The organism is Tidjanibacter massiliensis (assembly GCF_900104605.1).
GTDB lineage: Bacteria > Bacteroidota > Bacteroidia > Bacteroidales > Rikenellaceae > Tidjanibacter > Tidjanibacter inops.
In genome coordinates this window covers 1-57,671 of record NZ_LT629960.1, presented here as the reverse complement: position 1 = coordinate 57,671, position 57,671 = coordinate 1, and the positions used below count along the sequence as shown (strand labels likewise).

The window sequence follows — 57,671 nt, the reverse complement described above, 5'->3', positions numbered from 1 at the left end:
CTGCCGGCAACGCTGCGCAAGCATTTCGACGACCATCCCGTCCTTCCGCCTCCCTCCTATGTGAAAGGCCAGTTCAAAGAGGTACTCGATTTCCTCATCGACTGCGGCGCCCGCTACCGTCTGTACGAGACATAACGGTCCCTTACCGGCCACACCCATTCGATATTCGCAATAACTATGACAGACAAAAAAGAACGACCCGCACACGACGCATACGACATCGTCCCGGCCAAAGCGGCCGACTATCCGATGCTGGTCGACATTTGGGAGGCATCGGTCCGGGCGACGCACACGTTCCTCGCCGAAGCAGACCTGCAACGGCTCCGCAGCCGACTCGCTACGGACTATTTTCCCGCCGTCGAACTCCACATGCTTCTCACCGACGGCCGACCTGTCGGATTCGCCGGCCTGTCGGGCGACAACCTCGAAATGCTCTTCGTACATCCCGACTTTTTCGGCCGCGGACTGGGACGGGCATTGCTCTCCTTCGCCATCCGCGAAAAGGGGGTGACACGAGTGGATGTCAATGAACAGAACAAACGGGCGGAGGGCTTCTACCGGGCACACGGCTTCCGCACGACCTCGCGCGACGAAACCGACGCCGACGGACTTCCCTACCCCATCCTGCACATGGCCCTGCGGCAGTAGCCGCAGTCCCCCGGCCGCACACCCTCTGTTCTCCGGCGGCCGGCAAAGAGTTCCCGCCGCAACCGAAAAAACCGGATTCCGTGTACTCCGGTACATGCACCGTTACCGACACATATCCCCGAAGCCGCCCCTCCGGTCATTCCGGCACCGGACTGCAAACGGCAAAAACCCGCTCCGCCGTATCAATCTCCCGAAAATACGTTACCCTCTTCCGGTCTCCTGGTCGCACAAGGAGGACAACCCCGGCAATTAAACCGCTCGCCAACAGTATGTTCCATACATGAACCCGCATGGCACGACCGTTCCTTTCAAAGGAAAACTAAAAAATATAGTTTAAAAACTAAACATATTAGTTGCACACAAAATTCTTTTAGTTATCTTTGTTCCATACGACCGGGAACACCCGGGCTACCGGATTTCGACCGCATGAATTCCGGGGACAGGCCATCCGCCGGATACCGCTCCCGGCAAACCGCAAAACGACGCACAACCATGGAAAAACTGACACGCAGAGAAGAAGAAATCATGACCCGTTTCTGGGAACGGGGCGCCTTGTTCGTCAAAGAGCTGCAAGAGCTTTATGCCGAACCGAAGCCCCATTTCAATACGCTCTCCACCATGGTACGGGGGCTCGAAGCCAAAGGGTTCCTCTCTCACCGCGCCTACGGCAATACCTATCAATACTACCCGCTCGTCACCGAGGAACAGTTTCGCAGCGGCACGCTCCGGGGCGTCATCAGCAAATACTTTCACGACTCCTACTTAAACGCCGTATCGACCCTCGTCCGCGAGGAGAAAATCTCCGTGGAAGAACTGCGGGAACTGATAGAAAGAATAGAAAAAGGAAAGGAATAGCCATGCAAGCGTTTATTTGGTATCTGCTCAAGGTCGGCATTTGCCTTGCGGCATTCTGGCTGCTTTACAGGCTCCTCCTCAGCCGCGACACCTTCCACGGCCTCAACCGGGCGGTACTTCTCGCCTCGACGGTGCTCGCCTTCCTCATTCCGGCCGGATTCATCACCCTTCCCGCCGACGCCCCCGGCCCCGAACCCTATACCGCCATCACCCCCATCGGAGACGAATTCCGAACCGACCGTATCCGAACGGCTCCGACACCCGAACCGCTCGCGGAGCCACAGGCGGCGGAACCGGACAGGCCCGTATCCGCCGAACACCGCCCGCTCCTCCCGACGCTCATCGCCTGCCTCTTCTGGAGCGGTGCGGCGGTCTCGCTGCTGCGCATGCTGGCCTCCGTCACCGAAATCCTCCGAACGGTACGCGCCGGCGAACGAACGCGCCTCGACAGGCATACCGTGCTCGTACATACAGCGGACCATACCGTACCGTTCAGCTGGATGCGCTACATCGTCCTCCCGCGCAGCGACTGCGGGAACCACGAAGAACAAATTATCGCCCACGAACGGGCACACCTCCGCCTCGGCCACTCCTGGGATTTGCTTCTGCTCGACGCGGCGGGATGTCTGCAATGGTTCAATCCATTCATGCGGTTTCTGAGACGGGAACTGCGAAACGTGCACGAATACGAGGCCGACCGGGCCGTACTGCAAGCAGGATTCAATCCGAAAACGTATCAGATGCTTTTGATAAAGAAGGCCGCCGGCGCTGGCCGCTATTCCGTTGCCGACGGCCTCGGTCACAGTAACCTCAAAAAAAGAATTACCATGATGCTCAAAAAAGATTCCGAGTCACGCGCCCGCTGGAAAGTCCTCGCCATGCTGCCGCTCGCATGCCTCGCCCTCACCGCATTCGCCCAAAGGGAATGCGGCAAAGATAACATTATTTACACGGACGAATCCCATATCACCCTGGAGTATCCATCCGCAGAAGGCACCGTATCGAAGCAACTCCATGTTCTTTTCAACGATAGCAAAACCCCTGCACGATACCTTTGCGCCGATTTAAGTTTCAACCGTTTCGCCGACATACACACGGCCACACTCACTGTGCGACCGACGAATTGGGCCGACCGGACCTACAACCCCAACCGTTTCTACATCGCCCTTGACCGAACAAGAGAACCGAAAGCGTACGACGATATCTTCGATATCGTCCGGGAATATGCGCCGGAACTCTATGCGACCATCCCGACCGAATATCTGCAATACCCCATCCCATCGGAACTGCGATTCAACAAAGGCTGGTACACCCTGCAGCTCCACATAGGAGGCGGAGATACCAAGAACACCCTGCAGCAATATAATAACATCATTACACTCGAATCCGAAGCCAAAGAGGACGGAAATCCGGCGCTGCAATACACCTACGTAACCATTCCTACCCAGACGATACGCATGGATACGAAAGGAAACTCCTATATCGACGATACACCTATCCCCTTCGCACAACTGGAGAACGCCTTGCTTACCCGGTTTGCCGAACAGGGAGTGCTTCTCTCCGACGAAGACGTTTTCTTTAACAACCTTTATGTTATCACCGACGATAAGACCCAATGGAAAGACTTTCTGCGCATCAAAACAGCCCTTGAAAAGGACAGCGACTACCTATGGTCTGTAGGACTCGCCGATGACATGAGTTTTTGGGGTGGAGTCAACCAGCATATCGAAACCTCTCCTTATCTATCGTATCCGCAAGCTTCTGGAATACACGTTCCCTATTATGCCTATTTCAACCCTCAAGGGTCGGTTGAAGCAGCACGCAATCACCTGATAGAAATAACAGTCACAGGCAACAACATTGCCGTGAACGGAAAAAAGAGCCGCCTTCAAAGACTCTCCCGAGACCTCATGCGGGAAGCGGAACGGAACGGCTTTCCGATGAGCGAAATGATGATAGGCATTTGGCCTGCCGACAATGCGGAAGTCGGTACGGTGCAGGCAGCCAAATACGAAGCGAGCCGACTGGTGCCCAAATACCTCGTACTGGTCGTCGAGGATTACGGCAAGGGCGGAGAAATCGTCCGGGTAAACGGACAGTCCTGACCGTTCCCGCCGATATTCGGAACGACTTCAGTTTGTGTTGCCCCTTCAGGGAAGCGGTTTCCCGCATGACGCCGAGACGGCATATCGGGAACGAACGCCCCGGCGGATTGATACGGTCTGCCGGGGCGTATTTGCCGGGACAACCGTACGGTCGGCGACACACCCGAAGAGTGCACGTACTTACCCGTTCCGCATCGGACCGACACGAAACACCGCACGGCAAGGAAATACGGACTCGGACCGCCGTACCGGCGAAACGCAGTCCGTTCCGCATCGGCAAAACTCCCATGCAGGCCCCGCAGAACAATCGTGCGGAACGACTGCACCGCTCCCGGCAAATGCAGGATTCGCCTCTACGAAAGTATCCCATACCCCGTGCAGCCGAAACGTTACACGTATCATCGGAACGATACCGCAACAACAGCTGTTAACGGAACTACCCGGAACAATGACCGGAACGCAAAAGCGGCAGGCAAGCGCTATATTCCGTGCGACAGCGGCGGCGGAACCGCACCCGAAAGGTCCGCTCCGCCCCACTCCTGCGCGATATAATCGAGCGTGGCGTTGATTTCGTTCACATCGGTCAGCGTAACCAACTGCAGCCGGGTAGGCTTGAAATCGGGCAGTCCCTTGAAATAATTGGACAGATGGCGGCGCATCTCCAGCACTCCGACCCGTTCGCCTTTCACCTCGACCGATTTGGCCAGGTGCCGTTTGGCGATTTCCACCCGTTCGCAGACGGAGGGTTGCGGAAGCAGTTCGCCCGTATCGAGGTAGTGCCTTATCTCGCGGAATATCCACGGGCGGCCATAGGTGGCGCGGCCTATCATCACCCCGTCCACACCGTAGCGGTCGAACGCCTCCGCCGCCCGCTGCGGCGAGTCGATGTCGCCGTTGCCTATGACGGGTATCTTCATCAGCGGATTGTTCTTCACGCGTCCTATCAGCGTCCAGTCCGCCTCCCCCGTGTACATCTGGGCCCGCGTGCGGCCGTGGATGGTGAGCGCGGCGATGCCCGCGTCCTGCAAACGCAGGGCTATCTCCTCGATGTTCCTGTGCTCCTCGTCCCAGCCCAGACGCGTCTTCACCGTCACCGGTACCTTCACCGCCTCCACAATCCGCCGTGTCATCTCCACCATCAGCGGCACGTCGCGCATCATGCCGCTCCCGGCTCCGCGGCCCGCTATCTTGCGGACAGGACAACCGAAATTGATGTCGATGACATCCGGACGGGCCGCCTCGGCGATGCGGGCCGATTCGACCATCGGTTCTATCAGATGACCGTAAATCTGTATTCCCACCGGACGCTCCCCGTCGCTGATATTAAGTTTCGCCACCGACTTCGCCCCTTCGCGCACGAGCCCGTCCGAGGAGATGAACTCCGTATAGACCATGTCCGCCCCGAAACCCTTGCACATGTAACGGAACGAGGGGTCGGTCACATCCTCCATCGGTGCGAGGAAGAGGGGCCGCTCGCGGAATTCTATCCCGGCTATCTTCATTTTCGCATGCTATTTACCGGTACAAAGATAATCCGCCGGGCGGTAAAAAGGAAAAATGCGTATCTTTGTCTTTTAATCCGCCGCGACAGCGGACGAACAGACTTCCGACATGAACATAGAAAACTACATCGAACAGGCCGCCGCCCGCGCAGTGGAACGCCTCTACCCGCAGGCCGCCGGCGCCCCCATCCAGATACAGCGCACCCGCAGGGAGTTCGAGGGCGACTATACGCTCGTGGTATTCCCCCTGCTCAAGGCGAGCCGCAAGGCACCCGAAGCCACGGCAGCGGAGATTGGCGAGGCACTCGTTGCCGGCGACAACGGTATCGAATCGTACAACGTAGTCAAAGGCTTCCTGAACATGACGCTACGCCGCAGCTTCTGGAATGAGAAAATTGCGGAAATCGCGTCGGACGACCACTTCGGATACGGAGAACCGACTGGCCGCACCGTCATGGTGGAATATTCATCGCCCAACACCAACAAGCCCCTCCACTTGGGGCACATCCGCAACAACCTGCTCGGTTATTCGGTAGCGGAGATTCTCAAGGCCAACGGCAACCGGGTCATCAAGGCCAACCTCGTGAACGACCGCGGCATCCACATCTGCAAAAGCATGCTGGCATGGCAGAAGTTCGGCGGCGGGGAAACGCCCGCCTCGAGCGGCATGAAGGGCGACCATCTGGTAGGAAAATACTACGTGGAGTTCGACCGCCACTACAAGGAGGAGGTCCGAGAGCTCGTCGCACAGGGCCAGAGCGAGGAAGAGGCGAAGCGCAATGCTCCCATCATGCGCGAGGCGCAGGAGATGCTGCGCCGCTGGGAGGCGAAAGAGCCGGAAACCTATGCCCTGTGGGAGACCATGAACGGCTGGGTGTACGACGGCTTCGACAAAACCTACGCCGCGCTGGGCATCGACTTCGACAAGACCTATTACGAATCGCAGACCTACCTGCTGGGCAAGGAGCTGGTGGAAGAGGGACTCCGCAAAGGGGTCTTCTACCGCCGTCCCGACAACTCGGTGTGGATAGACCTCACCGCCGACGGGCTGGACGAAAAACTGCTGTTGCGCGGCGACGGCACCTCGGTCTACATGACGCAGGACCTCGGCACGGCCTACCGCCGTTTCGAGGACAACCGCCTCGACGAACTCATCTACGTGGTGGGCAACGAGCAGAATTACCACTTCCAGGTCCTCAAACTCGTACTGAAAAAGCTCGGCTACGAGGCATGGAGCGACCACATCTTCCACCTCTCCTACGGCATGGTGGAACTGCCCGAAGGAAAAATGAAGTCGCGCGAAGGAACGGTCGTGGATGCCGACGACCTGATTGAAGATATGGTATCGACCGCCATGGAGATGTCGCGCGAACTGGGCAAGCTGGACGACGCCACCCCCGAAGAGGCCGCCGACATCAGCCGCATGGTGGGACTCGGGGCACTCAAATACTTCATTCTCAAGGTTGACCCCAAGAAGACCATGCTTTTCGACCCGCGCGAATCCATCGACTTCAACGGCAATACGGGGCCTTTCATCCAGTACACCCATGCACGCATCTGCTCGGTGCTGCGCAAGGCCGGAGAGGCCGGCATCGCCTATGCGAACGACCATGCCGACGTACCGCTCGTGGCGGAGGAGATTGAACTCATCAAGACGCTCGACGAATTCCCGGCCACTGTGCGGCAGGCGGGCGACACCTATTCGCCCTCGGTCATTGCCAACTATATCTACGACCTGGCCAAATCATACAACGGCTACTATCACGACCACTCCATCCTGCGCGAGGAGAACGAGGCCGTCCGTGCTTTCCGGCTTCGCCTGAGCTGCGAGGTGGCCCGCGTCATCCGGCGCGGCATGCGCCTGCTCGGCATCGAAGTCCCGGAAAGGATGTAAAACACAGATGCCGTCCGGAAAAAGGCAGCCGGGGAACAGTTCCGTTGTTCCCCGGCTGCCTTTTTCGGTTCCGGATACCGGATGTCCGTTTCCCATTCTTTATTGTGAAAAAGCCCCTCTCGCGTCCTCCGGGAGACTCCGGCACGTCAGAATTCCCCGTTGAACGCCTTGGCCATCTGCTCGGCCATCTGGTCGAGTCCCTGCTGCAACTTGGACCCTATCATCATCTTCATCACCATGTTGAGCTTGGCATGCAGCACCAGCCGCATACGCGTATCGTAATCGCCCACCTGCTTGAGCTGTATCCAGAAAATAAAGTCGAGCGGCGAACGTTCGTCGCCGGTCACCTTGACATAGTCGTTCGGTACCTTGTCCACCATCCGCAGACGCATCGTCATCCCCTTTACCTTGAACGAACAGCTCGTCTCGTCCGCCGTCCAATCCTCGACATGTCCCTGCACGACGGGGGTAAAATTGTTGAAGTCGCTGATTACCGAATAAATCTGCTCTGCCGGACGGCGTATCTGCTGTTGCCGGCTTTCGTATTTTTCCATAAAATTTGCAGTATTGCACTTTAATGCGTTATTTTGCAACAGATTAAAGGCCCATGCAGATAATCTGGTACGAAAATAAAGCATTGGTATTCAAATCGGGTGATGCCGAAGCGGACATTCCCTGCGTTCGCGGCGGCACAGGCTCCGACTTGAGCCCCGCAAATTTGCTGCAAAAATTCGACAATAACAACATCCTCTACGTATTGTCGGAGAACCCCCGACACGCCTTCGAAACTTTCCTCAGCCACACGACCGTCGTGGAGGCCGCCGGCGGAGTCGTCGAAGACGGCACCGGGCGCATCCTCATGATGCGGCGACGCGGTTGGTGGGACCTTCCCAAAGGACACGTCGAAAAGGGAGAAAGCCATGAAGAGGCCGCCCTGCGCGAAGTGGCCGAAGAGACGGGGCTGCGGCAGGTGCGGCTGCTCGGTCCGCTGACGACGACCCGGCACTTTTACCGCATGCACGGACGCTGGGAGACGAAATGCACCTGGTGGTACGGGATGCGGTGCGAGGGAGACGAAACGCCCGTTCCGCAGACCGAGGAGGATATCACGGAAACGAGATGGATGCAGGGTACGGAGCTGTGGCAGGCGGTTGCCGGCAGCTACGGAACGATACGGGAGGTCTTCGACGCCTGGACAAAAAAGGAGTGACCCCCACTGGCGAACGGCGGACGGGACATGGGAAACAACCACAAAACGAACAACAAATACCAAGGGAAAATGAAATTCACAACGAAAACACTGGCGTTACTTATGGCAGCAGCGGTAACAGTATCCTGCTCGGGCGACGGTTCCCGCAAGAACCAAATCGTACCGCTCGACATCGACAGCAACATGACCGAAGCAGAAATCCGGGCGGGAATACTCACCCCGGAGGTCATGTGGAAAATGGGACGCGTGGGCGAGAGCGTACTGTCGCCCGACGGCAAGAGCGTGGTTTACAGCGTGACATGGTATAACATGCAGGAGAACCGCGGCCTGTCACACCTCTATCTCATGCCCTCGGAGGGCGGCGAGCCCCAACAGCTCACCGTCGATGCGGTCTATGACCACTCGCCCCAGTGGAGTGCCGACGGCAAGACCATCTACTTCCTCAGCGACCGTACCGGCGAAGGTCAGATATGGGCCATCGGTACCAACGGCAAGAGGATACATCAGGTATCCGATATAAAAGGCGGCATCGAAGGATTCGGCATCGCCCCGAAAGGTGACCATTTTTATTACGTACAGAACGTACACGTAGCCGACATCGAATCGAAGGACGTCTATCCCGACCTCGACAAATCGAAGGGCCTCATCTACAACGACCTCATGACGCGCCACTGGGACTATTGGGACAGGGGTTACTACAAACACGTATTCGTCGGCAAATTCGACGGCAAGGAGGCCCATGCCGGCAAGGAGGCCCATGCCGGCAAGGACATCATGCCCGGCGAAGCATGGGACGCACCGCTGGCCCCCTACTTCGACATGAAGGAAATCTCGTGGAACAACGCCGGCACGCAGCTCGCCTACACCTGCAAGAAGATGACCGGTACGAAATACGCACAGTCCACCGATTCGGACATCTTCGTCTACGACGTGGCGAAAGGTACCGTCACCAACATCAACAAGGCAGGAACACCCGACGACCCGCGCCTGAAAATCGCCCCGGCTTTCCCCGGCTACGACAAATACCCCGTATTCTCGCCCGACGACCGTTACATCGCCTTCCAGAGCATGCGCCGTCCGGGCAACGAATCGGACAAGGACCGCCTCTTCGTATGGGACAGCACGGACGGTTCGTTCCGCGACCTGACCGAAGCCTTCGATTACAACTCCTACAATCTCGTATGGAAAGATAACGGCACCATCCTCTTCCTTTCGCCCATCGAAGCCACCCGCCAGCTCTGCTCGGTGAATGTCGAGGGCATACCTGCCGTAGAGGTCATCACGCGCGGCGACCACGACATCACCGCCTTCACCTATTCCAACGGCGTATGCGTCGCGGAAAAGGTGAGCATCTCGCAGGGAACGGAGCTCTACCGCGTGGACAACGGCGCCCTCAACCAGCTGACCTTCGTGAACAAGCACATTTACGACAACGTGAAGATGGGCGAAGTACAGAAACGCTGGATAGCGACCACCGACGGCAAGAAGATGCTGACATGGGTGATACTTCCCCCCGACTTCGACCCGAACCAGAAGTACCCCACCCTGCTCTATTGCCAGGGCGGTCCGCAGGACGTGGTGAGCCAGTTCTGGAGCTACCGCTGGAACTTCCAGCTCATGGCCGCCCAGGGCTATGTGGTCGTAGCCCCGAACCGCCGCGGCGTACCTTCGTTCGGACAGGAGTGGCTCGACCAGATTTCGGGTGATTACAGCGGCCAGAACATCCGCGACTACCTCAGCGCCATCGACGACGTGGCCCGGGAACCGTGGGTAGACCGCGACCGTCTCGGATGCGTCGGCGCAAGCTACGGCGGTTACTCGGTATATTACCTCGCCGGGCAGCACGAAGGCCGGTTCAAGGCGTTCATATCGCACTGCGGCATCTTCGACTTCGACAGCATGTACGGCTCGACCGAGGAGCTCTTCTTCATCAACAACGATTACGGCGGCCCCTACTGGGACAAGGAGAACGCCGTGGCACAGCGTTCCTACGCCCACTCGCCGCACCGCTTCGTACAGAACTGGGATACTCCTATCCTCATCATCACGGGCCTCAACGACTTCCGTATCCCCTATACCCAGAGCCTGGAGGCCTTCACGGGCGCACGGGTACAGGGCATACCGGCCCGCTTCGTAGCGTTCGAAAACGAAAACCATCAGGTTTTCCAGCCCCAGAACTCGCTCGTATGGAACCGCGAATTCTTCGGCTGGCTCGACAAATACGTCAAGGGAGAGCAATAGAGCGCCTCGTGGTCAAAGCCGCAGGACTGATTCCGGAGCGGGCGGACCTTATGGTCCGCCCGCTCTTTTTCCGTCTCCGGAGAGTGTTCCGGAGGGCCCGACGGCCCCCTATTGGTAAGCCGCAAAAAATCGCTAACTTTGCGGCGCGGAAAACCGCCTTCCGCAAAGGCGGTACCGCATACGAGAAACGGACATGGCAGACAACAACATACTGAACAGGCTCGACGGCCTGAAACTGAAATTCGAGGAGATAGGGCAGCAGATGACCGACCCCGAAGTGATAGGCGACATGAAGAAATTCGTGCAGCTCAACAAGGAGTACAAGGAGCTGAAGCCCATCATCGAGACGAGCGAACGGTACCGCACGGCGGTGAACAACCTGCGCGAGGCGAAGGACATCCTCGCCAACGAAAAGGATGAAGACCTGCGCGAAATGGCCCGCGAGGAGGTGGCGGAACTCGAACCCGCCATCGACCGGCTCGAAGAGGAAATCAAACTGCTGCTCATTCCCAAAGACCCGCAGGACGAGAAGAACGCTATCGTGGAGATACGCGGCGGCACGGGAGGCGACGAGGCGGCCCTCTTCGCCGGCGACCTGCTGCGCATGTACACCAAATATGCGGAAAGCAAAGGCTGGAAATACGAGATAAACAGCGCTTCGGAGGGAAGTTCGGGCGGTTACAAGGAGGTCGTGATGAAGGTCACGGGCGACAACGTTTACGGAACTCTCAAGTACGAATCGGGCGTACACCGCGTGCAGCGCGTGCCGCAGACCGAAACGCAGGGCCGCGTCCACACCTCGGCCGCATCGGTAGCGGTGCTGCCGGAGGCGGAGGAGTTCGACATCGAGCTGAACATGAACGACATCCGCAAGGATACGTTCTGCTCGTCGGGCCCCGGCGGCCAGTCGGTCAATACCACCTACTCGGCCATCCGCCTGACACACATCCCTACGGGCATCGTCGTACAGTGCCAGGACCAGAAGTCGCAGCTCAAGAACTTCGACAAGGCCCTCGAAGAGCTGCGCACGCGCATCTTCAACCTCGAATACCAGAAGTATCTCGACGAGATAGCAGGCAAGCGCAAAACGATGGTTTCGACGGGTGACCGAAGTGCCAAGATACGCACCTACAACTACCCGCAGGGCCGCGTCACCGACCACCGCATCAACTATACGATATACAACCTCTCGTCGTTCATGGACGGCGACATACAGGATGTCATCGACCACCTGATAGTGGCCGAAAATGCGGAGCGTCTGAAAGAAAGCGAACTCTGACGCTCCGGACAAAGGCGGGAACGGCATGACGGTAAAGCGGACGGCGGCGTCCGCTTTTTATCGTTCGGACAGCACGAAAGGGCAGGGAAAGCCGGCCGGGACATGCCCCGCCGAAGCCCGGCCAAAGCCGCCCGCAACGGTTTATTACCGCTTCGGGCACGCTAAAGCGGCACTCGGTACGTTATTTGATAAACTCCAGGCAATTCGCCACGCTATACTCTGGTATGGAATACACCGAAACAGCGACGATAACAACAGCAGTACAGGGAACGGAGAGGTATGCCGGCTTCCTCGACCTCCTCGGACGCACCTTCAACGAACAGAGCCGGCAGGCCGTCATGGAAGCGTTCGAGATGGCCCGCACCGCCCTCGACGGCATGGTGCGCTACGACGGAACTCCGCTGTTCGACCACTCGGTACGCACGGCCGAAATCGTCATCTCCGAAATAGGGCTCGGACGCAATTCCACCATCTCCACCCTGCTGCACGATGTGGCACGACTGGGACTGGCCGATGCCGACGAGATAGAGAAACGGTTCGGCAGTATCCCGGTCAGCATCCTTGAAGGGCTCAACCTCATCTCGAAGGTACACACCAAGGTGTCCATGTCGCAGGCCGACAACTTCCGCGACCTCATCGTCTCCTACTCCACCGACCCGCGCATCATCCTCATCAAGCTGGCCGACCGGCTGGAGGTCATGCGTTCGCTCGCCATGTTCCCCGAAGGGAAACAGCGGAAGAAGAGTTGGGAGAGCATGAACCTCTACGCACAGATAGCCCACAAACTGGGACTCTATTCCATCAAAAGCGAACTGGAGGACATCGCACTGAAATACCTCGAACCGGAAGATTACGCCTACATCAGCCGCAGGCTGGAAGAGACCGCGGCCGAACGCGACGAGTTCATCGCAGGATTCGTCGCCCCGATACGGGAAAGGCTCGACGCGCAAGGTATCCAATACCACATCAAGGGACGCACCAAATCGGTCTACTCCATCTGGCGGAAGATGAAACGCACGGGAGTATCTTTCGACGAAGTGTACGACATCTTCGCCATCCGCATCATCGTGGAGTGTCCGACCGAGAGCGAAAAGCAGCTCTGCTGGAGCATCTACTCAATAGTCACGGACTTCTATACCCCCAATCCCGACCGGATGCGGGACTGGATATCCATCCCCAAATCGAACGGCTACGAATCGCTCCACACCACGGTTGTCACCAAAGACGGCCATTGGGTGGAGATACAGATACGCTCGGAACGCATGGACGAGGTGGCCGAACGGGGCATCGCAGCGCACTGGCGTTACAAAGGGGTGCACGGAAGCGGCAGCCGCAACGACGAATGGCTCGCCCGCCTGCGAGAAATCATGGAGGAAAGCACCAACAAAAGCCAGATAGCGAACAAAATCGACACGGAAAGCACCTCGGAGGAGGTCTTCGTCTTCACCCCTGCCGGCGACCTGCGCAAACTGCCCAAGGGAGCCACAGTGCTCGATTTCGCATTCGACATCCACACCCATGTGGGAGCCGCCTGTACCGGTGCGAAGATAGGCGGACGCAACGTCTCCATCAAGGAGGAGCTGCACAACGGCGACATCGTAAACATCATCACCGCCAAAACGCAGAAGCCCAAAGCCGATTGGCTCAATTACGTCGTGACGGCAAAGGCCCGCAACAAAATCAAGGCGTGCCTGCGCGAAGAGGAGGCCAAAGTGGCCCGGTTCGGACGCGAGGAGCTCGAACGCAAACTGAAAAACTGGAAACTCAGCATTCCGATTGACGATGCGGTCATCGCCCTGACCAAATACTACAAATACAAGACGGGAACGGAGTTCTACGGCGCAATAGCCGACGGGACGATAGACATCGCCGATACGAAAGAGGTCATCGCACGCTACCTCGCCGGGGAGCTTTTCGAACCCAAGGCCAAACCGGCACAGCCCGCAGCCAAACCCGCTCCCGAAAAGGAACAGGAGGGCGATGCGCTGGTCATCGACGAGTCCATCCAGGGGCTCGACTACAAACTGGCCAAGTGCTGCAACCCCATTTTCGGCGACGACATCTTCGGATTCACCACCGTCTCATCCGGCATCACCATCCACCGCAGCGACTGCCCCAACGCCCGCCGGCTGAAGCAGCAGTATCCCTACCGCGTTCTCGAAGCGCGATGGCGGAGCACCGCCGGACGGAACAGTTTTCTGGCTTCGGTGCGCATCGTAGCAGAAGATACGACCGGCATGGTGAACCGGATTACGGAGGTCGTCTCGGGCGAACTGAAAATCAACATCCGCTCCATGAGTCTGAGCCCGATGCGGGACGGCAAGATTGGCGGGACGATAAACATCGAGGTACCCAGCACGGCCGTCGTCGATATGGTGGCGGCCAACCTGATGAGAATAAAAGGAGTAGAGAAGGCTTACCGCGTCACGCAACAGTGACCGCCCCGCCGAAAATCCCGGCATCTTCCCGTATGTTTCCATATCTACGGGAGAATGCTTATTTTTGTTTGCCGTACCGACAGCGTGCGGCAGAAACAAATTATTGAGAATACGGCAACGGTCCGACCGCTACCCGGCGAGGCATAACACTCTCCGGGTACGGACCGAAACGGCCGAAGACATGACATTAACTTTACCGAAACCGACATCGCCTTATGTGTGGAATAGTAGGATACGTGGGAAGCAAGGACGCTTACCCCATACTGATAAAGGGGCTCCACCGGCTCGAATACCGCGGGTACGACAGTGCCGGCATCGCACTGATAAATCCGGCAGGAAAACTCAACGTCTACAAATCGAAAGGAAAGGTAACCGAACTCGAACACTTCGTGGAGGACAAGGATATTTCCGGTACGATAGGCATCGCCCATACGCGCTGGGCCACGCACGGAGAGCCCAACGACGTGAACGCCCATCCCCACTATTCGGAGAACGGCTCGATAGCGCTCATTCACAACGGCATCATCGAAAACTACGGGGTACTGAAAGCCATGCTCGCGGAGAAAGGCTACACCTTCCGCAGCGAAACCGACACCGAGGTACTCGTACAGTTCATCGAATACCTGCACACGGAGAACCGGTGCACGCTGTTCGAAGCGGTACAGGCGGCACTGAACCAGGTCATCGGAGCCTATGCCATCGCAGTGCTCGACCGCACCAACAACGATGAAATAATCGCGGCACGCAAGAGCAGCCCGCTCGTGGTAGGCATCGGCGAAGGCGAATACTTCCTCGCCTCGGACGCCACGCCGATTGTGGAGTACGTGAAGGACGTGGTGTATCTCAATGACGGCGAAATTGCGGTCATCAATCGCCACAAACCGCTCAAAGTAGTGAATCTCAACAATATCGAATCAAAAATCGATATCCGCAAGCTGGAGATGAACATCTCGGAGCTCGAAAAGGGCGGTTACCCGCACTTCATGCTCAAGGAAATCTTCGAACAGCCGCGTACCATTACCGACTGCATCCGGGGCCGCATCAACGTGAAGGGCACGAACGTGGTGCTGTCGGGCATCCTCGACAACAAGGAGCGGTTCCTCAATGCCCGGAGAATCATCTTCGTGGCGTGCGGTACGTCGTGGCACGCGGGCCTCATCGGCGAATACCTCTTCGAAGACCTCTGCGGCATCGAGGTAAAGGTCGAATATGCGTCGGAATTCCGCTACCGGAATCCGGTCATCCATTCCGACGACGTGGTGATAGCCATCTCGCAGTCCGGAGAAACGGCAGATACGCTGGCCGCCATCGAGCTGGCCAAAAGCAAGGGGGCTTTCGTCTACGGCATATGCAACGTGGTCGGCTCTTCGATAGCCCGTGCGACACACTCCGGAACCTACATCCACGTCGGACCGGAGATAGGCGTAGCCTCCACCAAAGCCTTTACCGGACAGGTCACCGTACTGGTCATGATGGCGATGATGCTGGCCAAGATGAAAGGACTCATCGACGAGGAGAAGTATCGGGAAGTGCTGCGCGGTCTGATAGCCATGCCCGACAATATCAAGGAGGTACTCGACCAGCACGAACACATCCAATCGGTGGCTTCGATATTCACCTATGCCCGTAACTTCCTCTACCTCGGTCGAGGCTGCAACTATCCCACGGCCATGGAGGGGGCACTGAAACTGAAGGAGATTTCCTACATCCATGCGGAGGGGTGCCCTGCCGCCGAGATGAAGCACGGCACCATCGCGCTCATCGACCAAGAGATGCCCACCATCGTCATCGCGACCAACGGCAGCGTGTACGAAAAGACCATCAGCAATATCCAGGAGATAAAGGCACGCGGCGGCAAGGTCATCGTTGTCGTCACCGAGGGCGACTGCATCGTGGCTGAGATGGCGGACTACTGCATCTGGATACCGAAAACCGCCGAATGCATCACGCCGCTGCTCTCCTCGATACCGCTGCAACTCTTCGCCTACTACATCGCAGTAAACAAGGGGCGCAACGTAGACCAGCCGCGCAACCTGGCCAAATCCGTGACGGTAGAGTGACGACCGCTGCGGACAACCGAAAGAATCGACTATGGAAACAACCGGAAAAGAAGCGATACAGCCTGAACGGGCCGTCCTCGTGGCGGTCGTCCGGGAGAGGCAGGAGGTGAGCCAGAGCGAGGAGTACCTCGACGAGCTGGAGTTCCTCGCCGAAACGGCCGGCATCACCACCGTGAAACGTTTCATGCAGAAACTCCCCTCCCCCAATTCGCGTACCTACGTGGGTTCCGGCAAGCTGGAGGAGATAGCAGCCTGGACGGCGGAGAACGAAATCGGCGTTGTCATCTTCGACGACGAACTGTCGCCCTCGCAGACGCACAACATCGAGAAGGCACTCGGCCGCCGCATCACCGACCGCACGCGGCTCATTCTGGACATCTTCGTCCAGCGGGCACAGACGGCCTATGCCAAAACACAGGTGAAGCTGGCACAGTACGAATACATGCTGCCACGCCTGACAGGCATGTGGACACACCTGGAACGACAGCGAGGCGGTACCGGAACACGAGGCGGAGCGGGCGAACGCGAAATCGAGACCGACCGCCGCGTCATCCGCAACAACATCGCCAAACTGAAGGAGGACCTGAAGAAAATCGACCGCCAGATGGCCGTCCAGCGCAGCAACCGCGGCAGCCTGGTACGGGTTTCGCTCGTAGGATACACCAACGTCGGAAAATCCACGCTGATGAACCTGATAAGCAAAAGCGACGTATTCGCCGAGAACAAACTCTTCGCCACGCTCGACACGACCGTACGCAAGGTGGTGCTCGACAACCTCCCTTTCCTGCTCTCCGACACGGTGGGCTTCATCCGCAAGCTGCCGACGCAACTGGTGGAGTCGTTCAAATCGACGCTGGACGAGGTACGCGAGGCCGACCTGCTGCTCCACGTGGTGGACATTTCACACCCTAATTTCGAAGAACAGATAGCGGTAGTACGGGAGACGCTGCGCGAAATAGGGGCCAGCGACAAACCGGTCTTCATGGTTTTCAACAAGGTAGACGCCTTCCGTTACAAACCGAAAGAGGAGGATGACCTCACGCCCGCCACCCGCGAAAACCTGTCGCTCGACGAGATTAAGCGCAGCTGGATGGCCAAGGGGGATACTCCGTGCATCTTCATCTCGGCCAAAGAGCGGCTCAACATCGACAAGCTGCGGACAGACCTCTACGGTATGGTAAGGGAAATCCATGCGGGACGCTATCCGTTCAACAACTTTTTGTATTAACTTTACCACGACGGTGTTCCGTTCCTGCCGGGACATGCAACACGCTCCGGCAGACGGAAGCCGGCACTTCACACTCCCGCTTAAAACAGAACGGCCATGGTACACATCCTTGACAGAGAGAACACGATACTCAACCGCTTCATCGCGGAGATACGCGATTCCCGCATCCAGAAAGACCGGATGCGGTTCCGCCGCAACCTCGAACGGTTCGGCGAAGTGATGGCTTACGAAATCAGCAAGAGTTTCCACTATTCGCCTCGGACGGTGGAGACGCCGCTCGGCGAAGCCGAAGTGATGCTGCCCGACGAGGAAATCGTACTCGCCACCATCCTCCGTGCCGGCATTCCCTTCCATCAGGGATTCCTCAACTATTTCGACGACGCCTCCTGCGCCTTCGTATCGGCCTACCGCCGGTACAGCAAAGACGGTACGTTCAACATCCGCGTGGAATACGTCTCGGCCGGCGACCTCACCGACAAGACGCTGCTGCTCGTAGACCCCATGCTGGCCACGGGGTCTTCGCTCGTGCTCGCCTACGAGGCGCTCGTGGAGCGCAAGGGAAGGCCGGCGAAACTGCACGTCGCCGCAGGGATAGCGAGCGAGGAGGGCGTCGAGTACGCTCTCAGACACTTGCCTGCCGCCGATACCACCATCTGGTGCGGGTCGGTAGACCAGGAACTCACGGTACACTCCTACATCGTACCGGGATTGGGCGATGCGGGCGACCTCGCATATGGAGCTAAACAGGATGAACTGCAATAGCGGCCTGCCGGTAGCCATCCGCCGGGCAAGACCCGAAGAGCTCGGACAAATCATGGAAATCGTGGCGGATGCCGCCGCTTTCATGCACGCCAACGGCAATCCCGGCCAATGGCGCGACGGTTATCCCGGCCGCGAACGAATCGCCGCCGACATCGCGGGAGGATACTCCCATGCAGCCATCGACGCGACAGGCACGATGGTCGCCACATTCTGTTTCATGCCCTCGCCGGAACCCAACTATGCGACCATCCGCGACGGCGCCTGGCAGGACGGAAGTCCCTACCATGTCATCCACCGCCTGGCCTGTGCGGTACGGGGCCAGGGCATCGCCGCCCGATGCATGGCATGGTGTCTGGAACAGGACCGTCACCTGCGTGCGGATACCCACCGCGACAACATCCCGATGCAGCGTCTGCTGCTTCGGTTCGGTTTCCGTCCGGTCGGCACCGTCTTCGTGGAGGACGGCACACCGCGCATCGCTTTCGAACACAGCGACAACTTCTCTACAAAACAGTAGACAACAGACGTTTCCGTCCTATTCACCGCCCTTTTCTTCTCCATCCGTGACGCCAGCGTCTCCGCAACCGTTGCGCTTTCCGGCACCGACCGACGCGTCGAAAGGTACCGGAGCAAATTCATCGCACTCCTTCCCCCGACAAGCGGACACGGAACGGCCGAGACAACGCGCCGTTGCCATTCTCTGCAATTTTATATAACTTTGTGGTTTCAAAGATTCGTAGCATATATGAGCAGCAGAAAATTCAACGAGTACAAGGGGCTCGACCTGCCGCAACTGGGCAGGGAAGTCCTCGAAGTGTGGGACAGAGAGAACACGTTCGGACGCAGCATCACCGAACGCGAAGGAGCACCGGCTTTTATCTTCTACGAAGGGCCGCCTTCGGCCAACGGACTCCCCGGCATCCACCACGTCCTCTCGCGTACCATCAAGGATACTATCTGCCGCTACAAAACCCAGCAGGGCTATCTCGTCCGCCGGAAGGCGGGATGGGATACCCACGGCCTGCCTGTCGAACTGGGCGTGGAGAAGAAGCTCGGCATCACGAAAGAGGACATCGGCCACAAGATATCCATCGAAGAGTACAACCGTACCTGCCGCGAAGCGGTCATGGAGTTCACCGGCGTCTGGGAGGAGCTCACCCGCAAAATGGGATATTGGGTGGACATGAAACACCCCTACATCACCTACGAAAACAAATATATCGAAACGCTGTGGTGGATGCTGAAACAGCTTTTCGATAAGGGCCTGCTCTACAAGGGATATACGATACAACCTTACTCGCCTGCCGCGGGTACGGGCCTCAGCAACCACGAGCTCAACCAGCCGGGATGCTACCGCGACGTGAAGGACACGACCTGCACGGCGCAGTTCGAAATCATCCGCGACGAGCGGAGCGAATTCCTGTTCGATGACGCACAGGGTACGCTCTACTTCCTCGCATGGACCACGACGCCCTGGACGCTGCCCTCCAACACGGCGCTCGCCGTGGGCGACAACATCGAATACGTGCGTGTGAAATGCCTCAATCCCTACACGCAGCAGCCCCAGACGGTCATTCTCGCCAAAGAACTGCTTCCAGCCTATTTCACTCCGAAGATGGAGGGAACGTACAGCATCGGGGAACGGATTTACAAGGGTTCGGAACTGGTCGGAATACGCTACCGGCAGCTCATCGACTGGGTGAAGCCGATGGGCGACGCCTTCCGCGTCATCTCCGGCGACTACGTGACCACGGTGGACGGTACGGGCATCGTACATATCGCCCCCACGTTCGGCGCCGACGACGACCGCGTAGGTAAACAGGCGGGCATCGTGCCGATGTATGTCGTAGACAGGGCGGGCAAGAACCAGCCCATGGTGGACCGCCGCGGCCGTCTGTTCCGCATCGAGGACATGGACCCCGACTTCGTTGCGAAATACGTCGATGCGGAACGCTACCGCGAATGGGCCGGCCGTTTCGTGAAGAACGCCTACGACCCGTCCCTCGGTCCGGACGACCCCACGCTCGACATCGACATAGCCGTCATGCTCAAGGGCGAAGGCAAGGCGTTCAAGATAGAAAAACACACCCACTCCTATCCGCACTGCTGGCGCACGGACAAACCCGTGCTTTACTACCCGCTGGATTCGTGGTTCATCCGGACGACGGCCCTGCGGGAAAGGCTCATGGAGCTCAATGATACCATCGACTGGAAACCCGCCTCGACCGGGACGGGCCGTTTCGGGAAGTGGCTCGAAGGGCTCGTGGACTGGAACCTCTCCCGTTCCCGCTTTTGGGGCACGCCGCTGCCGATATGGGCGACGGAAGACCGCTCCGAACTCAAGTGCATCGGTTCGGTGGCGGAGCTGCGCGCGGAAGCGGAGAAAGCCGTAGCCGCGGGAGTCATGAAAAGCAACCCGCTGGCGGCGTTCCGCGAAGGAGACTTCTCGGAGGAGAACTACAACATCTTCGACCTGCACCGTCCCTATGTGGACGACATCGTCCTTGTATCGGACAAGGGCGAACCCATGCGGCGCGAAAGCGACCTCATCGACGTCTGGTTCGACAGCGGCGCCATGCCCTATGCCCAGGTGCATTATCCGTTTGAAATCAGCCGCGAAGAGTTCCTGAAACGCTTCCCGGCGGACTTCATCGCCGAAGGAGTGGACCAGACGCGGGGATGGTTCTTCACGCTACATGCTCTGGCCGCCATGCTCTTCGATTCGGTCGCCTTCCGGAACATCATCTCCAACGGTCTGGTGCTCGACAAAAACGGCAACAAAATGAGCAAGCGGCTCGGCAACGCCGTAGACCCGTTCGACATAATGGACAAATACGGGCCGGACGCCGTGCGCTGGTACATGATATCCAATTCGCAGCCGTGGGACAATCTCAAGTTCGACCCGGAAGGGGTGGATGAAGTACGGCGCAAATTTTTCGGTACGCTCTACAACACCTACAGTTTCTTCGCCCTCTATGCCAACGTAGACGGCTTCAACGGTCAGGAACCGGAAATACCCGTGGCCGAACGCCCCGAAATTGACCGGTGGATAATCTCGCTGCTCAACACGCTCGTGCGGGAGGTGAGCGACAGACTGGAGGATTTCGACCCCACGCCTGCAGCACGCCTCATTCAGGAGTTCGTCGGCGAGAACCTCTCCAACTGGTACGTACGACTGAACCGCAAACGCTTTTGGGGCGGCGGCATGAGCACCGACAAACTGGCCGCCTACCAGACGCTCTACACCTGCCTCGAAACCGTTGCCCGGCTCATGGCACCCTTTGCGCCCTTCATGGCCGACCGGCTGTTCGGCGACCTGAATGCCGTGAGCGGAAGATACCGGGATTCCGTACACCTGTGCGCTTTCCCCACGGCCGACGCCTCCCTGATAGACGGGGAACTGGAGGATACGATGTCCATCGCCCAGCGCGTCTCCTCGATGGTGCTCGCCCTGCGCCGCAAGGTGAACATCAAGGTACGCCAGCCGCTGACCAAGATTCTGATACCGGTGCTCGACGAAAAGACGGGACGGCACATCGAGAAGGTCCGTAGCCTCATCATGAACGAGGTGAATGTCAAGGAAGTAGAGCTCATTACCAACACCATGGGCCTCATCACCAAACGCATCAAACCCAACTTCAAGACACTCGGCCCGCGTTACGGCAAGCAGATGAAACAGATAGCCGCACTCGTGGCATCATTTTCGCAGGAACGGATTGCAGCCATCGAGGCGAACGACAGCTTCTTCCTCGAAATAGACGGCCGGCAGTTGCCCGTGACGCGCGAAGACTTCGAGATAACCTCCGAGGATATGCCCGGATGGCTCGTGGCAACGGAAGGAAAGCTGACGGTGGCACTGGACGTAACCGTAACCGAAACGCTGCTCCGCGAAGGTATCGCCCGCGAACTCATCAACCGCATCCAGAACATCCGCAAAGAGAGCGGCTTCGAAGTGACGGACAAGATTCGCGCGGAGATAGGCCGATGCGACCTCGTAGAGGGGGCCGTCACGGATTTCGGCACCTACATCGCCTCGCAGACGCTCGCAGTGGAATTGAAACTAGCCGATACGCCGGCGGGCGACTTCGTTCACGACGTGGACATCGACGAGCATCCGGTCACGATAGCGGTTACGAAAGCCACCGCCTGACGGCCGGCACACAACGGCTTCTGCCGGATACCCGGTCGCGCGGAGGTGCACTGCAATAATAATGCGATGCAGAAAAGCGTTATGGCAAGGATATAGGAGATAATTTCACGCACCGGCTTGCATTTATGCCCGGAAGTGGTTATCTTTATAATATCGGAATTAAAAACCAAATAAGATACGGATATGTCAGAAGTCGAAAAAACCAGATACTCGGACGAGGAACTTGCCGAATTCAAGGCCATCATCCTCGACAAGCTCGAAAAGGCGAAAGCCGACTACGAATTGTTGCGTTCGTCCATCACCCACACGATGAGCAACGATACGGAAGATACGTCGCCCACCTTTAAAGTGTTGGAAGAAGGGGCCGCTACCCTCTCGAAAGAGGAGTCGGGCAGGCTCGCCCAGCGACAGCTCAAATTCATACAGCATCTCGAAGCGGCTCTCGTGCGTATCGAGAACAAGACCTACGGAATATGCCGCGAAACGGGCAAACTGATTCCGAAAGAGAGACTCAAAATCGTACCGCACGCTACGCTGAGCATCGAGGCCAAAGAGAGCCACAACAAATAGGAGAGCAAACGCACGGAAACCGTGTACGCAGCTCGTTGCCCGACAGGAACAAGGGATGGAAAACAATCCCCTGTTCCTGTTTTCATCTGCAGCGACCGCCCGCCATAGGAAAGTATCGCTTCCGGGATGCCGCCGGAAACAAGACGCGGCATTCCACACGCATACCATACGAAACGCCTCATCCGAGGCTGTCCATACACAGGGAGAACCTCTCTGTTGTTTCCGAATATCCTCAACCGCTTCGCCCCGTTACACGAACGGAACAACCTCTCTTGCCCGAGCCTCCCGAAGGCGAGAAGAGAACGCCAAGACTCTCGGGACAATCCGCCCCACCCCCTTCGAGAGCAGAAACGCCTTTTCGCTCCCGCCCTTTCGCTTCCCTCTTTTTACGAGCAGGAAACGGGCCATGCACGGCAACGGCATTTTTATCGTATCTTTGCCGGACGACCGCAACAGGCGGAACGACGATTGACATGGCGAACAACAAGATAACCATCTATACCGACGGGGCGGCACAGGGTAATCCCGGCAGAGGAGGGTACGGTGTGGTACTGCTTTCTCCGCCCTATCGGAAAGAGCTCAGCGAAGGATTCCGTCTTACCACGAACAACCGCATGGAGCTGCTGGCCGTCATCAAAGGATTGGAGACCCTCAAATTCGACGGCTGCGAAGTCACCGTCTTTTCCGATTCCCGCTACGTGGTCGATGCCGTCACCAAAGGATGGGTGTTCGACTGGGAAAAGAAAAGTTATAAAGACAAGAAGAATCCGGACCTGTGGCGGCGGTTCATGGTGCTTTACCGCAAACACCATGTACGGTTCGTATGGGTGAAGGGACACGACGGCAATCCGGAAAACGAACGCTGCGACCGGCTGGCCGTGGCAGCCGCCAACAGCGGCGACCTGAAAGAAGACGCAGGCTATACAGGGAAAGAGGAGGGATAGCAAACGGGGCGCTCCGCAGCCATCGCTCCGGTCCATCTTCCCGGCACTACATGCCGACAGGAAACACGGATAGGATACGGTTCCCGCCCCAGATAAAGCCGAGCATGGCTCCGAAGCCATGTTTCCCTGCGCTGCACCGGGACACGGATTATCCGCCACAAAACAAACGCGATTTTCGATGCCCTATCACCCCGGCTCTCTGAGAATGCCACAGAAGGCTCGGAAACGGCGAGCTCCAATATAAACCGATGATTTCTCACCTGTTCGGCAGAATCACAGCCGAGCAACCAAATACCGCATCAAAGTTTAGCTCGCTCATGACAGAAAAACCCCACATGTTTTCTGTCCATTCTCCCGCCTCTACGGTTGTATTATACAAGCTTCTACCACAACATCCGAACGTTTCATCTTATAAGCGGCGAATGTTGTAGATCGTCCTTCTACATCAAAAATCACAGCGCCTGGTAATCAGCTATATACAAAACTATGTAACAAATATGTAGCAAATTTTACCAGCCTAATGCGGAGAGAAAATCAACAAATTCAACTTATGTTAATTTTGTGTTATCCAGTCATTTAAGCCTTAATGACGACTCTAAATGCAAAAATAACAAATAATTAGATATATTCTGTTATTCTCAATCAAAATATCAATATTGATATACGTTTATACAAAGAGGTATTTATCGGAGAGCCTATCCGCAACATCGGAACATTCCTTGTCCAACCTGAACTCAATTACGAGTATGCTGTCATCATCGTGTTCCGCGTTATAGATATCCAACAATCGGTTCATCTCTTCAATATTGTGTATCTCGGTCCCGATTTTCTCGGAAAGGAATTGAAATACCTCCTCCCAATTCGAATAGTAATACGACTCTTGATAACCATTTTCCACCTTAATGCGCGGCAGATATTCACTATTGACATCATTGGTCCCGTAGTAGCCCATTCCGGGTTCTTCCGAGCGGTAGTAAATAAAGACGGAGGGGTATTTGAACTGAATGAATTTTCGTAAGTCGTCAAATTCGCCCCAGGCAGTCATAGTGTCGAAACGGACGACTGTATAGTTGTGGTTGATCGAAAGATTGCCGAACTCGCCTCGGCAGCTTATTTTGTGATAGTCACCACCCAGAATCGTTACGAGATTTCCCAGCCAAGTATTGCCGAATCCGTTTTCAATAAGGGATTTTTCACTGTCCTCCAGCGATTTCATCTTTTTGTATAAGTCGCGTATATCTTTTTTATCTCCCACAGCGACATAGGAGGTCCAACACCAATTAGGCATAGTTTTATCGATTAATAAGTTAGTTAATAGATTTGTCTTAATAGGATTTGTTATTGTCGCGTCATTCGAGCGCTTTCAATTTCGGTTTCATCAGGAATCTCCTTTCCCGTATAAGGGATATAAGTAGGTATGCTGCCAAAGAAGATTTCAAGTTCGGGTTTCAGACAATGTTCTTTTCAGCTTCTTCCTGTGGCAATTTCGGAAGCATCGGACACCGGACTCTACGGAGGAATAGTTGCATTGGTCGAAACAGTATTGCCACACTGCCGACATGCTTCATAGAGGAAGGTTTCGTATTCGAACCCGATAAATTCTTTCGTGTTAGGAGCGACAACGGCGGCATACTTGACGGTGGTCCCACCACAAAGACTGCATACTAATTTTCTTGAATGAGTTTTTCTGCATCGTTTGCATCCATCGTTTCGGAGAGTTTTTCGTACAGGGCTTCGGCCATAGCGAAGCATCCGTCGAGTTTCGGCTTGGCTTTGCCTTTCGTGCGCGAGTAACGAATACTGTTTCGGGAGAGTTCGGTTACGCTTCGGCACAGGGTCCCATGTGTGCGAAGCGGTATGGGAATCCGCTTGAATTTGCACAGCCCGATAAAATTCTCGCTGGAGATGTATTCCCCAGCGAGGAACCTGGTCCCTGCCAACCGTAACTGTTCGCGCTGCTGCTCTTCGACTTGTCGTCGCTGCTCCTCTTTCCGGCGTTTCCGCTCCTCGTCCTCTCGCTGCAAGCGTAGCCGACGTTCTTCCCGGTAACGGATCAAAGGTGCCGCATCGAGGCCCAGTTCTTCATAAATCCGCACGAGGAGGAGTTGCAGATGTCGTCCTTCCTGCATGGTCTGCTCGATGGTCCGGTGGAAGTTTTTCAGGACTTCGGCTCCGGTAGCGACTACATCCTTATCAGCGAGAAATCGACGATTGTAAGTACCGTATTCGAAAAAGACGTCTTCCAGTTGCAGGACGATGGCAATCATATCGTCCTCTTCACGATATTGATCCTTCTGTTGAAGGTAGGTGTACACGCCCTCGCCGACTTTTTCCAGTTCAGCATAATGCCAGACGACCTGATTGGGATTCGAGCGGCTGTAACACAAAAATTTCGTTTTCATAGAATCGATTATATAATCTTGTTATAATTGCATTTTGCCGTTTTTGGATTTAAGCGTTTTGGACCAACAGCCAAAAAGCGTCGAACAGTTCCACGACGCATAGGTCAGAAACCGGTACCATCCACAGTCTGCCGTCGTCGTAGTCCAACAGAGCATAGAGTACATCTTGGTTCACTCGGAATCCGTACACGCAGCAAGCATCGTGATTTTCGTCGCTGATTCGGACGAAGTATCCTTCGGTTTCGAAATTTTGGTCTTCGAACTGAACGACGAGACTCTGCATCTGCTCCACCAGCTCTTTGTCGCGTATGCGGTTACGATGCTCCTGCATGGCAAGGTGCTCCCTGTCCTCATCGGAAATCGGGCATACGATTGTCAAGTAGTGGGCGGAGACATCCCGCGTGTTCTCTCCATCCCCGATACGGATGATACGCTCGCTTTCCGATTTGTCCGCATTGATTTTGTCTTGTGAATCCAGCACCTCATACTCGCCGGACTCCTCGCAGATCGGGTCGTTCCACCAGACCCGCTGTCCTTTCTTGAATGTTGTCATGATTTCGTTTATTTTGTTTCGTCGGGAATTTCCTTTCCCGAATAAGGGTTATAGAGCGGCGTATTGCCCACCGCTTCAGCGTCGATAGCGAAAGCTCCGAGATTCACGTCATAGAAAAGCTCCAATTTCTGCGGTGTCGAAGCCACGTATTTTTCAGCCTCTTCCCGCGATAATCCCGAAAGCATCAGACTCCGGACGCGACGACGGAACATCCCGGGGTTGACCCTCGGGGTCGTGACGACCTCGATCACTTCGCCTGCATCGTCCGTGATGGCTATGCAGTCGTTTTGAGAGCTATTCTGCCAGATATTGCGACACAATGCCACCTCCTGTTTTTCGATTGATAATGTTTTCTGTTTACTCATGTATTGTAATTTTTTGTATTTCATTAACATACAATAGAATAGAATGTAGAAATTAATTTCTGCGCTCTCCGATCATTTTGAATATGGATGACTATGATTCTGTCTGTCGGGCTTTGCGAATGACGGCGTGCATTCGGTGCGGCTTTCTTCCCGCCGTTCCAGCTTTTTTCGAGCGTAGTTCTTGGCATATTATCAGCTTTCGATGTTGCAGAGTGGAACCCATACGGCCTGATAGCCGAAGTCCATGATACCTTTCTTGTCGTTGATAGGTTCGTTCAGCGTATCGGTCGATTCATCAGAAAAGAGATACGGCTGCGACTCGGGCCAACGAAGCGGCTTATAACAGACGTTTGCGGCTGGACCTTTTTGAAAATATCGGATATAGTCGTATTCCGGTACATAGCGGGCACCGTTATCCTTGCTCTGGAAACTGGGATATCCGATGTCGTTTTCCTCAAAATACGCAGTGTCGTCCGGGAACTCCACCAATACGTATGGACTATCGTGCCTTGTTCGTGCTGTCCGCAGCTTCTCTTCCGTGAAGTTGTCTATCTCGTCAAGGTATTCTATGGTGCTCCAGTCCGTATTCTCGTGTCGGCGGGAGAACTCGTCGGCCCAGCCGATAATTGTGCGGACCGTTTCGCGGGAGTTAGATGACAGCCGATATTGTCGTCGGCCGACTTCATAAGCGATATCGACCAGTGTTTCGGAGTAATCACGCAAGGAGACATTGCCCGGAAATTCTACGGGGTGCCTGGCTGTAAAAGTTGCGATAGCTTCGGCAAAAAGGCCGTACAGGATTTTGTCACGCAGCAGAAAGGCTTCTTCGCGTGTGATACCCTGTACGGTAGACTCGTGGCCGTCGATGAACAGTTGGAGTTCGCCCTGATGCAGCACGTCCTCGCGCTCGTGGTAGTTCGGAACATTCGCCTCGATGAAATTCCAGAATGAATCTGTGATAGATAAGTCGCTATTTTTCATTTGTTTATTATTTTTGAGACCATAACAGTGTCTTTTCCTCGATTGACAAACTTTCCCACCAGTTGTCACAAACATCTACGAAATCTTGATAACCATCTTCAGGGTCAAAGTCGTCCTGACGGTAGCCGGTAATGCGCTCCATCTGCCGGAAGTCCAGACCGTGCCACCACTCGTCGAGGTTTTGCAGTAATTCGCTTTCTCGGATTGGGTAGGTATTTTCGTTGCAGTTACAACAGTAATTTTCATCGCGGTTATATGCCTGCGAATACGCCTCACAGGTGTTGGTATCGACCCAAATTTGTTCCTGCACGGCGAGCGAGCCGCACACCTCGCAGCGCCACGGGTTGTCGATGACAAGGCCGTGCTTCATGAGCCAACGGACGATGCACAGTAACCCTTCTATCTGGATATGTTCGAGAGGTTCGTTGAAATCTTCGCCCGCTTCGCCGTTCAGAGTACAGAGCAGGCGGCCCTTCTCGTCGATAAAAAGTTCGTATACCGTGGCGGCTGCATAACCGCCGTATGTACCGAACGAGTCGTTGTGGGTAATTACGATGGGTGCAGTATCGTACTGTTCGAGCGTCTGGTCATGGGCATAATGTTTACCCAGGTTTTGATAGAATGTACCTAAGATTCGATGTTTGGCCACGGCATTCTGAATGAGGCTGAAGGCTTCGTTCCGAATTGCGGTCAGACGGCGGGTAAGGCTCGTAATGAGGACAGGTTCTGTTTTCATGTCGTTCATAGATACAGTTGGTAATGGCAATGCACCTGTATTGAGAATCGTCCAGTATTGGATATAGATATTTCGGTTGTCAGTAGCTATACCCGAGAAACATGGAAAATGCTTCCTGCGGTTGCTCTTGTGCAATACCAACATAATATTCCTGCCATTGCGCCGTACATTCGGTATGCCTGACCGTAAATCGCAGGATGGCGTGCTGTTCGCCCAGATAATCGAATGTGGAAAGGACCTCGCGTTGTATCGTTTCCCTCTGGCAATCCCGCCAATTCATGTAATCCGCACCCGATAGAGGTCTGTCAGCGAAGCCTGAAATCCACTTTCCGAATCCATCTTTGGAAACTTCAGGATATTGTTCCCGGACAGCCGCCCAAGCGTCGGCGCTTGCTTCTTCCAGAGTCGGATAAGGAGTCGGAAATTCCGTGCGGTCGTTGCCGTCGCGGGCTACGGGATTCCATTCCGCATCGCAAAGTATGAAGACGACGCCCGGCACGATTCGGCCGCTGCGTTCGCAATATCCATACGGAGCGTCGCAAAGCGTCCACCACGTATGTTCGTCGAAAGTATCGCGGCCGACATACTGTCTGCCCCCGTTGATATGTTTCACTTCCCAAACTTCCTTGCAGTCTCCCGCATCGATATACAGGAGTCGGGCTTTGTATTCTTTATCACTCATAATAACTGAAAATTAAATCTATAAAGCAGCCTGTGCCGCAGAATCTGCGACGCAGGCTTTGGTATTTTGAACACTCTCTGTCAGTAAGCCAGTTCTGCCACCATTGCGTTGTTACCGATGTAAAGGTCTCGTTCGGTGGTCAATCCGAACGGTCCTCGTAATGCTTGCAATTCGGAAAGCATAAGAGTTCCCCATTCCCACTCGTAGCCGAGGGTACAGTAGCCATACAACATCCAGTCACCGTCCGGTTGCTGTTCGGCTTCGGTTATGAGCCATGTCGCCGCACCCCACGGAGTGAAATATTTGACCAGCACCGTAGCGTCGATTCCTTTTTTGTCCTGTGAACGGAAAGGATGCTTTTGGAATTTCTTTTCGATTTCTTTGGTTATCAATCTCATGATTAAATGCTTGAAAAAAATTAATACTATATCCCGATTCAGCCGTCCGGCTGTTTTCGGTTTTCGGCACGAATGGTAACGGACGGGGCCAGAGGCGATCCGGCAAGGCTTTCGGCAATAAAAAACAGCACCTCTTTGGGTGCTGTTTTTTTGCCGAAACTCGTCTTGGCCTTGTCCGGTCGCCGCCCGTCCGGTACTTTTGTCGCCGAAACCGAATGGCAGCCGGACGCAAAGACGGGTATTCCTCACGTCTATCCATGCTGCTTCGGAACATCGACTGATTTGCCGCGACCGAGTATGTCAATATCGAAATGGAGTTATCGACTTATGCCGCAACGATACGCTGGTTGCCCCACGATACGTACAACTTGCCGTCGTTGTCCCGTTGGCGTGTCAGCAGTTTTTCGATAAGGGAGGGCGTTAGGTCGAACTCCTCGAATATTTCGGACTCCTCTCTTATCTCTCCGAGTTTAATGAACTCGTTCAGCCGCTCTTTGGTCGTTACGAGTGCCAACAGGTTTTGTTCGATGGATTCGTCGTAGGTTACGAGATGTACCCGTTTTTTCTGCTCGGAATCCAAGCGTATGAAGCGAAAATAGAACTGCTCCATGCGGGGAATGTTCCACTGGAGGGATTCGAGGATTATGTCGTCGCAGGAAGGGATATTGACCGAACTTTTGAGTGCTTGTTGTGTGCAGACCAATATCCCGTCCGTCGTCCGGTCGAATCGGTCGATAATTCTTCTCCGTTTTTTGAATGATTGCCGGCCATGAACCAAAAATAGAGGCCTGTTCGGAATTATCGCCGAGACATAATCCTCATACATCTCCAACGCATCAAGTGTAGTACATCCTATAGCTACTTTTTGCGGTATATTCCGGACCATTGCAGCTATATGTCTTACTTTCTCCGGGAACGGTTCTCCCGTATATCCGGGCATGGTATTGGCAATCGAGCATGCTTTTATCATCAGAATGATCTGTCGTACGATTTTCATTGCGGCGTCTTTGCGAGTGTCGCCCGTACTATTGAAAAAGAGGTTGCATATCTGACAAAATTCTGTGAGAATCTTTTCATAAACGGCTTTTTCTCCTGCACAGGGAAGAACTACATGATTCTTGATTTCGTATTTTTCACCGGCAAATTCCCGGAACTTACGTGTCAGCACCGTTTTGGCATTAAGCTCCCACAGAACTTCTTTATTGTATATATCCTGATTGTGCTTTTCGATGCCGAAGACGGTTACTTTACCGGGGCAAAAACAGGATTTGAACAGCGAGGCTCCGCCGTATGCGGGGAACGGCTCGCCGTAAAATTCGTTGGGAGAGTCTTCTATTTCGTGTGTTTCCCGATCTTGGTGATAGACTTTGGAACACCAGCACATCATATTCACCGAATTGTTATAGAGCAACGATAGCTGGCTGTACTGTTCGGCTACGTTGTTGCGTGTGGTTGTACCCGTTGCCAGTATTTTGTACGAGCAACGACGAAACAGATTGAGCGTATTGCGTGTACGTTGCGAGGTGTCGTTGGTCAGTTCGTCCGATTCGTCGAAGATTAAACATAGTTTGTTGGAGTGGCTCTTTACGAATCGTTTGAGCCAATATTTCAGTTTCCCGAGCATGGAAACCGAAATGACGATAAACTCTCCCGGTCGGATATTTTCCAGATGCCGGGGCTGCGTAATGCGGGTATATCGTTTTTTCTGCCGAGTCAGAAACGGCTCCCAGGTCATTTCGATCGCCAGCGCCGGAGCTACGACGATGGTGTTGTGTACACGCTTGAGGGACCGGATGTATTTGGCGAAGTGGTATGCTACGGCTGTCTTGCCCGACCCCTGCTGCCAGTTGAGCAGGTTGAAGCGTTTCTGGAAAAGCCAGTTCATATCGTGCCGTTGCAGGTCGGTAAACCGGCACCGCTTGCCGTCCTTGTTTACGAACGACAAGCCCTCGATATATTCAGTCAGACGACCATCCTGCGGCATCTGAAAATAAGGAATGCTTTGTCGCAGATATTCCCGGTGTTTTCGCCCGATCACTCGCCGCGCCGCGCGATACTGCTTTTCGATGTCGGGTGTCCGCCACGCTCCGGCATCGGGCAGACCGCCGTTATTGATTGTAAGTTTATAAATGGGCACTTCCCGGACAGCGATGTCGTCGAGAAGGTGCGGGGCGTATGCTTTCAGCTTGTAAGAGTAATTGGTTTTCACCAGTGCGACTTTTCGCTGCGGCACGAAGTGTTGCTCCCGGACGTATCGTCGCAATATGGCCAGCACTTTCGCATAGGTGAGCTTCGAGCGCTGGTACTCTTCATATTGCGTTTTCGACGCATTCTCGGGCGGGGTCTGGCTGCGGAATTTCGATACGAGTGCTATGGCCTGTTCGTATTTCGGCCGCAGGTGCGGATGGGTCTTGATTTCATACAGATACTTCGTCATCGTGTATTCGAATGCTTGCTCTTCTTCGAGTTCTATGCGGTTTGTTTCCTGTCGTAATTTCAGTTTCAGGGAACATTTGATTTCCCGGAAGCGTGCGATCCGCTCGCGGAGCTGTTCCTGCGTAATAAATTCGTCCTCCCGATACGGGCGGCTTTCGATATGTGCGGATTCCCGGGAGAATACCACCAGCTTGGTCGCAAACTCCGCGACGCCGAGATCTTCGAAAGTATCCTGCGGCAGCTTCGTCTGTCCGAGAAATGAAAAACAGTTGTCGATGTAGCGTATCTGGGATTTGTCCCAAAATTCGTTTTGCAGGAAGGAATACGGCACGATGCACAGGAGCAGACCTGCGGGTTTCAATACACTATATGCTTTCCGGAAATAGTAGAACTGCGAAGAATCGTTGCCGAATTTCAGATTGAAAGGCGGATTTCCGAGCAGCAGATCGAACAGCATGGCTGGCTCGTACTGTTGCATGTCCTGCACGGCAATATGCGCTTCTGGATATAGATAACCTGCAACTTTTACTGCACGAGGATCTATGTCGAAGCCGTAAGCGTTGTGTAGGTTAGGCAGGAAATTGAAGAAGTTGCCCATTCCGCAGCCCATATCGAGAACGGTTTCCGTCGGGTCCGAAGCCGCAAGCGATACGATCTGGCGGCAAAGGGCGTGGGGCGTGAAAAACTGTCCCTGCTCGAACTCCCGTTTGGCGCAGGCATATTCGTGGTAATTGGCAAACTGGTCGGGATTGAGGTCGTGCAACCCGCCCACACCCGTGTAACAGTTGTAAATGGTTTGCCGGGGAATTCTGTTTTCGCCGGATTCGATGTCGGCGAGGATTTTTTCGTTGATTTCCGCACGCCTGGCCTGCGGAATTGATTGTGGAATTATTTCATACATGGTCAATAAAACAAAAAGGCCATACACGACTTGGGTGTATGGCTCGAAAATTTATGATAATGAAATTATGGCAGTTCGATGATGAACTCCGCAAGAGTATGGACTTGACAGTAAAAACAGGAAGAGCAGCTAAGGCTGCTCTTCTTTCCTACGATCATATATGACAATACCGACTCTTCGGATATGCTCTATTAAATCCGGACTATCCAAATCTTTGTAAAGCGATATGTCGAACAGATACGGCAATAACAAATCATCAATAGTAAGTATGACCCGATAAAGATCCATAAATTCCAACTTGTCTCCGGACAAAACGATATCTACATCGGAAAAAGGTTTGTAATTGCCTTTGGCTCTGGAGCCATATAGTATGACTTGTTCGATATTCTCTTCGCAAGAAAACACATGATGCAGTTTTTTTAACGCATCTTCTGACAATCCGTATTTCATTGCTCGAAAAGATTGATTCCCGGCTCTAAAAGAGAATTCATTTTTCTCTCGAACTCCACGAATAGAGGAAAATAGATTTCGGAAATATTAGCGGTTATTTTATCTGCCGATTCGTCATTGTAGGTATGCGATGTAAGGTTTCGGTCTACGATTGAATGCATCCACCTCTCATCGGTTATAATTCCTATTTGCAGGGCTTGGCGAATGGCATCCCGCGATCCGCGAATATCGTGATAACCCTGATATTCCTCGTAATCTTTCATCACCTTCCACGCCATTTCGTGTGTATATTCGAAACGTTGTATAAGTCCCTCTTGCAACAGTTCATCTATATCGTGCCCCATGTGCGACTCTTCGGTCACTATTTCAACGGCTGCTGCGAGTTTCCGCAGCGCTTTACGATAATTTGAAAACCGTTGTTGCCAACGTATATCTTGCTGTTCCATGTTGTCGTATTTTACGCTTGTTTTGCAAATATAACAAATTTTCACGCTTTGGAAACAATACTCATAGGATATGAACTATTTATGATTTCCGTATCGTTCCGAGCTTCAGAGCCACGAAACAATCCAGCGCTTCCCTCGCCGATGGGAAGCGTATGTCGATACGACCATTCTTATAAAATTTGATCTCGCAGCCTTTCGAGTTCTGGATTTGATACCAAATACTTGTATCAACTTCGTGCGACCGTAATCCTACAATATCGTTGCTACTTCCCGTCAGCAACCCGCTGCGGTGCATGATGACAGCGGTACAAATGTCGGATACGATTTTTTCTTTTCCATATGCTATCGAACATCTGGGAGTAGAACTTTTCATCCAAAAGTCATCGAAAAGATAGGTTACGGGAAATACGACCGTCGCTCCTTTCAAAGCCGGAGGATAATATTTGAGGTCTTGCAACAGTCGTTCGATAATCTCCTGTTCCGCTTTAGCCTGAAAACTTTTACCGTCCAAATAGTCGAGAACGTGTCGGAGGCAATTCTCGTAATACGGTCTGAAGTCGATGCGGAGCGTATCGGAACCGAGGTTGAAAGACGGAATTGTGAGGTTGTATTTACGATTGAAATAATCGGTAATCATCGTGCAGAGTCGCCTGCAAGCAGCATCGTGCAAATATACGATTTTGTCGATACTCTCGAACGGCAGAAACAAGAACTGATCGAAAGGTGTTCGTTTCGTCTTATCTCGCGGTAACTTATAGGTCACCTTGCTGTCGGGAAGAAAATCGACGGAGTAATCCTGTAGCAACTGTGCTTCGAAGCGCACCTCGTCGTATTTTTTGCCCAAGGCATCGTGAACATTGTCGAACTGGGTCTGTAACTGGCGGCAAAAGTCCGTGTCTTCTTCAGGAATAAGCGCTTGTCGATCCGCGGGAATTTCATCGAATATTGCAAGCAAATTCTGATTCTGACCGGTCTTTGGATAAGGTTTGTTTTCCATTTCGATAAATAGTTAAGTAATGTTGTTTATAATAGGAATTTTACAAGTACAGGTTTTTATGATGCGCTACCCACTCTAATCGTCATAGGGACGTCCTGTTTCGATATGGCGTTTTATGTCGATATTTCAGGTGTAGTCCGAGAATGTCCCAACCCGCTTTTCGAGCAGGTGCCGACAAATCACTATATTTGTATATCCCGATTCAGCCGGACAGTTGTTTTCGGGTTACGACACGAATGGTTTTTTTCTACATTGTGGAACCGGTTGTAAAAAGAAGGTGAGAAAGTGCGGTCGATCGACCGCACTTGTCTTCTCTATGCAAGTCTCAGGTGTGTGTTTGCCAGAGGTCGTCGTGATTGAACGTGACGGCACAGGACTGGTCGGGCGAGCCGTGGTACAGCAGGCCGCCGTTCATAATGAGCTGCCCGTCCGGGCCATATAAACTAAATCCAAACGAATATGGGGCGAAATCTCCGTAAAGAGATACTATGCGTCCGTCATGCTCCCAACTTTCGAGCTTGGCAAGACACTTCTGCAAGGACTTGTCGCCGAGTGTCGCGGCGTATTCCTGCGCTTCGCAAAGCCGTTCTTGGCATTTGATTATCATATTGTTGATGTTGTGTAATTAAACAAAATGTCCGCTCCCGAAAATTCGGGAGCGGACCGGTTATTGTGAACGATTTGTAATTTGGAGAGGTCGGACAGTTATTCGGCAAGCGTCCGGTTATGCTGTTCGACGATATCCGTAAAGATTTTGATTATCCCGTACAGTCGCTAATACAAGCATCCGAACATCCATAGAGGAATATCCGTTTAATTTGCAATGGTAGATTTAAGGTCGTTTCAAGTACAAATACAACAAAACACTTTTGTAAAAGCGAATTTCACTTATATCTTCACCTTTTCAAAAGTGTCGTTGGCTTCGGCGGTCCTTTATTTGTCAGTTTTCTCATATTCGATGCTGTTTATAATGCGCGGGCCATCAGCTCTCCGGATATCTCTTGCAACTCCCGGCTGCGTGCGGGAGCCAGCTCCCGAGCACAAGCTGTAATCGCCTGGGTGAGTTTCCAGAGCGTCGCACCGCCTGAAAGTCCGTCGTCGGGATTATTAGCCATCAAGAGTTTCTGTACGCCTTCGCCCTCCGTTTTCTGAAGCCGCCCTCCCTTGACCAGTTTCTTCAATTCCGCCTCGAAATCCACCTCAGCTTCCGAGGCGGCCTGTATCTCCAGCGATTTTTGCCGAAGGTTATTCGGGTCATAAAGATTGCGGGTATAGTCGCCGATGGCCGATACCATCGTCGCGGTATCGAGACGATACGTTCTATCGGAAAGCATCTGACTCTCCGAGAGGCGTGCTCCCAGATGAATCTGTTTCATCACGCTCTCGCGCACCATACCGTTCAGACACACGCCGTTCAGGAGGAACGTTCGCATCTCCACGGCACCGTCCCCGTAGTCGGACGTCGAGAAGCGTGCGCCCATGTATATGGCTACTGTTCCGTTCCGCTGCGTAGGGATACAGATCGGTTCCGGCATGATGGTTTCCACGTATATCTTGGTGTCGGTCATCAGTGCGTCGCACGGCACGCCGCCCTGAGCCGTTGCCGCCGAGAGGAAAGCCGTGACCAGCTCCACGCTGTTCAGACGGCGGTAGCTGTCCGACAGTACGCCGCGTACCTGATCGTCCACCGTCCGCACCAGCAGCCGGCTGCGCTCTGTCCACGATGAGTGCTGGTTGAGTATCTCTGCCGCGAGCCTGCGCTGCCAGGCGGCGCCTTCGGAGAGTTCCCGTAAATATTTGGCGGGTACGGCGACTTTCTCGGCCAACTGTCCCACGGCATTGCGATGCAGCCCGTATTTACGGCCGGCCATATTCATAATGAGCTTGTTGCCGTCTTCGAGAAATATTACATCGGGAGCGGCTTGCGTGCGGTTGGCCGCACCTATCGACGCCAGGTAGTCGTTCGCCGTGCCCGCCTCCTGCATAAGCCGCTGCATGGTCTGCCGGAACAACGGCTGGTTGTTGTCGATCATCCGGTGTACACGTTTGCGTGCCACCTCGTTAAGTCCTTGTTGTAATGTTGTCTTTTCCATGATTTGACCGTATAAGGTTTAACCTTTGATAACTTTAGCGGCGAAAGCATTTTCTCTTTCGTGATTCACCGATTTCTTCCTCTTGTTCCGGAATATCCGATTCGTCGAATCCGTATCCTGGTTCCGGTATCGGTGTATTGGATGAATTTTCAGCCTGGTCGCGCAGATGTTCTTCCCGGGTCCAATATTCCCGGGTCCAGTCTTCGCCGTTGATGTCTATGTTCCATCCTGGGTTCATAATGATGACTTTTAAGATTCAACAATTATTGATATGCTATTTTCACCGACGGGTTCGTCTCCCCGGCGTGTGGTACGGTTACGGGCGCATGGAGAACGGACGGGCGGCGAAAGCACAGCGCAGGGCAAGGCTTCGGGCATAAAAAAACAGCACCCTTGCGGTGCTGTTTTTTTGCCCGAACCGTCAGGCTCGGCCTTGCCCCTGCGCGGCCCGTCCGTTACCTTTGCTGCCCGGACCGGAAAACACGCCGGAAGACGAACGGAATCCCTCAGCTCTTTCCGCCTGCCATTTATCCGGATTTTCGACCGTATCATACTTTACGCCCCAAGCCCTTGGTTTCTCCTGCTGCATCGGGAATATGCAACGATACGCCATCCTCCAAATAATTTCGCTGCGACCGCCTGATATCCGGATATTCTTCCGCCAGAATCGTTCGGGCCTTTTCCCGGGCCTGCATCTGCAACTGCTCCAGGGATGACCGGTCATTGCAATTGGCTATGTTCTCTTCCAGCTCTTTGAAATCGGTTTTATGCGGAAAGATGTATCGCCACTCCGAGGAAAGCCTCTGCTTCGGATAGCCTTCTCGGGAGATGTGGTCCAGCAAAGCTATTTCGAACGCCCGCATGTCGACATTCAGAGAGATGTCTTCGCCCATACAGAAGCGGGTATAACACTCGCTCGTGGGGTGCAGGTCGTACTCTTTTACGAGGAATCCCTCTTTCAGAATATCGCTGTCAAGAAAAGCGTGAGCCGGGATATCCGTCAATTTGAAATTACGGCTGTAGTGATTGAAATTGAAGTTCAGAGCCGGAATGTGTTTCATCAGCACGGAGGTATCGAAAAAGGAATGCAGATTGTACAGACGGAGTGTTTCGGTCTGGATTTCCCGGTCGAAGAAGTGGTCGGCGATGTGCTGGTGCAAGCTCCGGTATGCGTCGCAGCCCACCGTTTCGCTCATGTCGTAAAGCAAAACGCGGTTGGGAGCCAGTTCCACGGCACGGACTGAAGGGAACGACCGGGGTTCCGTTTCTCCGAGGACCAGCTCCCGGTCGCTGCCTTCCGTAGAAAGCGGGTCTATTCCGCTGCGGCGGCAGAGCGCGGCATTGCGCAGGGCAACGACGTTGGCGGGGCGCAGCTCCGCCAACGTGTCGAGATGACGTAGCCGATGATGGTAATCGCTGTGGTCGCGCCCGGTTTCGAGTGTCGGGAGCAGGCCGCCATCGGGAATGATATATCGAAAAACCCAGTCGTCGGGTACCGGAGCATCCGTCTGCAGGGAAGCGTCCAGCAAACTGTCGATGAATCGCCGGAAGTCGTCTTCGCCGGTCCGGTCGCGGATGATGCGTACGCAGTCCGTCTTGCCGTCAGGGGCAACGCACAGAAAAAGGGTCGCCGGTTTAGTGTTTTCGCGCATCGTTTATCGTCTTATTTTGCAAGTTATATCGGGCTGCTCTCCGGGAAACTGTTTGCGGTCCACGCACAATGCGGTCTGTTGCCCAAACCGAGGACGTGTCATGTGGGTAATATGCTTCCAGAGCTGCCCTACGGTCATCTCCGAGAGAGGTTGTACGGCTCTTTGGCCCGGCTGGGTGCGTCGTCGGAAAATATCGTAGTTCACCGCATTGGCTGTCATGTCGAATTCCTGTAAGATGCGTCCCTGGCCGAGGATGTGCGCATCGGCATAAAGCTGTGCCTGAGGGTCATGTTCCTGTACGGACAGCCGGTCCACCATCTCTGCCACGCGGTCCGGGACGGCTATGATTTCCCAATAACGCAGAGGGCCGCCCGGTTGTGCGGGATTATAGAAGTTCAGCTCCAGGCGGTGTTCGTACTCCCGTCGCTGCCGCTGTCCCTCGGTCGTTCTGGAAAAGAGCATCACTCCCTGCCGGGATTCCAATGCATCGTAGGAGCGGTATTCGGGGATAACGGCATTCTGGCGCGGGTAACTCCTCGCCATCTCCTCTTCGAGAGCGGGATAATCCGGCCGGGCCATCAAAAGGGTCCGCTCGGCGGCAGGAGTCAGGGGTACGATGTCCTGTTCGATACAGAAAAGCACGTCCCGCATATTGGCGGTATAGCGGCATTCCCCACCGCTGCGGCGTATGGTGTCGAGTACCCGGTCGAAGAATCCGTGTCGGCCGGCTTCCCGCAAGTCGGGTACATCCCCGCCGTCATGGAAATGTACGTAAGACACCCATACATTCGGGTTGTGACCTTCCCGAATAATATGTTCCGCATCGTCGTGCAGGTAGCGCAGGAATCCGTCGGTCCCGTTGCTCGAACGTGTTGCGTGCAGGACGTTTTTGTAGCTGTCATAAGTCAGATACAGGTCGGAGTGTTCCCTTGTTTTCATACGCTTCTATTTGCCGATATCCGTACAGTCGTCGGAGGGGTGCCAGGGTTCTATGTCGATGCCATTGTCTGCCTGGGGAGGACAGATAACTTCCGTTTCCGTCTGCTCGGAGAGCGTGCAGCCGCTCATCGCTACAAGCAGAGCTGCCGCCAATAACAACTTTTTCATATGCTTTAACGGTTTTTGATCAGTTCGCTCAGTTCGGGGTCCAGGGCGGCCCGGTAAGAGAGGTCTTCGTTCAAGGCGCAGGCCGCATCGAATGCCTGGAGTGACTGTGTGGGTTTTCCCTGCCGGGCATAAGCGATGGCCCGCAGGTAACATACACGGGCATCATCATCGCTCAGCGAAAGCAGCAGTTCGAGAGCCTGTGCATTGCGGTTGACCGACAACAGACAGATGGCCGTGTTGATGTCTGCATACGGAGCCAGGATGCCGAGTGCCGCGTCATACTGCCGCTGCTGCATCAACCCGACACCTTCGGCATAAAGACTGTCGGGCCGAGTTGTCACGAGCGTATCCTGCACCATGTCGGTACGATGCAGCCGGTAGTCGATGTGTACGGCCCGCAACCGGGGGTACAGCATTCGCTGCATATAGGCATACTCCTCCGGGAAACATGCCGCAATGCGTGTTTCTCGCAGGTCGGGGTCCTGTTCCTGTTCGATAAGCATTTCTATTTCCTGCTTGTGGACGATGTTGTCGTCCTGACGGATAAGTGCTGCAAGTGTTTCCCAGTCTTCGCCGATGCCGCCGGTCCGTATCAGCGTATCGAGGGGCAGTGAGGGAAACCAGGCGGCGAACCTGTGTTGCAGGTTCCAGGCCCTTTCCCTGGAGAGTCGTTCGTTTAGTCGGACGGGACCTTCGGGAGATGCACCCGCCCGAAGTACGATGCTGTCCACGGCGTATTCGCGGCGGTCGAAGATTTTTTCCATCAGTTGTGCTATCAGAGACAGTTGGACTTCGTTGTTTTCCAGTGTATCGACAATGCAGGATTCTCCGGCTCGGAATGCCAGTCTTTTCCGGTCGCTGACACGGATATGTTTTTCGATGATGCGTTCCACATAACGGGTCGTGGTATCGGCGAAGAAAAGCATCGAAGAGATGTTGTAGCGCAGCGTATCGGAGGGCGGCAAGGGATAAACACTGCCGTCCAGCCCTCGGATTTCGCCTTCGAGGGTGACGAGCAGTCGGCGACCGGCTTCCGCCGCAGGAATGCGCTGTACATAACGCAGCGAGATATCTTGTCCGGCTCGGGTTACGGAATCCGCACGCACCCCCTCGGGCAGCGGATACCGTACAAAGCGCCGGAAACCCCGTGCGGCATGCACCGAGTCGGGCCGGAAGCGCTCCAGATAACGGACGTATTGCCAGTAGTCGCGCCTCTGTACCCGGTCGAACAACGTACCCCGCAGGGAAATCTCCTCCAGAGGTATCCGCTCCTGCTCACGATGCAAAACGGGGCGGAGGACGATACTGCGGCAATTACTCTGCAGGATGCGCGGGAGGGTTACCAAAAAATCGATTTCAATATGTCCGCAGCGTTCGGGAACGGTACGTGAGGGAGCTACGACAGTCACGGCATCGAGCCAGATATTGTAGGTTTCCTCGCCGTTCTCATAAGTTACTTCGACGGGAATAAGGTCGAACTCCGTGTTCGTGCGTATTCGGCGGACCGTATCGGCAGGGGGCGCTACAGCCCGCAGGGGGCGGGGCGTATGACTCAGCAGCGCCTGGGCATCACGGCGGGCCAGGCGTCCCGAGGTGCTGCAACTGCACGCAGCACCTGCGGCCAGCAGCAGGAAAATATACATTGCGATTCGCATGAAACTTATGTCGTTTTACGGGTCGAAACACGGAAGGTATCGCTGAATCCCCGGGTATCGGTCAAGGTGAAGTCGAAGTAGTTGTTGGTCGTTTCGTATTGGGTCGTTCCGTCGGAGTTGATGAAGCGGATTTCGACGGAACTGCCTCCGTTGTTTCGGTGGACCTCGATGCGTTCACCCTCCTTCCAGGTTCGGTAGGCATTGCCGAAGGTCCTGTACTGCATTTCCCATTTGGGATAATATGTTCCTGTCGAAGTCCGCTTGAAAGAGAGCGAGAGTACGTTGTCCGGATCGCAATGCTCGGTGACAATGACCAGGACGCCTTGCGCGGTGCCGTTCTGCCAGCGGAAGGTATTGAGATATTCTTTGTCGCCGGCCTTGGTTCCCCAGAAGGTGTACTCCGTTTTGGCGATACGGTAATCGTCGGGATTCGTTCCGAGGATGGTCACGTTGTAGGTGTATGCGGTATTGCGGCGTACATTGAAATCGGAAGTATCGTTCTGTCCGATGTATATGTTGTATTCATAGAATGCCTGATTCAGGCAAATGCGAATATTGACATAAGTAGCCATGCGGGGTGCCTTCCGGTAATTGCGGTCTTCGGGAAGAATAATTGCGGGAACTGTTCCCTGAAGATTTTCCAACTGATAGTAAGTGAGGGTATGACGCCTTTTCTTGGAAGTCAGCTTTTCGTACGGGAAGTCGAACTGCCCTTGAGTCGAAAGCAAGCGGTTGTCGGTCCACAGGGAGGAGCGCAGCGGAAGATTGTAGGGGATCATCGACACGATATAGGCGTCCGAGGAGAGTGACGACGAGATGGAAGCTGTGAAAGTAATCTTGCAAAAGGGCCTTGTCAGGCGTAATTCCAGGGATGAGAGCGCCTGCGAAACGGCAAACTCCTCTCTGGTGACGGCATACTCCAGACCGCCGGTCGGAAATCGGTCCGCAAAAGAGGCGGTAACCGTGAGGGCCTGAAGCTGCTCTTCGGTCAAAAGCCCCAAATCGCTGCCGAAGTTCCCGAGCGCATAGATGCGGTATGTACCGTAAGGCAGTTCGAGGCGGGGTTGCATGTCGGTATTCTCGTAATAGGCGTGTTTGCGGTAGTCGAGCGCATCGTTGAAAATATAGATATTGACATTATCGGGGCGTCCGTTGATGACCCTCATGGTTCCATCCGGTAGATTCCAGGGCTGCCCGCTCTCTCCGAAGGTGAGATCGACTTCGCCGTAACGGGCTGCAGGTGTCGGAACAATGTCTCCGGTTGCCTCCCTTTGACAGGAAGAGATGCTCAGGAAGAGGACGAGAAAGATGCTGATGATGAAGTTCATGATTGCGTGAAGATTGAGTTAAAACAGGTAAGAAAAAGTGAGGGCGCACTTGGAGGGGCCGAAGACCCAGCGCCGGTGATGGCGGATATATTCGGGTTCCGAATCGGGCGTGAAGCGTCGTTTTTCGCTCTCACGCATATGATAGATTCCAATGCCGCCCTCCAGCGTCATGTTCCAGCGTGCCGAGAGCGGCCAGCAGTAACCATAGGAGATCCCGGCCCCCGAAAGCCATCCTTTGTGGCGGTGCGAGGCATTCCACACGTTGTACGACGCCAAAGCCGCGTGCATCGCCAGAAAATGTCCGGCATACTCCTCGAAAAACCAGTAGCGCACCCCGGGTTGCAGAGCGGCGGCTGTCAGGCCCAGTCTTTCGGTGCTGACAGGATTTGCGAGCAGGGCGAGTTCCACGGACCAATGCGGTGCGACAGCGGCCTCCAACGTAACATTCAGGGTTCCGGAAGCCAGCATCGGGGCGTTGATGCCTACGCTGAAATATTGAGCCGAAGCACGCGGAGCCGAAAAGCAGACTGCGGCCATACACAGTAAAAACAATAGTTTGCGGTTCATGTCGCGGATTCATATAATAGAGGACAGAGCGGAGTGATAGCCTCCTCTCTGTCCGTTTCACTTGCCGGGATTAAATGCCGATATTGATGTTTTGAGTGACGGGGGTTTCCCACGGAGCGACCGTAATGGAAGCCGTCACATCCTGTCCGGTCAGACCGGTCAGACCAATCGCCACCCGGTAATATCCGTTACGTGCGAGCTGTCCGTTGCCGGCGGTGCCGGATAGTTCGACTTCATACGAGATAGGGACCTGGTCGGAAGTCGTCGAGGTCTTGCCGTCACGGTCATACACCCCGTCGAGCGTCAGCAGGACGCGGCTGCCTGAGGCGAGAGCCGCGTTCTCGAAGCAGTAGAACAGAGCGTTGAATCGACCGCTCGTCTCACCCGGGGTTTGGGTGTGCGTAAAAGTCATGGCTCCGGTTTTAGGCGTTCCTCCGAAATAGGGAGTCTGCATCGCCGAACGGGAAAGTTTGACCGAGGTAATCCGGACCGTTCCCGGATACTTGTCGGCAAAGGCAGGAGACAGGGAGGCTTGAACGGCTACTTTGGCTACGTCGCGCCGCAAAGTAATGGCCACTTCGGTCGTCGTACCTGCTGCGCCGATGCTTTTCGTCGCTGTGCCGGACATCAGAAATCCACCGCTGCGCAGCGCCTTGCTCGAGACATTGGCGAAAGTGCCGTTGTAGCTGCCCGGAGTCTCTTCCGTCAGGGCGAGCAGGGCTGTTTTGGTCGTAATGTTTTCATCGACGGCAGCATTCGCCAGCGCATAGAATTCGATACTCTTACCGGCTGTCGAACGCGGCAGGGCGAACGTGGAGCGTCTGGATGAAAGTTCCGCCGATGTGAAATTGCGGCGCATGACCAGAGCACCCTCCTCAAAACAGAATACGGTAAGCGAGGAAAGCGATTGCTCCCACGCTTCGGTCGTGGTGGTATTGTCGAAGAAAGCACGTGTGAAGTCGGCATTCTCTTCGGCGACGAAGGTGATGGATGCTTGAGGCAGGTCGGTGGCGGCCGGAGTGAAGGTCTGTGTCTCCTCTTTGGCACAGGAGGCAAGAAGTGCCGCGCTTGCTGCGGCCCAGATAAGATGTTTTTTCATGGTTGTAAAATGTTTGAAATGGTTAATGAATATGGGTTTTCAAGTGTCAGGGATTTCGAGGTCTGCCGCGAAGCCGCACGAAAAGTCCGTGCTGGCTGACATATTCCTGCAGGAACTCCCGCAGCCGAGCCACGAGCGTTCCGTATTCCCGTCGTTGCAGAATGCCGTCGTCGAGGTTGAACGAACCGAACACGGGAGCACAGATGTCGCAAAGCTGAAGCGCCAGCGGCCGCAGTTGGTATTCAGGAATTTGCGGATAATCCGTGGCTAGAATATCCCGCAACAAGTCGTAGCGCGAGAATATCAGCCCTTCGTACAGTACGGCATCGGCACGGGCAGTGGCTTTCAGTGGCGAAAAACCCTGGGCAAGCGTCGTCCGATAGACGGCGTATGCCCGATTGCTGCGGGTTGCGACCAGCTCCCGGGCACCGGTGAGTTGCGGATGGCGTTCTGCAAGGAACTCCTCCAGCCTGCGGCGGTAATAATCCGCAGTGATCTCGCCTGAGCCTGTCATGGCGGCTTATCTCCTGTGACCCCGGCTCTGCGACTGCTCCGGAATATCGTTGTCTACATGCATGTCATTTTCGCTCTGCACCGGGGCACCGGCAGCCTGTTTCCCGGCCTGCTGTTGGCTCTGCGCCTGTGCCTGTGCCTTCTCCTGTTCCATACGGCGCAGACTTACATAAGTTACACCGTTGGTATTCCGGTCAATGCAGATATCGCGCTTGAGCGGCATTCCATTACGGTCCGTAAGGCCCTTGCCGCTGATAGGCTCGTAGGCCAGGAGCATTCTCATGCGGGTGTCGTCCAACTGTCGAGCAAGGTAATCGGGAACATACGGGCGCTGATAGTGATGACCGGTCGTTCTGTAATCCCGTGTGTGGGTATCGTATTGGACATCGCAGGAGAACGTGTTGTCATTGCCGTAATAGTGGCAGTTGTCCAAATGTACCTTCCGACCGCGCTTATACTCCTCCTGCTGTTCTTCGCTCATGCGGGCGTTGAAGACGTATTCGGGGGCCTGAATCTCACGGCAGGGAATAAAGGTCATACGGTTGGTTGTGCGGTTGAAACCGGCTACGCAATACTCTCCATCGTGACGAATGGGACGTTCAAGCGTTTTCCCGGCAGCCAATGCCTTCTTATCTTCCGCACTCAACTCGATGCTGAGCGTGGCGTCTTGCTCGAATTCCGGAATCGCAAGCGGGCTTTGCAGCTCGAAACCGATTTCATTGTATTCATTCTTGACGGCCTTGATAGCATACAGCCCATCCATTTGTATCTGCTCGTTCAGTTTGGATTTGAGAGGATAGAGTTTCTGCGGCTCTTTACCCAGTTCCATCTCCTTGAAAATACCGTCCTGCTCCATCTGTTTGACATCGAACCCTGCTGCCGCCAGTTCTGCCTTGGGCATACGGCATTCATCGAAGATGATCTTTTCGAGGTTTTGCGTATAGGTGCGGTATTTTTTCGCGGTCTCCAGCAAAACTTCGTTTTTGGGGTCCTCATGCAATTTACGAAGGTCTGCAGCTACAGCACCTACCTTGTCGAACGAAACGATATACAGTTCGGGCATTTTGGCAGGATCCTGCATCTGGGCCCGCATGTTTTTGAAGAAATTGGCGATGAACAGGCTGTCGCGCTTTTGATAAAAGGCCGGCTGATTCTTCGTCGTCGGGTCGGTCGTAACAATCTCCTGATTTCCCTTGTTGTCCTGTATCAGGTTGCTGACCGCTTTGACACTGCCGTCTTCGGGGTAACGCAGCAGAATGGTCTCCTTGTCCGGGTCGGGATGGACCGGCATCGGACGTTCCGAGGCTGTCGAATTCGTTTTTTCTTGTTTTGCCATAATAGTAAAATTTTAATGGTTGGTATGTCTTTGCAGTGCGAATGTATGACATTGATTTGATGCGCGATACAGATGTCACTTTCCCGGCCCTGACAGGCACCGTGGGGCACGTTCGAGCACTCGTGATACGGGGATTACCGGGAGGCAGTCCCTTTTTTCGGTTCAGGAATCAGATGACGAAGCGCGGGGTCGGTTTTGATACGCTCCATTTCATCCTTGATGATTTGATTCACCTCGACACGGATGCGGTCGTAGTTCTCCTCGATCTGACGCTCCATGCAATCCTCCCCGTTTTCGTCCTCGAAGAAGGAGATTTGCGGTATGGGAACGTAGGATTTCTCTTCGCGGGCGACGGCGGCGGTATCGACGACAATCTTGGCGTGAAAAACCTTCTGCTCGATCTCCTCGCCGAAGTTATCCGCGACGGCTCCGGCGAACATGCCCTGCGAGAGGTTGCTGATTTTGGCGGCCGGAATGAGCGAATCGAGCTGCGTACTGTACGAAGTGGACTGCTGTTCGGGAGAGATGGAGAGGGATTCGCGGCGCTGGACGTTCTTGCCGAAGCGCTCGGAGAGAATGCGGGCCGTATCGCCCATGACCTGACCGCTGAAGATGTTGCCGACCGTATTCTCGATGACTTTGGCCTCCTTCTCTCCGTAGTCGCGTTCGAGCTGCGAAAAATCTTGGAAACCCAGACACACGGCGACCTTGTTCGAGCGGGCCGTAGCAATCAGGTTATCCAACCCCCGGAAATAGATCGTGGGCAGCTCGTCGATGATGATGGACGACTTGAGTTTGCCCTTCTGGTTGATGAGACGCACGATGCGGGAGTTGTACAGCCCCAGGGCGGCTCCGTAGATGCTTTGCCGGTCGGGGTTGTTGCCGATGCAGAGGATCTTCGGCTCGTCGGGATTGTTGATGTCGAGCGTGAAGTCTTCGCCGCTCATGACCCAGTACAGTTGCGGCGAGATAAGACGCGAAAGAGGTATCTTGGCCGAAGCGATCTGACCCTGCAACTGGTCTTGGGCGCCGGACTTCCAGGCGTCCATAAAGGGCGAGAGGTAGTTCTCCAACGACGGATAGGACGTAAGGATGATGAACAGGTCCGAGTAGCGTTTGTTCAGCAGCTCTATGGCGTGCGGAAACGTACAGTAGCGGCCGTCCTTGTAGATTTTGAGAAACCAGATGATTGCCGCAAGCAGGATAATCGGCGAATCGACGAAGAAATCGCCCTGTTTTTCGATCCACGTCTTATTGAGGTTAAGCATGATTGTGTAGGCCGATTCGTAGGCGTCCGAGATGTCGGTCATGAATTTCGCGGCGATGGGATTGCAACGATGCGAGCGGCGCGGGTCGTCGAAGTTGATGACGTAGAATTTGGGCTGTACTTTATAGCTGTGCCGATGTCGGCGCAGATGGTTGTAGGCGATGAGCGAGAGGTCGGGAAACTTGTAGTCGTAAACGTACATGGCGAAACCTTTCTCGATTTGCTGCTTGATATACTGATTGACTACGGCGTAACTTTTGCCCGAGCCGGGAGTGCCCAGAACTATGCTCGCCCGGAAGGGATTGACGACATTGATCCAACCCGGCCGCCACTGTTTACGGTAGTAGTAGCTGGTGGCCAGATTCACGGAATACTCGTTCTCGATAAGGCGGGTTTCCTGTTGGAAGCTCTCGTTCTCGACATTGAACGGGTCGTCGGGAGGCGCCCCGATAAGCAGTCGTCCGGTCCAGACACCGGCGGTAAGCAGGCAGATGTAACCCGCACAGACGCATACGATATAACCCAGGCAGAGAACGGCGGGATTGCCGGCTGTGTGCAGCAGCGGCATACTGCCCAGATAAAGGACCGAACCTGCGAGTGCGCACGGCAGAATGCGGCGCCACGTCATCCGCTCACTACGGACACCGGTCGTGCCCAGGCAGGAAAGAGCCAGAAACAACACCGAGAACAATTTCGTGTAGAGCGGTGAAGAGAAAAGATGGGTAGTATGCTGGAAATTCGTAAGGATACGGTCCGCCAAGTCGAGCGTTCATCCCTGTTGGGCGAACCAGTCGTGGCAATACCAATAGAGGTGGATGAGAACGAAAAGCAGACTGATGCCGCGCATGAATTGCATCGTCTGTCCCAAACCCCGCAAGTCGTCTTCCTGTTGCATGTTTTTTTCGGGCAAAGGTATCTTTCGGCAGAAAATTCGGGCATCGAATTGCGGATATGTCATCTTCAGGCACGCCGGGGCATCTTCTCTGTCAGGAAACAGGGCTGTCTGTACAGCCCTGGCCTTCGTTTACTCCTGACTGAGACGGAGCATGACCTCGCGCATACGGTCGAGCAGCGGCGTGAGATGTAGTTTGCGATTGATTGCGGCGTGGCGCAGCACATCGTAATTCGGCATTCGGACATTGAAAGTCGTCTCAAAGGCCCGAACGATGGTTTTCAGCTTGGCCGGACTGCCGCTTGCCGTAGTCAGGAAGCCGAGTTCATATAAGGGGGTAATCAATTCCACCAGGTCTGTCGCACAATAGTCCTTGCCCAGATATAGCGGGGAAACGGGCGCAACTTCCGGCAGCGCGGAAAAGGCCGGATGTTCGATGCGCAGCTCCAGAATGTGCAGCTCGCAATCGACCAGATGCAAGGCTTTGTTACAATAAGTCGTCGCGCACTCCCCGCAGGCGATATGTTTCAAAAGCTCGGCATACGAGGCCAATTCAACCCGCAAATGAGACAATTCCCGCATGAGTCCCGGTGTACAGGGACTGTCGGTAAGTTTAGCCAAATGTTTGCAGAAAGTCCCGTAGCATGCTTTCCATACGTGCGGTGCAGAGAGAGTAATCCCTCCGGCAGATGCCTCTTCCAGCATCTTCAATAGTTCCCAGTTCTTCAAGTTCGATTTCATAGCAGTTTGGTTTTAATTTATAGATACCCTGGCATTGCCCGGGGTGAACTGACGTATGAAATATCCTGAAAGAGAAAAGGTTCCCGCAGACGTAAACGTGCACGAGAACCTTTGGAAAGAAAAACGAATGTCGACTGACAAGAATAATTCGCAGGTTGCCTTTCTTCTTGTCAAAAAAGCAGATATATGTCGATGAAAGGTGTATGCAGCCGGATAATCATTGATTCGTTTTTATAAATATAGTGATTTATAAACAGAATCCGATTGTATTCAACCGAGACGCTGGTATTTTGTATGTATTTGCGTCCCTAATTATTCCTGGTATATGAACAGGGTTACGACTGATTCGAACAATTAGCTTGAAAACGAGCGTAATTTTAGTAATACGAAATGGAAGAAGTAGGTAGAAAGGAATAAATAATTGCGTCAATCCCTTCCGTAAGTGTATTTTGTTACACTTTTATTTGTAAATAAAGCCTTTTTGCATTAAGTTTGCATCTAAAGGGTATTATTTTGCACCTATGGACTATTCGATTATCAAGGAACGGCGCTTTTTGTTGGGGCTTACCCAGCAGGATTTGGCCGACTATACGGGGCTGAGCTTACGTATCGTCAAGAGTATCGAGGTGGGCAAAGGCAATCCTTCCGTTGCCACACTCTCGAAAATCGCCGACACACTCGGTTTGGAACTACTATTACGAGTCAAGGAGGTCGTTAAATGAGAAAAGCAGAAATATACAACAACGGTATATTGGCCGGCGTACTGACGGAGACCGACGAGGGACGGTATTTGTTTCGTTACGATGATGCGTTTCTCGCTGACGAGCGGCAGACAGCTATCTCCCTTTCATTTCCGAAAAGGGAAAAAGAGTTCGAATCGGATACGCTGTTTCCGTTCTTCTATAACATGCTCGCCGAAGGAGCGAACAAAGCGTACCAATGTCGCACGCTCAAAATCGACGAGGAGGATGCCTTCGGACTCCTCATGGCAACGGCACATACCGACACTATCGGCGCCATAACTGTAAAGAAAATATGAAAGCATTGACGGTTTGTCCCGGCCATCTGGCCGAAGGATTCGATAGATATTGTCCGTCGTGTACGCGGCGGCTGTTCGACGGAAAGCGGGTCTCTCCATGTCTCGATTTCAATTACGATGCCGACAACGCAGATATGGCCGAGAACATCAACCAGCTTTCCGTATCGGGCGTACAAGAGAAATTGTCTGCTGTCATTGACAATGGCAGAATCGTTCTTACCCCTGTCGGTGAAAAAGGACACTATATTATCAAACCGGCACCGGTATACAAACACCTGCGCTTCCGCAATCAGATTCCGGCCAACGAGCACCTGACGATGCAAATCGCCCGGCAGGTATACAAAATTCCGACGGCGGAAAACGGTCTGGTCTTTTTCAAGAACGGCGAGGCAGCCTATATCACCAGACGATTCGATTATGACACTGACGGTAACAAGATCAAGCAGGAGGACTTTTCGTCGTTAGCGCATAAGACGAACGCAACGCATGGACGCAATTTCAAATATACAGGCAGCTACGAGGATGCCGCAACATTGCTTCGCAGCAATGTTGCGGCATGGCAAGTGCAGATGAGCCGATTCTTCGCACTCGTCGTCTTCAACTATCTATTTGCCAACGGTGATGCACATCTGAAGAACTTCTCGTTGCAACAGACTTCCGGTGGAGATTATCTGCTTGCACCAGCCTACGATTTGCTGAATACTTCGATTCATGTGGCGGACGAGGATTTCGCGCTGCAAGGCGGGTTGATTCCCGAAACGGAATATTCCGATATCTATACGCGGACGGGGCATCCATGCAGAGCAGATTTCGAAACTTTTGGACGGCGAATTGGCGTGCTACCGAAAAAGATGATAGCGATTCTCGACTTGTTCACGCAGGAGCAACCGGAGGTTTATGCTTTGACCGACCGCTCGTTTCTCGACAAGAAGGTCAAAAGGATGTATAGACGGTCGTATGAAGAAAGATTGAGTAGATTCGATAGAAAAAAATAATAAATTATAAAGATATGGACAAAGAAACTTTGACAAATCACATTACCAGATTAGGAAAAAGAGATTTTGAAACAGCTTGTAGACTTGTGCTATCAAAAGTATTTAATCTAATAGCGGTAAATGTCGATGGTGCTGGGGATGGCGGGACTGATTTTATTTCGTTTGACCTTGATGGTAGTCGTACTAAAGTTGCTTATCAGATTACGACACAAAAAAACGATATTAAAAATAAAGCGTATAAGGATGCGGCTAAAAGTATTTCCAGGTTAAAAGTGCAAAGCTTCTATTTTCTAACTACTTATCCTCTATCTGAGACGGAAACGAGAATTCTCGAACAGGAGATTGCAGATGAATTGAAGATATCTGCAAAAGTGTTTTCTTCGAGCACTATAGCAGGCTTATTGATAGATAAAGAGCTTGTTGGGGATTTTCTTAATGATACGAATTACCCTGATCTTAGAGCATACAATTCGAGTTCTCTCGATTATCGGGAAATGGCATTGCATAGTTATACTATTTTATCTGACGATGCTAAACATTTGAAAGAACGAATATACGACGATTCCATGGTATTAGTTTTATCTGACTGCTCAGATGGGTTGGATGAAACGGAAATAATCGAGCGAGCGATCAACCTTTTGTGCCTTTCTGAAAGCAAACGCGAATTACTACATAAAAGAATAGGTGCATTATTTTCCCGTCATTTAATAGAAAGAACCAGCAATGGAAAAGTAATATTGACGAAATCGACAGCACACGATGTAAACTTACGCAAGTCATTATATGAAAGAGAGCTGGAAAACTTATCCGCAGCTCAAACCGATTTGTTTCAAGAATACAATATTGCATGGACTAAAGAGGACTCAAAACAAGCTTCTGTTTGGTTGGCAAATGCTTATATTGCACAGCAAATCTCTATTCTCAAACAGGCCAAAGCAAGTATAACGTCCAACTCACTATTTGGCATAGAAGATAAAGGAGGTATCGATAAACTTAAAAATTACCTTAAAAAAGATAAGCATGTTCCTGTGGAATACATGGATATCATTATTGACAAAATGCTTCAAATGGCATCTAACCATCCTTTAATTGTAAAAATTACACGAGCATCCGTATATATTGCATTGGAAGGAACGAATCCTTTATCTGCATCGAAAACTCTCGGTGCAAATAGATGGAGCGATATTAAAATGATGATAGAACCTACTATTGGAATACCATATTTATGTTCACAATTATACCAAGGCAAAGTCAATCGTTATTTCGATAATGCAATCAAGAGCATCCAACGAGCGAAAGAGTTGGGTGTTTCTATGTACATTCCTCCTTTTTACATCAAGGAATGTGCAGGTCATCTCCATATGGCCAGAAAATTCAATGATATTGATTTAGACCCCCATGAAATGCAATATTCAAGTAATGCGTTTGTTGCCAACTATTACGCATTGAAAATGCAAGGTGTGAACATGCCGGATAGTTTTATGGAATATTTGTCTACTTTCAGTCCGGCCATAACTATCGAAAATAATAGCTACGCCGATTGGATAAGAAACATAATGATAAATATTCAGTCGATTTTTGCGCAATCAGGCATAATACAATATCTTGAAATACCAATAATGTATTCTGAAGATGAGCTAAAACAATACGAAACGGAGTATAGTTATTATCTTGAAGAAAATAACATAGTTAAATCCAAACGGTTGATTAAAAATGATATTTCAGCTTTAAAATACACGGAAGATGGCGTTGGTAAAAATGGAGAACATTGGATGCTTTTGACTTTTGATAATGCCTTAATTCATGTTGCACAAAAATGCAAACATAGTGCATGGATTAATAATCCATTTTCTTTTTTGGATATAACGGAAATGACGAGAGATATTTCCGACACACAGTTTTCTTCTTTGGCGCATACCATAGCTATCTCTAGCAGTACACAGGCTTTGGCTATAGGCGCACGTATAATTGATAAAATTATCGCTTACGCTTCAAATCAGATGCAAAATTGGGAGTTTAGACGTGAAATAGATTCATTTAAGAATGAAATCATTAAGCGAGCTAAGACCGACAATAAAGATTATATGTCGGAAGTCGATCGCAAAACAGATGATTTTTTGAAAAAGCATGGCATTGCCATAGAAGATGAGTACGATGAAGATGTTGACATGTAAATTATTCGGATAGGAAGTCGCTTTTGCTTTAGGATAAATAAATCATATTCTGATTGATAGTTTATCTTATGAAGATAGTTTTTGATTCATTATAACAGTAATTACCAGACGATATTTTGCTGTAAATAAAACCGGATGATTTCGGTCTTGAAGATATATTCGTATTTGGCTTGCAGGAGTTGAACCTGAGCTTCGACCAGCGCATCGAGCGCCGTGTTGTAATCGACGACGGTAGCCGCTCCGAGATTGTACCTTTGCGCCATTTGCCGGGCGGCTTCCTCGGCCGAGGCGACGTATTTCTGTGAAGAGAGATACTTGTCCCACGCCGTCCGGGAATCGATCAGTGCTTGCGTAGCCTCCTTGTTCACCTGCTTCTCCGTAGTGCGTAATGCATACTCCGCCTGGCGAACGGCGATCTTCTGCCGCTGGACGTTGTGCCGTGTCGTCAGACGGCCGAAAATCGGAACGTTCAGCGATACGGAAATATAGCTGCTCGCATTGTCCTTGTACTGTTCGGCGAACGGATAGGCTTCGTAACGGTACGTGCCGTCGGGATTCATAAACATTTTCTGCCTGGCGTCGGAATAACTCGACCCGTAGCCGGCCGAAAGCGAAAGCGTCGGATAGTAGGACGAACGTGCGATTCGCAGATCGCGGCGGGCGATGTCGATACCCAGCCTTGCGGACTCCACCTCCGGGAGTTGCTGCGCCGAGGCCAGAAGCGCATCGGTACTGACCGGCATCGGCGTATCTCCCCAAATATTATCCGAAGGAGCGACGGTGTGGAATGTCGTGTAATCTTCTATTTCCAGGAGCTGACAAATATTCAGGCGGGCGATGTCGTAGGAATTTCGAGCCGACAAAAGAGTGTTTTCTGCATTGGCCAGTTGCGAACGTATTTGCAAGAGATCGGCAGAGGTGACTTTCCCCGCCTCGACCGATTTACGGGTCTTTTCCTCCTGTATTTTCAGGGTTTCGACCGTCTGTTCGGCATTGCGGATGTTCTCTTCGGCACAAAGAATCTCCAGATAATAGGCCGTGATATTGAGCCGGATATCGTTGCGGGCCTTCTCCACACCCAACAGCGCCGCACGCAGATCGAGTCGGGAGCGTTCGAGGTTATGGAGATTTCGCATACCGTTGAATAAAGTGACCGAGGCACCGACAGAGGTCGAAGTACCGTTCACGCTCTGATGCTCCACGAACTCATACGTGGTGGGATCCAGTACGCGGCCGCTGGAGAAACTGTAACTGCTCGATGCAGAGATGTCGGGAGCATAGGCCCAACCCGCATCCGAGCGGGTGAGCCGTTTGGTTTGAACGTCGAGTTCGGCCTGCTTGACTTCGATATTATGTTCGAAAGCATAGGCGATACATTCTTCCAGCGTCCAGCGTTGCACTTCTTGTGCGCTGAGCGGTGTTGCACCGAACAACATCGGCACCGAAGCGACGACGGCGAACAATGGTATTATGCGGCATCTCATGGTCAGCGGTTTTTGAACAGCGATACGACAGGTTGTATGAATTGCTCGATAAGGCGCATATCCTCCGTGATGATTTCGCCCGTACCGTCCATCTGCTGAATCATCGGCAGCTCCTTATCATAGGTCGTCCTCATCCCTTCGGGAAATACGACTTCGACCGTATAGGCGATCGTCGTACCGGTCGCGGTTTGCACCGAAGCCGGAACCGAGGAAATGGAGCGTATCGTACCTTTCAGGACGCCATACTCCATATAGGGGAAGCCGTTCAGTTTGACGTTGACCGTCTGCCCGGTTTCCACCTTGCCGAATCCGGCCGAAGGAACCTCCATACGGCCGATCACTTCAGTCTCCTTTTCCGGGACGATACTGGCAAGAGCGGAGCCGACGGTCACATGCTGCCCCTTGCTCCAATATCCCTGTAACGACACGATACCGTCCATCGGAGCGATGACCGCATACTGTTCTTGCCACTGGGCTATGGCAGCGAGCAGTTGTTGGCGTAACTGACCGATGGTACGTTCGTACTCGGCCACCTCGTTCTCACGCTGCACGGAGAGTTCCACCAACTGTTGTTCGGTTTGCAGGATGGAGAGTTCCGTGGAGGTCAGTGTCGCATCGAAGCCGGCCTTGCTGTTCTGTTTGGCGAGATAGTTCTGTACGGAAGTTTCGTAGTCGGCCGCAGAAATAACCGATTGAGTGAACAACAGCGAGTCCCGCTCCAATATCCGCTGCCCCATAGCAAGATCCTTGTCGAGCAGTTTGCCCTGTACCTCTAATTGGGCATAATAGCGCTTGTTTTTCGCAATCTGGGCTTCAAGCAGGCGCTTCTTCGTTCCGATGAGATCGGTGGCCAGATAATGCCTAAAATCGAGGCAGCGGGCGGCAAACTCCGCCCACGTGGATTGCAGGTCGCCTAGAATATATCGGTCGGACACCCATTCGGCCTCGGCGAGCGCTTGCGGCGAATCGGTGGCGGAGAGGTGCTCTTCCAACGACCGGATGTCGTCGTAGTCGGCCGGTGTCGCAAGCAAAGCGATAAGCTGACCGGTACGGACGTTCTCCCCGTTGCCGACACATACGCTGTCGAGCAGTCCGTCGTAACGGGCCGTAAGGTCGGAGGGGGCATTGACTGTCGTAATGGATATGGGAGCCGTAACGGTCTGTGGATACTTGATGATGTAGCAGCCCAAAACGATTAGGGCAAGTATGACGAAAATAACCGTAATTCCCCACCGCACGACCCACGAAGGCGCACGCCCCATGATCTCCTGCGCCTCTTCGCTGTGAAAGTTATTATCTATTTGCGGCATCGTATGTGTAGTTTTAGTTTCCCAATTCCAACTGATTCTTTACCAATTCGTAGTAGTAACCCCGTTTGGCCGTCAGTTCGTCGTGCGTGCCCTGCTCGACGATGCGTCCGTGCGCCAAAACGATGATGTTATCGGCATTGCGGACTGTCGAAAGACGGTGTGCCACGATGACGACGGTTTTGTCTTTGAACAATTTCTCCAGACGCTCCATAATCGTGCGCTCGTTGTTGGCGTCGAGCGAATTGGTCGCTTCGTCGAAGAAGAGGTATTTGGAATCCTTGTAAGCGGCACGGGCAATCAACAGGCGTTGTTTCTGCCCCGTACTCAACCCGTGTCCGTCGGCTCCGATACGGGTGTTGTACCCCAATGGCAGCGATTCGATGAACTCTCCGATATTGGCGATTTCCACCGCCCGGCGGATCCGTTTCATATCGGGTATTTCATCCGATACGGCGATATTGTTGGCGATCGTATCGGAAAATACGAAACTCTCCTGCATGACCGTCCCGCACTCCTGACGCCAGCAATTCGGGCTGAAAGCGGAGAGCCTGCGGCCGCCCAGCAACACGTCACCCTTGACCGGAGCATAAAAGCCAAGCATCATTTTAAGCAGTGTCGTCTTGCCGCTGCCGCTTTCGCCTACGATGGCCGTAACCTTGTCATGCGGAATCGTCAGGTCGATTCCGTCCAGCACTTTGTCCGAGTGCGGCCCTTCGTATTGAAAAACTACGTTTCGGAACTCGATGGCCGCGTTTTCGGGGATGTCGCGGATCAGACCCGCGTCTTCGGGTTCCTCATCCGGTTTTTCCTGAATTTCGTTCAGGCGTTCGAGCGAGATTTTCGCATCCTGCGTGGCCTGCACGAAACCGATGAACTGCGATATGGGGGCGTTGAGCTGGCCGATGATGTACTGCATGGCCATCATCATACCGAGCGTCATTTCCCCATTGATGACGGCACTGGCGGCAAGGAACGAGATGATAACATTCTTGGTCTGGTCGATGAACGTACCGCCTACTTCCTGTGTCTGTCCGAGTGTCAGGCTCTTGATCGAAACCTTGAACAGTTTGGCCTGGATACGTTCCCATTCCCAGCGTTTCTGCTTCTCGCAGTTGTTCAGCTTGATGTCCTGCATACCGTTGATAAGCTGGACGATATTGCTCTGGTTGTTGGCCGACTCCTGAAA

General features: G+C 53.5%; 50 protein-coding genes and 1 pseudogene (1 of these 51 running past the window's edge). 20 read left to right on the top strand and 31 right to left on the bottom strand.

Annotation, left to right across the window (positions count from 1 at the left end; genetic code table 11):
• The 4 genes from BQ5361_RS01070 to BQ5361_RS01055 form a co-directional block, all read left to right on the top strand.
• A protein-coding gene (locus BQ5361_RS01070) for a hypothetical protein (protein ID WP_035472909.1) crosses the window boundary here: on the top strand, positions 1 to 135 show its 3' portion. Its footprint begins 216 nt before the window's first position; the window shows 135 of its 351 coding nt (coding positions 217–351); its start codon lies beyond the left edge, outside the window; its stop codon occupies positions 133 to 135.
• A 42-nt stretch (positions 136 to 177) separates the two neighbouring features.
• Positions 178 to 648 (top strand): GNAT family N-acetyltransferase, encoded by a 471-nt coding sequence (locus tag BQ5361_RS01065; RefSeq protein ID WP_081976828.1) that lies wholly within the window; start codon positions 178 to 180, stop codon positions 646 to 648.
• Positions 649 to 1,140: 492 nt separating this feature from the next.
• A complete protein-coding gene (locus BQ5361_RS01060) occupies positions 1,141 to 1,503 on the top strand; it encodes a BlaI/MecI/CopY family transcriptional regulator (protein WP_022063219.1) in 363 nt (120 codons plus the stop codon).
• A gap of 2 nt (positions 1,504 to 1,505) precedes the next feature.
• Positions 1,506 to 3,608, top strand: coding sequence for a M56 family metallopeptidase (locus BQ5361_RS01055; RefSeq protein ID WP_052131039.1), 2,103 nt, complete (start codon positions 1,506 to 1,508; stop codon positions 3,606 to 3,608).
• 479 nt (positions 3,609 to 4,087) lie between these two features.
• Here BQ5361_RS01055 and dusB read toward each other — a convergent pair whose 3' ends face one another.
• Positions 4,088 to 5,110 (bottom strand): tRNA dihydrouridine synthase DusB, encoded by a 1,023-nt coding sequence (dusB, locus tag BQ5361_RS01050; RefSeq protein ID WP_035472912.1) that lies wholly within the window; start codon positions 5,108 to 5,110, stop codon positions 4,088 to 4,090.
• A gap of 109 nt (positions 5,111 to 5,219) precedes the next feature.
• On the opposite strand from dusB, the gene argS reads away from it, so the two are divergent.
• Complete coding sequence (gene argS, locus BQ5361_RS01045; protein ID WP_035472915.1) at positions 5,220 to 7,004, top strand: arginine--tRNA ligase; 1,785 nt, start codon at positions 5,220 to 5,222, stop codon at positions 7,002 to 7,004.
• Between the two features lie 146 nt (positions 7,005 to 7,150).
• Here the strand turns inward: argS and BQ5361_RS01040 are convergent, their stop codons facing one another.
• Positions 7,151 to 7,558, bottom strand: coding sequence for an SRPBCC family protein (locus BQ5361_RS01040; RefSeq protein WP_035472918.1), 408 nt, complete (start codon positions 7,556 to 7,558; stop codon positions 7,151 to 7,153).
• A 53-nt stretch (positions 7,559 to 7,611) separates the two neighbouring features.
• On the opposite strand from BQ5361_RS01040, the gene BQ5361_RS01035 reads away from it, so the two are divergent.
• From BQ5361_RS01035 to rnhA, 11 genes are all read left to right on the top strand, one after another.
• On the top strand, positions 7,612 to 8,214 hold the full coding sequence (locus BQ5361_RS01035; RefSeq protein WP_035472921.1) for an NUDIX hydrolase: 603 nt from the start codon (positions 7,612 to 7,614) through the stop codon (positions 8,212 to 8,214).
• A gap of 102 nt (positions 8,215 to 8,316) precedes the next feature.
• Positions 8,317 to 10,455 carry a dipeptidyl-peptidase Dpp5 gene (locus BQ5361_RS01030; protein WP_081976832.1) on the top strand — a complete coding sequence of 713 codons (2,139 nt, stop codon included), beginning with the start codon at positions 8,317 to 8,319 and terminating at the stop codon, positions 10,453 to 10,455.
• Positions 10,456 to 10,648: 193 nt separating this feature from the next.
• Positions 10,649 to 11,734 carry a peptide chain release factor 1 gene (gene prfA / locus BQ5361_RS01025; RefSeq protein ID WP_022063211.1) on the top strand — a complete coding sequence of 362 codons (1,086 nt, stop codon included), beginning with the start codon at positions 10,649 to 10,651 and terminating at the stop codon, positions 11,732 to 11,734.
• Between the two features lie 224 nt (positions 11,735 to 11,958).
• The gene (locus tag BQ5361_RS01020) at positions 11,959 to 14,172 is read left to right on the top strand and encodes a RelA/SpoT family protein (protein ID WP_022063210.1); all 2,214 of its coding nucleotides are present in this window, start codon (positions 11,959 to 11,961) and stop codon (positions 14,170 to 14,172) included.
• Between the two features lie 215 nt (positions 14,173 to 14,387).
• Entirely contained in the window at positions 14,388 to 16,232 is a 1,845-nt protein-coding gene (gene glmS / locus BQ5361_RS01015) for a glutamine--fructose-6-phosphate transaminase (isomerizing) (RefSeq protein WP_035472924.1), read from the top strand.
• A gap of 31 nt (positions 16,233 to 16,263) precedes the next feature.
• Positions 16,264 to 17,460: a GTPase HflX gene (gene hflX / locus BQ5361_RS01010; RefSeq protein WP_035472927.1), complete on the top strand. Its 1,197-nt coding sequence runs from the start codon at positions 16,264 to 16,266 to the stop codon at positions 17,458 to 17,460.
• A gap of 96 nt (positions 17,461 to 17,556) precedes the next feature.
• Complete coding sequence (gene upp, locus BQ5361_RS01005) at positions 17,557 to 18,222, top strand: uracil phosphoribosyltransferase (RefSeq protein WP_035472930.1); 666 nt, start codon at positions 17,557 to 17,559, stop codon at positions 18,220 to 18,222.
• The gene (locus BQ5361_RS01000) at positions 18,209 to 18,739 is read left to right on the top strand and encodes a GNAT family N-acetyltransferase (protein WP_035472931.1); all 531 of its coding nucleotides are present in this window, start codon (positions 18,209 to 18,211) and stop codon (positions 18,737 to 18,739) included. The genes upp and BQ5361_RS01000 overlap by 14 nt, the downstream gene beginning before the upstream one ends.
• Before the next feature lie 228 nt (positions 18,740 to 18,967).
• Positions 18,968 to 22,372 carry an isoleucine--tRNA ligase gene (gene ileS / locus BQ5361_RS00995; RefSeq protein ID WP_035472932.1) on the top strand — a complete coding sequence of 1,135 codons (3,405 nt, stop codon included), beginning with the start codon at positions 18,968 to 18,970 and terminating at the stop codon, positions 22,370 to 22,372.
• A 183-nt stretch (positions 22,373 to 22,555) separates the two neighbouring features.
• The gene (locus BQ5361_RS00990) at positions 22,556 to 22,942 is read left to right on the top strand and encodes a TraR/DksA family transcriptional regulator (RefSeq protein ID WP_022063204.1); all 387 of its coding nucleotides are present in this window, start codon (positions 22,556 to 22,558) and stop codon (positions 22,940 to 22,942) included.
• A gap of 473 nt (positions 22,943 to 23,415) precedes the next feature.
• Entirely contained in the window at positions 23,416 to 23,886 is a 471-nt protein-coding gene (rnhA, locus tag BQ5361_RS00985; protein WP_035472933.1) for a ribonuclease HI, read from the top strand.
• A gap of 667 nt (positions 23,887 to 24,553) precedes the next feature.
• Here rnhA and BQ5361_RS00980 read toward each other — a convergent pair.
• From BQ5361_RS00980 to BQ5361_RS00860, 26 genes and pseudogenes are all read right to left on the bottom strand, one after another.
• Positions 24,554 to 25,102, bottom strand: a complete 549-nt coding sequence (locus BQ5361_RS00980; protein WP_143047454.1) for a hypothetical protein — start codon at positions 25,100 to 25,102, stop codon at positions 24,554 to 24,556.
• A 448-nt stretch (positions 25,103 to 25,550) separates the two neighbouring features.
• A complete protein-coding gene (locus tag BQ5361_RS00975; RefSeq protein WP_035472936.1) occupies positions 25,551 to 26,288 on the bottom strand; it encodes a hypothetical protein in 738 nt (245 codons plus the stop codon).
• Between the two features lie 49 nt (positions 26,289 to 26,337).
• Positions 26,338 to 26,841, bottom strand: a complete 504-nt coding sequence (locus BQ5361_RS00970; protein ID WP_035472939.1) for a hypothetical protein — start codon at positions 26,839 to 26,841, stop codon at positions 26,338 to 26,340.
• 8 nt (positions 26,842 to 26,849) lie between these two features.
• Positions 26,850 to 27,206, bottom strand: a complete 357-nt coding sequence (locus BQ5361_RS00965; RefSeq protein ID WP_257526502.1) for a hypothetical protein — start codon at positions 27,204 to 27,206, stop codon at positions 26,850 to 26,852.
• Between the two features lie 192 nt (positions 27,207 to 27,398).
• On the bottom strand, positions 27,399 to 28,187 hold the full coding sequence (locus BQ5361_RS00960) for a hypothetical protein (protein ID WP_052131041.1): 789 nt from the start codon (positions 28,185 to 28,187) through the stop codon (positions 27,399 to 27,401).
• Positions 28,188 to 28,194: 7 nt separating this feature from the next.
• Positions 28,195 to 28,932, bottom strand: coding sequence for a hypothetical protein (locus BQ5361_RS10365; RefSeq protein ID WP_083389215.1), 738 nt, complete (start codon positions 28,930 to 28,932; stop codon positions 28,195 to 28,197).
• A 70-nt stretch (positions 28,933 to 29,002) separates the two neighbouring features.
• Complete coding sequence (locus tag BQ5361_RS00950; protein ID WP_071424880.1) at positions 29,003 to 29,605, bottom strand: hypothetical protein; 603 nt, start codon at positions 29,603 to 29,605, stop codon at positions 29,003 to 29,005.
• Positions 29,606 to 29,685: 80 nt separating this feature from the next.
• Positions 29,686 to 30,003: a DUF2958 domain-containing protein gene (locus tag BQ5361_RS00945; RefSeq protein ID WP_071424879.1), complete on the bottom strand. Its 318-nt coding sequence runs from the start codon at positions 30,001 to 30,003 to the stop codon at positions 29,686 to 29,688.
• Between the two features lie 325 nt (positions 30,004 to 30,328).
• Positions 30,329 to 33,340, bottom strand: a complete 3,012-nt coding sequence (locus BQ5361_RS00940; RefSeq protein ID WP_071424878.1) for a helicase-related protein — start codon at positions 33,338 to 33,340, stop codon at positions 30,329 to 30,331.
• Between the two features lie 129 nt (positions 33,341 to 33,469).
• Positions 33,470 to 33,790 carry a nucleotidyltransferase domain-containing protein gene (locus tag BQ5361_RS00935; RefSeq protein ID WP_035472942.1) on the bottom strand — a complete coding sequence of 107 codons (321 nt, stop codon included), beginning with the start codon at positions 33,788 to 33,790 and terminating at the stop codon, positions 33,470 to 33,472.
• Positions 33,787 to 34,236 (bottom strand): nucleotidyltransferase substrate binding protein, encoded by a 450-nt coding sequence (locus BQ5361_RS00930; protein WP_035472945.1) that lies wholly within the window; start codon positions 34,234 to 34,236, stop codon positions 33,787 to 33,789. Before BQ5361_RS00930 ends, BQ5361_RS00935 begins: the two co-directional genes overlap by 4 nt.
• Before the next feature lie 79 nt (positions 34,237 to 34,315).
• Entirely contained in the window at positions 34,316 to 35,233 is a 918-nt protein-coding gene (locus BQ5361_RS00925; protein ID WP_071424877.1) for a hypothetical protein, read from the bottom strand.
• Between the two features lie 325 nt (positions 35,234 to 35,558).
• Positions 35,559 to 35,840, bottom strand: coding sequence for a DUF4120 family protein (locus BQ5361_RS00920; protein WP_071424876.1), 282 nt, complete (start codon positions 35,838 to 35,840; stop codon positions 35,559 to 35,561).
• A 358-nt stretch (positions 35,841 to 36,198) separates the two neighbouring features.
• Positions 36,199 to 37,326, bottom strand: a complete 1,128-nt coding sequence (locus tag BQ5361_RS00915; RefSeq protein ID WP_071424875.1) for a hypothetical protein — start codon at positions 37,324 to 37,326, stop codon at positions 36,199 to 36,201.
• A 34-nt stretch (positions 37,327 to 37,360) separates the two neighbouring features.
• The gene (locus tag BQ5361_RS10480) at positions 37,361 to 37,564 is read right to left on the bottom strand and encodes a hypothetical protein (protein ID WP_143047453.1); all 204 of its coding nucleotides are present in this window, start codon (positions 37,562 to 37,564) and stop codon (positions 37,361 to 37,363) included.
• Between the two features lie 310 nt (positions 37,565 to 37,874).
• Positions 37,875 to 38,978 (bottom strand): DUF6047 family protein, encoded by a 1,104-nt coding sequence (locus tag BQ5361_RS00910; protein ID WP_071424874.1) that lies wholly within the window; start codon positions 38,976 to 38,978, stop codon positions 37,875 to 37,877.
• Between the two features lie 3 nt (positions 38,979 to 38,981).
• A complete protein-coding gene (locus tag BQ5361_RS00905; protein WP_071424873.1) occupies positions 38,982 to 39,917 on the bottom strand; it encodes a DUF6047 family protein in 936 nt (311 codons plus the stop codon).
• A 6-nt stretch (positions 39,918 to 39,923) separates the two neighbouring features.
• Positions 39,924 to 40,085 carry a hypothetical protein gene (locus BQ5361_RS10645; protein WP_154818433.1) on the bottom strand — a complete coding sequence of 54 codons (162 nt, stop codon included), beginning with the start codon at positions 40,083 to 40,085 and terminating at the stop codon, positions 39,924 to 39,926.
• 5 nt (positions 40,086 to 40,090) lie between these two features.
• Positions 40,091 to 41,740 carry a hypothetical protein gene (locus BQ5361_RS00900; protein WP_071424872.1) on the bottom strand — a complete coding sequence of 550 codons (1,650 nt, stop codon included), beginning with the start codon at positions 41,738 to 41,740 and terminating at the stop codon, positions 40,091 to 40,093.
• A gap of 5 nt (positions 41,741 to 41,745) precedes the next feature.
• Entirely contained in the window at positions 41,746 to 43,068 is a 1,323-nt protein-coding gene (locus BQ5361_RS00895) for a DUF4906 domain-containing protein (RefSeq protein ID WP_071424871.1), read from the bottom strand.
• A gap of 18 nt (positions 43,069 to 43,086) precedes the next feature.
• On the bottom strand, positions 43,087 to 43,635 hold the full coding sequence (locus tag BQ5361_RS00890; RefSeq protein ID WP_035472972.1) for a DUF3575 domain-containing protein: 549 nt from the start codon (positions 43,633 to 43,635) through the stop codon (positions 43,087 to 43,089).
• Between the two features lie 70 nt (positions 43,636 to 43,705).
• Positions 43,706 to 44,734 (bottom strand): FimB/Mfa2 family fimbrial subunit, encoded by a 1,029-nt coding sequence (locus BQ5361_RS00885; protein ID WP_071424870.1) that lies wholly within the window; start codon positions 44,732 to 44,734, stop codon positions 43,706 to 43,708.
• A 46-nt stretch (positions 44,735 to 44,780) separates the two neighbouring features.
• Positions 44,781 to 45,248, bottom strand: coding sequence for a DUF1896 family protein (locus BQ5361_RS00880; protein WP_035472978.1), 468 nt, complete (start codon positions 45,246 to 45,248; stop codon positions 44,781 to 44,783).
• A 6-nt stretch (positions 45,249 to 45,254) separates the two neighbouring features.
• Positions 45,255 to 46,583: a DUF3945 domain-containing protein gene (locus BQ5361_RS00875; protein WP_083389211.1), complete on the bottom strand. Its 1,329-nt coding sequence runs from the start codon at positions 46,581 to 46,583 to the stop codon at positions 45,255 to 45,257.
• A gap of 134 nt (positions 46,584 to 46,717) precedes the next feature.
• Positions 46,718 to 48,745 (bottom strand): annotated as a pseudogene (mobC, locus tag BQ5361_RS00870) (conjugal transfer protein MobC).
• A gap of 129 nt (positions 48,746 to 48,874) precedes the next feature.
• Positions 48,875 to 49,483 (bottom strand): hypothetical protein, encoded by a 609-nt coding sequence (locus BQ5361_RS00860; protein WP_071424866.1) that lies wholly within the window; start codon positions 49,481 to 49,483, stop codon positions 48,875 to 48,877.
• A gap of 521 nt (positions 49,484 to 50,004) precedes the next feature.
• Between BQ5361_RS00860 and BQ5361_RS00855 the strand changes: the two genes are divergently transcribed.
• The 4 genes from BQ5361_RS00855 to BQ5361_RS00840 are packed head-to-tail and all read left to right on the top strand — an operon-like array spanning position 50,005 to position 53,691.
• Positions 50,005 to 50,205 carry a helix-turn-helix transcriptional regulator gene (locus tag BQ5361_RS00855; protein WP_035472992.1) on the top strand — a complete coding sequence of 67 codons (201 nt, stop codon included), beginning with the start codon at positions 50,005 to 50,007 and terminating at the stop codon, positions 50,203 to 50,205.
• Positions 50,202 to 50,522, top strand: a complete 321-nt coding sequence (locus BQ5361_RS00850) for a HipA N-terminal domain-containing protein (RefSeq protein WP_035472996.1) — start codon at positions 50,202 to 50,204, stop codon at positions 50,520 to 50,522. Before BQ5361_RS00855 ends, BQ5361_RS00850 begins: the two co-directional genes overlap by 4 nt.
• Positions 50,519 to 51,517, top strand: a complete 999-nt coding sequence (locus BQ5361_RS00845) for a type II toxin-antitoxin system HipA family toxin (RefSeq protein WP_071424865.1) — start codon at positions 50,519 to 50,521, stop codon at positions 51,515 to 51,517. The genes BQ5361_RS00850 and BQ5361_RS00845 overlap by 4 nt, the downstream gene beginning before the upstream one ends.
• Before the next feature lie 14 nt (positions 51,518 to 51,531).
• Positions 51,532 to 53,691, top strand: coding sequence for a hypothetical protein (locus BQ5361_RS00840; RefSeq protein ID WP_143047451.1), 2,160 nt, complete (start codon positions 51,532 to 51,534; stop codon positions 53,689 to 53,691).
• A gap of 101 nt (positions 53,692 to 53,792) precedes the next feature.
• Here the strand turns inward: BQ5361_RS00840 and BQ5361_RS00835 are convergent, their stop codons facing one another.
• From BQ5361_RS00835 to BQ5361_RS00825, 3 genes are all read right to left on the bottom strand, one after another.
• On the bottom strand, positions 53,793 to 55,175 hold the full coding sequence (locus BQ5361_RS00835) for a TolC family protein (protein WP_083389209.1): 1,383 nt from the start codon (positions 55,173 to 55,175) through the stop codon (positions 53,793 to 53,795).
• Between the two features lie 2 nt (positions 55,176 to 55,177).
• Complete coding sequence (locus tag BQ5361_RS00830) at positions 55,178 to 56,485, bottom strand: HlyD family secretion protein (protein ID WP_035474521.1); 1,308 nt, start codon at positions 56,483 to 56,485, stop codon at positions 55,178 to 55,180.
• A gap of 13 nt (positions 56,486 to 56,498) precedes the next feature.
• The coding region (locus tag BQ5361_RS00825) for a peptidase domain-containing ABC transporter (RefSeq protein ID WP_143047450.1) at positions 56,499 to 57,671 on the bottom strand (1,173 nt) is incomplete at its 5' end.

Bases quoted from the DNA above. Each gene is read 5' to 3' on its own strand.
- BQ5361_RS01065 (WP_081976828.1), top strand. From the start codon at position 178: ATGACAGACAAAAAAGAACGACCCGCACACGACGCATACGACATCGTC.
- BQ5361_RS01060 (WP_022063219.1), top strand. From the start codon at position 1,141: ATGGAAAAACTGACACGCAGAGAAGAAGAAATCATGACCCGTTTCTGG.
- BQ5361_RS01055 (WP_052131039.1), top strand. From the start codon at position 1,506: ATGCAAGCGTTTATTTGGTATCTGCTCAAGGTCGGCATTTGCCTTGCG.
- dusB (WP_035472912.1), bottom strand. From the start codon at position 5,110: ATGAAGATAGCCGGGATAGAATTCCGCGAGCGGCCCCTCTTCCTCGCA.
- argS (WP_035472915.1), top strand. From the start codon at position 5,220: ATGAACATAGAAAACTACATCGAACAGGCCGCCGCCCGCGCAGTGGAA.
- BQ5361_RS01040 (WP_035472918.1), bottom strand. From the start codon at position 7,558: ATGGAAAAATACGAAAGCCGGCAACAGCAGATACGCCGTCCGGCAGAG.
- BQ5361_RS01035 (WP_035472921.1), top strand. From the start codon at position 7,612: ATGCAGATAATCTGGTACGAAAATAAAGCATTGGTATTCAAATCGGGT.
- BQ5361_RS01030 (WP_081976832.1), top strand. From the start codon at position 8,317: ATGGCAGCAGCGGTAACAGTATCCTGCTCGGGCGACGGTTCCCGCAAG.
- prfA (WP_022063211.1), top strand. From the start codon at position 10,649: ATGGCAGACAACAACATACTGAACAGGCTCGACGGCCTGAAACTGAAA.
- BQ5361_RS01020 (WP_022063210.1), top strand. From the start codon at position 11,959: ATGGAATACACCGAAACAGCGACGATAACAACAGCAGTACAGGGAACG.
- glmS (WP_035472924.1), top strand. From the start codon at position 14,388: ATGTGTGGAATAGTAGGATACGTGGGAAGCAAGGACGCTTACCCCATA.
- hflX (WP_035472927.1), top strand. From the start codon at position 16,264: ATGGAAACAACCGGAAAAGAAGCGATACAGCCTGAACGGGCCGTCCTC.
- upp (WP_035472930.1), top strand. From the start codon at position 17,557: ATGGTACACATCCTTGACAGAGAGAACACGATACTCAACCGCTTCATC.
- BQ5361_RS01000 (WP_035472931.1), top strand. From the start codon at position 18,209: ATGAACTGCAATAGCGGCCTGCCGGTAGCCATCCGCCGGGCAAGACCC.
- ileS (WP_035472932.1), top strand. From the start codon at position 18,968: ATGAGCAGCAGAAAATTCAACGAGTACAAGGGGCTCGACCTGCCGCAA.
- BQ5361_RS00990 (WP_022063204.1), top strand. From the start codon at position 22,556: ATGTCAGAAGTCGAAAAAACCAGATACTCGGACGAGGAACTTGCCGAA.
- rnhA (WP_035472933.1), top strand. From the start codon at position 23,416: ATGGCGAACAACAAGATAACCATCTATACCGACGGGGCGGCACAGGGT.
- BQ5361_RS00980 (WP_143047454.1), bottom strand. From the start codon at position 25,102: ATGAAATCGCTGGAGGACAGTGAAAAATCCCTTATTGAAAACGGATTC.
- BQ5361_RS00975 (WP_035472936.1), bottom strand. From the start codon at position 26,288: ATGAAAACGAAATTTTTGTGTTACAGCCGCTCGAATCCCAATCAGGTC.
- BQ5361_RS00970 (WP_035472939.1), bottom strand. From the start codon at position 26,841: ATGACAACATTCAAGAAAGGACAGCGGGTCTGGTGGAACGACCCGATC.
- BQ5361_RS00965 (WP_257526502.1), bottom strand. From the start codon at position 27,206: ATGAGTAAACAGAAAACATTATCAATCGAAAAACAGGAGGTGGCATTG.
- BQ5361_RS00960 (WP_052131041.1), bottom strand. From the start codon at position 28,187: ATGAAAAATAGCGACTTATCTATCACAGATTCATTCTGGAATTTCATC.
- BQ5361_RS10365 (WP_083389215.1), bottom strand. From the start codon at position 28,932: ATGAACGACATGAAAACAGAACCTGTCCTCATTACGAGCCTTACCCGC.
- BQ5361_RS00950 (WP_071424880.1), bottom strand. From the start codon at position 29,605: ATGAGTGATAAAGAATACAAAGCCCGACTCCTGTATATCGATGCGGGA.
- BQ5361_RS00945 (WP_071424879.1), bottom strand. From the start codon at position 30,003: ATGAGATTGATAACCAAAGAAATCGAAAAGAAATTCCAAAAGCATCCT.
- BQ5361_RS00940 (WP_071424878.1), bottom strand. From the start codon at position 33,340: ATGTATGAAATAATTCCACAATCAATTCCGCAGGCCAGGCGTGCGGAA.
- BQ5361_RS00935 (WP_035472942.1), bottom strand. From the start codon at position 33,790: ATGAAATACGGATTGTCAGAAGATGCGTTAAAAAAACTGCATCATGTG.
- BQ5361_RS00930 (WP_035472945.1), bottom strand. From the start codon at position 34,236: ATGGAACAGCAAGATATACGTTGGCAACAACGGTTTTCAAATTATCGT.
- BQ5361_RS00925 (WP_071424877.1), bottom strand. From the start codon at position 35,233: ATGGAAAACAAACCTTATCCAAAGACCGGTCAGAATCAGAATTTGCTT.
- BQ5361_RS00920 (WP_071424876.1), bottom strand. From the start codon at position 35,840: ATGATAATCAAATGCCAAGAACGGCTTTGCGAAGCGCAGGAATACGCC.
- BQ5361_RS00915 (WP_071424875.1), bottom strand. From the start codon at position 37,326: ATGGAAAAGACAACATTACAACAAGGACTTAACGAGGTGGCACGCAAA.
- BQ5361_RS10480 (WP_143047453.1), bottom strand. From the start codon at position 37,564: ATGAACCCAGGATGGAACATAGACATCAACGGCGAAGACTGGACCCGG.
- BQ5361_RS00910 (WP_071424874.1), bottom strand. From the start codon at position 38,978: ATGCGCGAAAACACTAAACCGGCGACCCTTTTTCTGTGCGTTGCCCCT.
- BQ5361_RS00905 (WP_071424873.1), bottom strand. From the start codon at position 39,917: ATGAAAACAAGGGAACACTCCGACCTGTATCTGACTTATGACAGCTAC.
- BQ5361_RS10645 (WP_154818433.1), bottom strand. From the start codon at position 40,085: ATGAAAAAGTTGTTATTGGCGGCAGCTCTGCTTGTAGCGATGAGCGGC.
- BQ5361_RS00900 (WP_071424872.1), bottom strand. From the start codon at position 41,740: ATGCGAATCGCAATGTATATTTTCCTGCTGCTGGCCGCAGGTGCTGCG.
- BQ5361_RS00895 (WP_071424871.1), bottom strand. From the start codon at position 43,068: ATGAACTTCATCATCAGCATCTTTCTCGTCCTCTTCCTGAGCATCTCT.
- BQ5361_RS00890 (WP_035472972.1), bottom strand. From the start codon at position 43,635: ATGAACCGCAAACTATTGTTTTTACTGTGTATGGCCGCAGTCTGCTTT.
- BQ5361_RS00885 (WP_071424870.1), bottom strand. From the start codon at position 44,734: ATGAAAAAACATCTTATCTGGGCCGCAGCAAGCGCGGCACTTCTTGCC.
- BQ5361_RS00880 (WP_035472978.1), bottom strand. From the start codon at position 45,248: ATGACAGGCTCAGGCGAGATCACTGCGGATTATTACCGCCGCAGGCTG.
- BQ5361_RS00875 (WP_083389211.1), bottom strand. From the start codon at position 46,583: ATGGCAAAACAAGAAAAAACGAATTCGACAGCCTCGGAACGTCCGATG.
- BQ5361_RS00860 (WP_071424866.1), bottom strand. From the start codon at position 49,483: ATGAAATCGAACTTGAAGAACTGGGAACTATTGAAGATGCTGGAAGAG.
- BQ5361_RS00855 (WP_035472992.1), top strand. From the start codon at position 50,005: ATGGACTATTCGATTATCAAGGAACGGCGCTTTTTGTTGGGGCTTACC.
- BQ5361_RS00850 (WP_035472996.1), top strand. From the start codon at position 50,202: ATGAGAAAAGCAGAAATATACAACAACGGTATATTGGCCGGCGTACTG.
- BQ5361_RS00845 (WP_071424865.1), top strand. From the start codon at position 50,519: ATGAAAGCATTGACGGTTTGTCCCGGCCATCTGGCCGAAGGATTCGAT.
- BQ5361_RS00840 (WP_143047451.1), top strand. From the start codon at position 51,532: ATGGACAAAGAAACTTTGACAAATCACATTACCAGATTAGGAAAAAGA.
- BQ5361_RS00835 (WP_083389209.1), bottom strand. From the start codon at position 55,175: ATGAGATGCCGCATAATACCATTGTTCGCCGTCGTCGCTTCGGTGCCG.
- BQ5361_RS00830 (WP_035474521.1), bottom strand. From the start codon at position 56,485: ATGCCGCAAATAGATAATAACTTTCACAGCGAAGAGGCGCAGGAGATC.